The organism is Pseudarthrobacter oxydans (assembly GCF_013314975.1).
Lineage (GTDB): Bacteria > Actinomycetota > Actinomycetes > Actinomycetales > Micrococcaceae > Arthrobacter > Arthrobacter oxydans.
The window spans coordinates 1-57,671 of the sequence record NZ_JABTYH010000001.1 but is presented as its reverse complement, the minus strand read 5'-3'; the positions used below and the strand labels follow the sequence as shown (position 1 = coordinate 57,671).

The 57,671-nt window shown below is 66.7% G+C and carries 51 protein-coding genes (1 of these 51 running past the window's edge); 11 read left to right on the top strand and 40 right to left on the bottom strand.

The window, feature by feature from the left end:
* Both HTS88_RS00255 and HTS88_RS00250 read left to right on the top strand, forming a co-directional pair.
* On the top strand, positions 1-519 hold the 3' portion of the coding sequence (locus HTS88_RS00255) for a DUF3097 domain-containing protein (RefSeq protein WP_174174362.1). 330 nt of this gene lie to the left of the window's left edge; the window shows 519 of its 849 coding nt (coding positions 331-849); its start codon lies beyond the left edge, outside the window; it ends in the stop codon at positions 517-519.
* Positions 520-672: 153 nt separating this feature from the next.
* Positions 673-1,092: a DUF4870 domain-containing protein gene (locus HTS88_RS00250; RefSeq protein WP_066275976.1), complete on the top strand. Its 420-nt coding sequence runs from the start codon at positions 673-675 to the stop codon at positions 1,090-1,092.
* A gap of 41 nt (positions 1,093-1,133) precedes the next feature.
* Here HTS88_RS00250 and hemW read toward each other — a convergent pair whose 3' ends face one another.
* The gene (hemW, locus tag HTS88_RS00245) at positions 1,134-2,363 is read right to left on the bottom strand and encodes a radical SAM family heme chaperone HemW (protein ID WP_174174360.1); all 1,230 of its coding nucleotides are present in this window, start codon (positions 2,361-2,363) and stop codon (positions 1,134-1,136) included.
* Positions 2,364-2,399: 36 nt separating this feature from the next.
* Complete coding sequence (gene lepA, locus HTS88_RS00240) at positions 2,400-4,253, bottom strand: translation elongation factor 4 (RefSeq protein ID WP_174174358.1); 1,854 nt, start codon at positions 4,251-4,253, stop codon at positions 2,400-2,402.
* 179 nt (positions 4,254-4,432) lie between these two features.
* On the opposite strand from lepA, the gene HTS88_RS00235 reads away from it, so the two are divergent.
* Together HTS88_RS00235 and rpsT are read left to right on the top strand one after the other, a co-directional pair.
* Positions 4,433-4,993 (top strand): type II toxin-antitoxin system PemK/MazF family toxin, encoded by a 561-nt coding sequence (locus tag HTS88_RS00235; RefSeq protein ID WP_174174356.1) that lies wholly within the window; start codon positions 4,433-4,435, stop codon positions 4,991-4,993.
* Positions 4,994-5,162: 169 nt separating this feature from the next.
* Positions 5,163-5,423 carry a 30S ribosomal protein S20 gene (gene rpsT, locus HTS88_RS00230; protein WP_011692086.1) on the top strand — a complete coding sequence of 87 codons (261 nt, stop codon included), beginning with the start codon at positions 5,163-5,165 and terminating at the stop codon, positions 5,421-5,423.
* Positions 5,424-5,611: 188 nt separating this feature from the next.
* On the opposite strand, the gene holA is transcribed toward rpsT, so the two are convergent.
* The 9 genes from holA to HTS88_RS00185 all read right to left on the bottom strand — a co-directional run bounded on the left by holA (position 5,612) and on the right by HTS88_RS00185 (position 18,537).
* Complete coding sequence (gene holA / locus HTS88_RS00225) at positions 5,612-6,628, bottom strand: DNA polymerase III subunit delta (RefSeq protein ID WP_174174354.1); 1,017 nt, start codon at positions 6,626-6,628, stop codon at positions 5,612-5,614.
* Positions 6,562-8,679: a ComEC/Rec2 family competence protein gene (locus HTS88_RS00220; protein ID WP_174174351.1), complete on the bottom strand. Its 2,118-nt coding sequence runs from the start codon at positions 8,677-8,679 to the stop codon at positions 6,562-6,564. The genes holA and HTS88_RS00220 overlap by 67 nt, the downstream gene beginning before the upstream one ends.
* Positions 8,680-8,705: 26 nt before the next feature.
* Positions 8,706-9,632 carry a helix-hairpin-helix domain-containing protein gene (locus HTS88_RS00215; RefSeq protein ID WP_174174349.1) on the bottom strand — a complete coding sequence of 309 codons (927 nt, stop codon included), beginning with the start codon at positions 9,630-9,632 and terminating at the stop codon, positions 8,706-8,708.
* Positions 9,633-9,758: 126 nt separating this feature from the next.
* Positions 9,759-10,139: a hypothetical protein gene (locus HTS88_RS00210; protein ID WP_174174346.1), complete on the bottom strand. Its 381-nt coding sequence runs from the start codon at positions 10,137-10,139 to the stop codon at positions 9,759-9,761.
* Positions 10,140-10,334: 195 nt separating this feature from the next.
* On the bottom strand, positions 10,335-11,318 hold the full coding sequence (locus tag HTS88_RS00205; protein WP_174174344.1) for a DegV family protein: 984 nt from the start codon (positions 11,316-11,318) through the stop codon (positions 10,335-10,337).
* Between the two features lie 55 nt (positions 11,319-11,373).
* Complete coding sequence (leuS, locus tag HTS88_RS00200; protein ID WP_174174342.1) at positions 11,374-13,905, bottom strand: leucine--tRNA ligase; 2,532 nt, start codon at positions 13,903-13,905, stop codon at positions 11,374-11,376.
* Between the two features lie 394 nt (positions 13,906-14,299).
* Entirely contained in the window at positions 14,300-15,814 is a 1,515-nt protein-coding gene (gene glpK / locus HTS88_RS00195; protein WP_174174340.1) for a glycerol kinase GlpK, read from the bottom strand.
* Positions 15,815-15,868: 54 nt separating this feature from the next.
* Positions 15,869-16,618, bottom strand: coding sequence for an MIP/aquaporin family protein (locus tag HTS88_RS00190; protein ID WP_174174338.1), 750 nt, complete (start codon positions 16,616-16,618; stop codon positions 15,869-15,871).
* A gap of 89 nt (positions 16,619-16,707) precedes the next feature.
* Positions 16,708-18,537, bottom strand: a complete 1,830-nt coding sequence (locus HTS88_RS00185; protein ID WP_174174336.1) for a glycerol-3-phosphate dehydrogenase/oxidase — start codon at positions 18,535-18,537, stop codon at positions 16,708-16,710.
* A gap of 126 nt (positions 18,538-18,663) precedes the next feature.
* On the opposite strand from HTS88_RS00185, the gene HTS88_RS00180 reads away from it, so the two are divergent.
* From HTS88_RS00180 to HTS88_RS00165, 4 genes are read left to right on the top strand one after another with little or no spacing between them, the layout of a single operon-like run.
* A complete protein-coding gene (locus HTS88_RS00180; RefSeq protein WP_174174334.1) occupies positions 18,664-19,638 on the top strand; it encodes a sugar-binding transcriptional regulator in 975 nt (324 codons plus the stop codon).
* A 10-nt stretch (positions 19,639-19,648) separates the two neighbouring features.
* Positions 19,649-20,518: an aldo/keto reductase gene (locus HTS88_RS00175; protein ID WP_174174331.1), complete on the top strand. Its 870-nt coding sequence runs from the start codon at positions 19,649-19,651 to the stop codon at positions 20,516-20,518.
* Positions 20,519-20,528: 10 nt separating this feature from the next.
* Positions 20,529-21,455, top strand: a complete 927-nt coding sequence (locus tag HTS88_RS00170) for an alpha/beta fold hydrolase (protein WP_174174329.1) — start codon at positions 20,529-20,531, stop codon at positions 21,453-21,455.
* Positions 21,452-22,540: a glycosyltransferase gene (locus tag HTS88_RS00165; protein ID WP_174174327.1), complete on the top strand. Its 1,089-nt coding sequence runs from the start codon at positions 21,452-21,454 to the stop codon at positions 22,538-22,540. The genes HTS88_RS00170 and HTS88_RS00165 overlap by 4 nt, the downstream gene beginning before the upstream one ends.
* Before the next feature lie 9 nt (positions 22,541-22,549).
* Here the strand turns inward: HTS88_RS00165 and HTS88_RS00160 are convergent, their stop codons facing one another.
* The 13 genes from HTS88_RS00160 to pyrR all read right to left on the bottom strand — a co-directional run bounded on the left by HTS88_RS00160 (position 22,550) and on the right by pyrR (position 37,741).
* Positions 22,550-24,673 carry a primosomal protein N' gene (locus HTS88_RS00160; RefSeq protein WP_343044853.1) on the bottom strand — a complete coding sequence of 708 codons (2,124 nt, stop codon included), beginning with the start codon at positions 24,671-24,673 and terminating at the stop codon, positions 22,550-22,552.
* A 182-nt stretch (positions 24,674-24,855) separates the two neighbouring features.
* Entirely contained in the window at positions 24,856-26,091 is a 1,236-nt protein-coding gene (metK, locus tag HTS88_RS00155; RefSeq protein ID WP_174174325.1) for a methionine adenosyltransferase, read from the bottom strand.
* An 88-nt stretch (positions 26,092-26,179) separates the two neighbouring features.
* Positions 26,180-27,421, bottom strand: a complete 1,242-nt coding sequence (coaBC, locus tag HTS88_RS00150; RefSeq protein WP_174174322.1) for a bifunctional phosphopantothenoylcysteine decarboxylase/phosphopantothenate--cysteine ligase CoaBC — start codon at positions 27,419-27,421, stop codon at positions 26,180-26,182.
* Between the two features lie 38 nt (positions 27,422-27,459).
* Positions 27,460-27,720: a DNA-directed RNA polymerase subunit omega gene (gene rpoZ, locus HTS88_RS00145; RefSeq protein ID WP_003800778.1), complete on the bottom strand. Its 261-nt coding sequence runs from the start codon at positions 27,718-27,720 to the stop codon at positions 27,460-27,462.
* Between the two features lie 15 nt (positions 27,721-27,735).
* Positions 27,736-28,332: a guanylate kinase gene (gene gmk, locus HTS88_RS00140; RefSeq protein WP_174174320.1), complete on the bottom strand. Its 597-nt coding sequence runs from the start codon at positions 28,330-28,332 to the stop codon at positions 27,736-27,738.
* Between the two features lie 46 nt (positions 28,333-28,378).
* Positions 28,379-28,696: an integration host factor, actinobacterial type gene (mihF, locus tag HTS88_RS00135; RefSeq protein WP_174174766.1), complete on the bottom strand. Its 318-nt coding sequence runs from the start codon at positions 28,694-28,696 to the stop codon at positions 28,379-28,381.
* A 110-nt stretch (positions 28,697-28,806) separates the two neighbouring features.
* On the bottom strand, positions 28,807-29,679 hold the full coding sequence (gene pyrF / locus HTS88_RS00130) for an orotidine-5'-phosphate decarboxylase (protein ID WP_174174318.1): 873 nt from the start codon (positions 29,677-29,679) through the stop codon (positions 28,807-28,809).
* Positions 29,672-32,986, bottom strand: coding sequence for a carbamoyl-phosphate synthase large subunit (gene carB / locus HTS88_RS00125; protein WP_174174316.1), 3,315 nt, complete (start codon positions 32,984-32,986; stop codon positions 29,672-29,674). The genes pyrF and carB overlap by 8 nt, the downstream gene beginning before the upstream one ends.
* The gene (gene carA / locus HTS88_RS00120; protein ID WP_174174314.1) at positions 32,986-34,260 is read right to left on the bottom strand and encodes a glutamine-hydrolyzing carbamoyl-phosphate synthase small subunit; all 1,275 of its coding nucleotides are present in this window, start codon (positions 34,258-34,260) and stop codon (positions 32,986-32,988) included. The genes carB and carA overlap by 1 nt, the downstream gene beginning before the upstream one ends.
* Positions 34,261-34,264: 4 nt before the next feature.
* Complete coding sequence (locus HTS88_RS00115; RefSeq protein ID WP_174174306.1) at positions 34,265-34,783, bottom strand: PH-like domain-containing protein; 519 nt, start codon at positions 34,781-34,783, stop codon at positions 34,265-34,267.
* Positions 34,783-36,132 (bottom strand): dihydroorotase, encoded by a 1,350-nt coding sequence (locus tag HTS88_RS00110; protein WP_174174304.1) that lies wholly within the window; start codon positions 36,130-36,132, stop codon positions 34,783-34,785. Before HTS88_RS00110 ends, HTS88_RS00115 begins: the two co-directional genes overlap by 1 nt.
* Positions 36,132-37,157, bottom strand: a complete 1,026-nt coding sequence (locus HTS88_RS00105; protein ID WP_174174302.1) for an aspartate carbamoyltransferase catalytic subunit — start codon at positions 37,155-37,157, stop codon at positions 36,132-36,134. The genes HTS88_RS00110 and HTS88_RS00105 overlap by 1 nt, the downstream gene beginning before the upstream one ends.
* Complete coding sequence (gene pyrR, locus HTS88_RS00100; protein WP_174174300.1) at positions 37,154-37,741, bottom strand: bifunctional pyr operon transcriptional regulator/uracil phosphoribosyltransferase PyrR; 588 nt, start codon at positions 37,739-37,741, stop codon at positions 37,154-37,156. The genes HTS88_RS00105 and pyrR overlap by 4 nt, the downstream gene beginning before the upstream one ends.
* Positions 37,742-37,917: 176 nt before the next feature.
* Here pyrR and HTS88_RS00095 point away from each other — a divergent pair, with 176 nt between their 5' ends.
* The gene (locus HTS88_RS00095) at positions 37,918-39,195 is read left to right on the top strand and encodes a PrsW family intramembrane metalloprotease (protein WP_174174298.1); all 1,278 of its coding nucleotides are present in this window, start codon (positions 37,918-37,920) and stop codon (positions 39,193-39,195) included.
* Between the two features lie 112 nt (positions 39,196-39,307).
* On the opposite strand, the gene nusB is transcribed toward HTS88_RS00095, so the two are convergent.
* The 14 genes from nusB to HTS88_RS00025 all read right to left on the bottom strand — a co-directional run bounded on the left by nusB (position 39,308) and on the right by HTS88_RS00025 (position 52,807).
* Entirely contained in the window at positions 39,308-39,718 is a 411-nt protein-coding gene (nusB, locus tag HTS88_RS00090) for a transcription antitermination factor NusB (protein ID WP_066276198.1), read from the bottom strand.
* The gene (efp, locus tag HTS88_RS00085) at positions 39,718-40,281 is read right to left on the bottom strand and encodes an elongation factor P (protein ID WP_050054941.1); all 564 of its coding nucleotides are present in this window, start codon (positions 40,279-40,281) and stop codon (positions 39,718-39,720) included. The genes nusB and efp overlap by 1 nt, the downstream gene beginning before the upstream one ends.
* 200 nt (positions 40,282-40,481) lie before the next feature.
* A complete protein-coding gene (locus HTS88_RS00080) occupies positions 40,482-41,000 on the bottom strand; it encodes a tetratricopeptide repeat protein (protein WP_174174296.1) in 519 nt (172 codons plus the stop codon).
* Positions 41,000-42,091: a 3-dehydroquinate synthase gene (gene aroB / locus HTS88_RS00075; RefSeq protein ID WP_174174294.1), complete on the bottom strand. Its 1,092-nt coding sequence runs from the start codon at positions 42,089-42,091 to the stop codon at positions 41,000-41,002. Before aroB ends, HTS88_RS00080 begins: the two co-directional genes overlap by 1 nt.
* Positions 42,088-42,654 carry a shikimate kinase gene (locus tag HTS88_RS00070; RefSeq protein WP_174174291.1) on the bottom strand — a complete coding sequence of 189 codons (567 nt, stop codon included), beginning with the start codon at positions 42,652-42,654 and terminating at the stop codon, positions 42,088-42,090. The genes aroB and HTS88_RS00070 overlap by 4 nt, the downstream gene beginning before the upstream one ends.
* The gene (gene aroC, locus HTS88_RS00065) at positions 42,655-43,854 is read right to left on the bottom strand and encodes a chorismate synthase (RefSeq protein ID WP_174174289.1); all 1,200 of its coding nucleotides are present in this window, start codon (positions 43,852-43,854) and stop codon (positions 42,655-42,657) included.
* A gap of 26 nt (positions 43,855-43,880) precedes the next feature.
* Entirely contained in the window at positions 43,881-44,741 is an 861-nt protein-coding gene (locus tag HTS88_RS00060) for a shikimate dehydrogenase (RefSeq protein WP_174174279.1), read from the bottom strand.
* Positions 44,738-46,381 (bottom strand): endolytic transglycosylase MltG, encoded by a 1,644-nt coding sequence (mltG, locus tag HTS88_RS00055; protein WP_174174277.1) that lies wholly within the window; start codon positions 46,379-46,381, stop codon positions 44,738-44,740. The genes HTS88_RS00060 and mltG overlap by 4 nt, the downstream gene beginning before the upstream one ends.
* Positions 46,378-46,974: a Holliday junction resolvase RuvX gene (ruvX, locus tag HTS88_RS00050; protein WP_174174275.1), complete on the bottom strand. Its 597-nt coding sequence runs from the start codon at positions 46,972-46,974 to the stop codon at positions 46,378-46,380. Before ruvX ends, mltG begins: the two co-directional genes overlap by 4 nt.
* 7 nt (positions 46,975-46,981) lie before the next feature.
* Positions 46,982-49,660: an alanine--tRNA ligase gene (gene alaS / locus HTS88_RS00045; RefSeq protein ID WP_174174273.1), complete on the bottom strand. Its 2,679-nt coding sequence runs from the start codon at positions 49,658-49,660 to the stop codon at positions 46,982-46,984.
* Positions 49,661-49,810: 150 nt separating this feature from the next.
* Positions 49,811-50,053 (bottom strand): hypothetical protein, encoded by a 243-nt coding sequence (locus HTS88_RS00040; RefSeq protein ID WP_246255862.1) that lies wholly within the window; start codon positions 50,051-50,053, stop codon positions 49,811-49,813.
* Between the two features lie 16 nt (positions 50,054-50,069).
* Positions 50,070-50,444 carry a DUF948 domain-containing protein gene (locus tag HTS88_RS00035; RefSeq protein ID WP_174174270.1) on the bottom strand — a complete coding sequence of 125 codons (375 nt, stop codon included), beginning with the start codon at positions 50,442-50,444 and terminating at the stop codon, positions 50,070-50,072.
* Positions 50,445-50,590: 146 nt separating this feature from the next.
* Positions 50,591-51,217: a 30S ribosomal protein S4 gene (gene rpsD, locus HTS88_RS00030; RefSeq protein WP_066276228.1), complete on the bottom strand. Its 627-nt coding sequence runs from the start codon at positions 51,215-51,217 to the stop codon at positions 50,591-50,593.
* Between the two features lie 171 nt (positions 51,218-51,388).
* Complete coding sequence (locus tag HTS88_RS00025; RefSeq protein ID WP_174174265.1) at positions 51,389-52,807, bottom strand: replication-associated recombination protein A; 1,419 nt, start codon at positions 52,805-52,807, stop codon at positions 51,389-51,391.
* Between the two features lie 71 nt (positions 52,808-52,878).
* Between HTS88_RS00025 and HTS88_RS00020 the strand changes: the two genes are divergently transcribed.
* Entirely contained in the window at positions 52,879-53,547 is a 669-nt protein-coding gene (locus HTS88_RS00020) for an acVLRF1 family peptidyl-tRNA hydrolase (protein ID WP_174174263.1), read from the top strand.
* Here the strand turns inward: HTS88_RS00020 and HTS88_RS00015 are convergent, their stop codons facing one another.
* On the bottom strand, positions 53,548-54,330 hold the full coding sequence (locus tag HTS88_RS00015; RefSeq protein ID WP_425515538.1) for a GNAT family N-acetyltransferase: 783 nt from the start codon (positions 54,328-54,330) through the stop codon (positions 53,548-53,550).
* Positions 54,331-54,401: 71 nt separating this feature from the next.
* Positions 54,402-56,183, bottom strand: coding sequence for an aspartate--tRNA ligase (aspS, locus tag HTS88_RS00010; RefSeq protein ID WP_174174261.1), 1,782 nt, complete (start codon positions 56,181-56,183; stop codon positions 54,402-54,404).
* A 109-nt stretch (positions 56,184-56,292) separates the two neighbouring features.
* On the opposite strand from aspS, the gene HTS88_RS00005 reads away from it, so the two are divergent.
* Positions 56,293-57,537, top strand: a complete 1,245-nt coding sequence (locus tag HTS88_RS00005) for an APC family permease (protein ID WP_174174259.1) — start codon at positions 56,293-56,295, stop codon at positions 57,535-57,537.
* Positions 57,538-57,671: the final 134 nt, after the last annotated feature.

Genomic DNA, 57,671 nt, shown 5'->3' with positions numbered 1-57,671 from the left:
GCCAAGGCCAGCCGGATCTGGGTTGAGGGAAAGCACGACGCCGAACTGGTGGAAAAGGTCTGGGGAGACGACCTTCGGGTGGAAGGCATCGTCGTCGAACCCCTCCACGGCATCGACGACCTTGCCGGCGCGGTAGCCGAGTTCAGGCCCGGACCGGGCCGGCGCCTCGGAGTTTTGGTGGACCACCTGGTGCCGGACTCCAAGGAATCGCGCATCGCGGACGCCGTCATGGCCTCGCCGGGTGCTGCCGGGAACGTGCTGATCGTAGGCCACCCCTATGTGGACGTCTGGCAGGCGATCCGGCCGGCTGTCCTGGGCATCGAAAAATGGCCTGTGGTGCCGCGCGGGCAGGACTGGAAGACCGGTATCCTCGCCGCGTTCGGCTGGCCCCATGCCACCAAGGAGGACATCGGTCTCGGGTGGCAGAAGCTGCTGGGTGCGGTCCGCACCTACGCGGACCTGGAAGCCTCCCTGCTGGGGAGGGTAGAGGAAGTCATTGATTTCCTCACGGTTCCCTGACAGGTACCCCGTTGCCGCTGCGCCTGGAGCCCAAGGCAACTTCTGGGCGTCCAGCCAGTATTCTTGGTAGTGCGGAACCTGCGGTAGTTGCAGGCTGGCGCAACCTCTATGCACTCTTAGCCATCTCCATTGCACTTTCAGAAGGAACAGACTGTGGCAGAAAACGCACGCGATCACAGGGACACCCAGGGCGGCCAGGGCCGTTCGGAATACCATGGCGTTCCGGCGAATGCGCTGCCCCTGACAGCCAGCGAGGACCGGCAGTGGGCCACCATGGCCCATTTCGGCGGAATCCTGGGCTGCGTTCCGGCTCTGCTGATCTACCTGATTTTCCGGGACCGGGGCCCTTTCACGGCGCAGGAGTCCAAGGAAGCGCTCAACTTCAGCCTGCCGCCCACCATCGCTGCTGTGGTGGCGAACATCCTGGTGTTTGTTCCGGTGGTCGGCAACATTTTTGCCGTGATTGCCACCCTCATCTGGATCGCCTTGACCTGCTTCTCCGTGGCAGCCGGCATCCATGTCAACAAGGGCCAGCCGCACCGCTACCCGTACAACCTGCGCTGGATCAAGTAGTCCCCGCCGGCTCCCGGCACCGGTTCCCGGCCTACAAACTGCTAGTCCGGCAGGACCCGGCGCACCACCGCGTCCGCCAGCAGCCTGCCCTTCAGCGTGAGGACCAGCCATCCCGCGAAAGCGGCGGCAGCATCCACCAGTTCCTCCGCGATCAGTCCGGCGACCTCGCGCCGCCCTGTGGCGCCGAGCGAAGCGATCTCGAGGCCGGAGTGGAGGCGGACCTCAAGCATCACCCGCTCCATATTCCGGGTTTCCGAATCCAGGGTTTCCCTCCCCGCCGCCGGTGACATTCCTTGTGCAAGGCGTCCGGCGTAGGCAGTGGGGTGCTTGACGTTCCACCAGCGGACACCGCCCACGTGCGAGTGGGCTCCGGGCCCGATCCCCCACCAGTCGTCGCCGCGCCAGTAGGCGAGGTTGTGGCGGCAGGCCTGTCCGGGCGTGCGGGCCCAGTTGCTGACCTCGTACCAGGCAAGGCCTGCTTTGGTGATCAATTCATCGGCGAGCTCGTACTTGTCGGCGTGGTCGTCGTCGTCGATCCCCGGAACTTCACCACGGCGGATCTGTGCCGCGAGCTTGGTCCCGTCCTCGATAATCAGCGCGTAAGCGCTGATGTGGTCCGGCTGGTAGGACAGGGCGGTCTCGAGCGAGTACCGCCAATCGTCCAGCGACTCCCCCGGCGTGCCGTAGATGAGGTCCAGGCTGACGGCCAGCCCGGCGTCCCGGGCCCACTGCACTACCTGCGGCACGCGGCTGGGCGTGTGGGTCCGGTCAAGGACCTTGAGGACGTGCGGAACGGCTGACTGCATGCCGAACGAAATCCGGGTGAACCCGGCCTCCTTCAGGACGGCAAGGGATTCCGGGGTGACCGAGTCCGGGTTGGCCTCCGTAGTGACCTCGGCGCCATCCTCGATGCCCCACTGGTCGATGGCGCGCCCCAGGATCAGGGCCAGGTCCTCCGCGGGGAGCAGGGTTGGCGTGCCGCCTCCGAAGAACACTGTGCTGAGCGGCCGCGCGGGGAGGCCGGATTCTGCAAGGACGCTGGCTGCCAGGGACACTTCCGAGGCCGCGGTGGCGGCATAGGCATCCTGCGAGGCGCCGCCACCGAGCTCCGTGGCGGTATAGGTGTTGAAGTCGCAGTAGCCGCAGCGGACGGCGCAGAACGGGATGTGAACATAGAGCCCGAATGCCCGGTCCGCCGCACCGTCGGCTGCCTGGCGGGGCAGCAGACCGTCCGACGGCGCCGGGTCGCCCAGGGGAAGAACGCTAGGCACTGCAGGGTCCTCCTGCACTGCCGGCCGCTGTAACCACTACTTCCTGGCCTTGTCCTTGGACTCGTCTGTGGTGAGCGCAGCGATGAAGGCTTCCTGGGGGACTTCGACGCGGCCTACCATCTTCATGCGCTTCTTGCCTTCCTTCTGCTTTTCCAGCAGTTTGCGCTTACGGGAGATGTCACCGCCGTAGCACTTGGCCAGGACGTCCTTGCGGATGGCGCGGATGCTTTCGCGGGCGATGATCCTGGAGCCGATGGCCGCCTGGATGGGCACCTCGAACTGCTGGCGGGGAATGAGCTCGCGCAGCTTGGTGGTCATCATGACGCCGTACGCGTAGGCCTTGTCGCGGTGGGTGATGGCGGAGAAGGCATCAACCTGCTCGCCCTGGAGCATGATGTCCACCTTGACAAGGTCGGCCACCTGGTCGCCGTCGGCCTTCCAGTCCAGGGAACCGTAGCCGCGGGTCTTGGACTTCAGGATGTCGAAGAAGTCGAACACGATCTCGGCCAGTGGAAGGCGGTACCGGATTTCCACCCGGTCCTCGGACAGGTAGTCCATGCCGCCCATCACACCGCGGCGGCTCTGGCAGAGCTCCATGATGGCTCCGACGAATTCGTTCGGGGCCAGGATGGTGGCGGCCACCATTGGCTCGCGGACCTCGGAGATTTTGCCGGAGGGGTATTCGCTGGGGTTGGTCACGTGGACCACTTTCTTGTCCTCCAGCGTGACCTCGTATTCCACGTTGGGGGCGGTGGAGATCAGGTCCAGGTTGTACTCGCGCTCCAGCCGCTCGCGCGTGATTTCAAGGTGGAGCAGGCCCAGGAAGCCAACACGGAAGCCGAAGCCAAGGGCGGCGGACGTTTCGGGCTCGTAGACCAGGGCGGCGTCGTTGAGCATCAGCTTCTCCAGCGCATCGCGCAGCACCGGGTAGTCCGTGCCGTCCAGCGGGTACAGACCGGAGAAGACCATGGGCTTGGCATCCGCATAGCCGGGAAGCGAGTCCGCGGCAGGCTTGGCAAGGTTGGTCACGGTGTCGCCCACCTTGGACAGGCGGACATCCTTCACACCCGTGATGAGGTAGCCCACTTCCCCGACGCCCAGGCCCTTGGAGGGGGTTGGTTCCGGGGAGCTCACCCCGATCTCAAGGAGTTCGTGCGTGGCCCGGGTGGACATCATCTGGATGCGTTCGCGGGGGTGCAGCATGCCGTCCACCACCCTGACATAGGTGACCACGCCGCGGTAGGTGTCATACACCGAGTCGAAGATCATGGCGCGCGCAGGGGCATTGGCGTCGCCCTGGGGAGCCGGCAGGTCGCGGACGATCTTGTCCAGCAGCGCCTCCACGCCCATGCCGGTCTTGCCCGAAACGCGCAGGACGTCCTCCGGATCTCCGCCGATCAGGCTGGCCAGCTCCGCCGCGTACTTCTCCGGCTGCGCTGCCGGGAGGTCGATCTTGTTCAGGACGGGGATGATCGTGAGGTTGTTTTCCATGGCCAGGTACAGGTTGGCCAGGGTCTGGGCCTCGATGCCCTGGGCAGCGTCCACGAGGAGGATCGCCCCTTCACATGCCGCGAGGGAGCGGGAGACCTCATACGTGAAGTCAACGTGTCCGGGTGTATCGATCATGTTCAGCGCGTAGCTGGTGCCGTCGAGTTCCCACGGCATGCGGACCGCCTGGGACTTGATGGTGATGCCGCGCTCGCGCTCAATGTCCATCCGGTCCAGGTACTGGGCCTTCATGTCCCGGGACTGGACCACGCCGGTGAACTGCAGCATCCGGTCGGCCAGTGTGGACTTACCGTGGTCAATGTGCGCGATGATACAGAAATTCCGAATAATGGCCGGATCTGTCGCGGCGGGCACCGGTGCGGTGCGGGCCATGGGAGACACGCAGGGGTCCTTACTCTTGGCATTCACACGGCCATCCGCCTGGGCGCGCCGTGGGCGGCCCGCGGGCTGGCCGCACATTTTCAACCTCCAGTGTCCCACGTCAAGGCCTGCCGCACCGCATCCTAAAGGGAGTTCCCGCCAGCATTCCTCCGCGCGGGAGGCCGCTATAGGGTGGCTGGATGGTTTTCAATCTCCGATCACTGCAGGACGCGGTCAGGACGGGCCTGCGAACACTCCACAAGGTGCGAAGCGCTGCAGGGGCAGCCGGCCGCCGCACCCCGGGCCGGCCTGGACCGGCTTCCGGCGACGGGCAGGTCCAGGGCAGGTCAAACGCCGCTGCTGGCTACCCCGGGGACTTCCACGGGAAATTCACTGTCCGGTATGCGGCCAGGCCGGATGGTGAACCGGATCCCGGGGAAGTGGTGTGGGCGTGGGTGCCGTACGAGGAAGACCACAGCCGCGGGAAGGACCGTCCTGTGCTGCTGGTGGGCCGCAACGGCCGCTACCTGCTCGGACTGATGCTGACCAGCAGGGACCGTGTTCCCGATTCTGCGGCATCAGCGGATTACGTGGACATCGGAGTTGGCGGCTGGGACCGGCAGGGCCGGCCCAGCGAGGCCCGGCTGGACCGCGTCCTCCAGCTCCGCCCGGACGGCATCCGGCGGGAGGGTGCCGTGCTGGACCGTAACCGGTTCGATCGGGTGGCCTCCTCCCTGCGCCGGCGACACGGCTGGGCCTAAGCCCTGAAATGGCAAGAGCTGCCGCTGACCTGCTACTCTTTATAGCTGTGTGTCCGTGCAGGTCGACGGCCACTGATGGTTGGCCGCCATAGGTATCCCCACGCCGCTCAGTCAATGGCCAGCTTGAAAGCCCTCTAGACCATTTCCGCATTAAAAAGAGAGTTCACACGTGGCGAATATCAAGTCCCAGAAGAAGCGCATCCTCACCAACGAGAAGGCACGCCTGCGCAACAACGCAGTCAAGTCCGAGCTGAAGACGGCCATCCGCGCCGTCAACACCGCCGTTGAGTCCACGGACAAGGATGCAGCTGCTGCTGCCCTGGTAGCTGCCAGCCGCAAGCTGGACAAGGCTGTCAGCAAGGGTGTTCTGCACAAGAACAACGCAGCAAACCGCAAGTCGGCGATCTCCAAGAAGGTCAACGCACTGTAAGGTTTCCAGTTCGCTTGAACTGATGGTTGTGGCCGGTACCCTAGGGTGCCGGCCACACATCTTTAAGCGCAGCCCCCGCCCCTAAATCCTGGGCTGGTGCGCGGATCAGAGCCTTACAGGTGCGCGCAAGCCTGAGGACCTTCGCGGACAGGCGCCCGAGCAGGGGATCCCGCAGGCCTGCTGAAAGGTCAGCGGCCCTGGACGGACATGGCGATGACCGTGACCGCGTGCTCCACCGCGTAGACGGGGTCGCGGGAGAGGCCTTTGACCTGCGCGTCGGCTTCGGCGGTGGCCTGGATGGACCGGACAAGCCCCTCCGGCGTCCATCGCCTGACATCCCGTTGCGCCTGCTCAACCAGCCAGGGCTGCATGCCAAGCTCCGCGGCTATCTGGGCGGAGGATCCGGATGCGCCGGCAACCCTCGCAACCGTTCGAAGCTTTGCGGCCAGCGCTGCCACCAGCGGTACGGGATCCGCTCCCGTAGCGAGGGCATGGCGGAGCGTGGACAGGGCCAAGGGAGCATTGCCCGCCATGGCAGCATCAGCCACCTTGAAAGCTGTCGCCTCGATACGGCCGCCGTAGTAGCGGTCCACAACCTCCGAGGTGACGGTGGTTCCTGCATCCGCGATGAGCTGGCTGCACGCGGCGGCAAGTTCAGAAAGGTTGGCTCCCACCGCGTTGACCAGCGCCTGGACGGCGTCCTGCTCAATACGGCGGCCGCCGGCCTTGAATTCGGCCGCCACAAAGGCCACCTTGTCTGCGTCCTTCTTGAGGGGCTGGCAGTCCACCACGGGCCAGCCGCCCTTCTTTACGGCGTCCAGGAGCTTCTTCCCCCTGACTCCCCCGCCGTGCCGGAGAACCAGGACGGCATCGGGTTCCGTGTGTTCCACGTACCGGAGCGCATCGGCGAGGAAAGCGTCGTTCATGGCCTCGACGGCCTCCACCTCAATGAGCTTGCTCTCCCCGAAGAGCGAGGGGCTCACCTGCATCAGCAGGGTGCCCGGCTCATAGGCAGCCGCGTTGATGCGGCTGACCTCAACGTCCGGGGCTGCAGCCCGCACCTGCGCGCGGACGCGGTCCATGGCCCTGATGCCCAGGTACTCTTCCGGACCGCTGACCAGCACCACCGCTGCGGGTGTTACGTCCCGCCAGGTGGCAGCGTTTGATGCCGGGGAACGGGTTGCTCGCTTCTGCGCAGCGGCCATCGTGGGTTCCTTCCGGAAAGATTTGTGGAGTATCCCAGCCTGCCACGTCCCGCTCCCCGCTCCAAGCCGGGAGCGGGCCTCCGCGCCGGCTTCCGCTTCGATCGGGGCCCCTGCCGAAAGCCGTGGCGGTGGAGCGTCAGGACTGACCACGTCTCCATGACTTCGATAAGCGAAACGAGACGCCGGTGGCAGGACAGTACAAGCCGGCAGGCCTGGCGGGGCCGGGCACAAGCCCAGACGGTTCCATACGTCAGAACAGACAGGAACAGCATGGTCAGCAGCCCGTGAATGCCTTCCGGCCAGGGCAGCGATGCTCCCGGGAGCTGGGACGTGAACCTTGCCGTGGCGGCGACGCCGGCACTGAACGTTCCGGCCACCGCGATGAGGGCCGTTGCCGCCCACGGGGCAAGAACCATCAGTGGAACAGCTGCCGTCCCAAACAGCGTCACAGGGGCCACCAGGGGTGAGGCAATGACATTGGCCAGCAGCGAGTAGGTGGAAAACTGGGGTTGCAGGAGCACGATCACGGGACCGCACAGCAGCTGCGCCGACAACGGGACGGCCACCGCCGCAGCCGCCCAGCGTGGAACGAACCCCGGCGTCCAATCGATGATGCGCCGGCCAAGGACAATGATTCCCAGGGTTGCCAGAACGGACAGGAGGAATCCAAAACTGGATCCCAGTCCGGGGTCCGTCAGCAGCAGGCCGATCACCGCCAGGCACAGGAAACTGAGGCCGCGTCCGGACCGCCCACTTGCAAGCGATACGACAGCCACTGCGCCCATGAGGGCTGCCCGCAAAACGCTCGCGTCCGGCCCCACGAGGAGCACAAAGAGCCAGAGGCCGGCACCGGCCAGGGCAGCGGCGGCAAGGCGTGGCAGGCGCAGGCTCCGGCAGGCCAGCAGCAGGGCCCCAAGGACCAGGCTGCAGTTGGCGCCGCTGACGGCCGTCAGGTGCGTCATGCCCACCGCCTTCATGGCAGTCTCCAGGCCCTCGTCCAGCGCTGTGGTATCTCCGGTGACCATGCCCGGCAGCAGGCCGCGGGGATCGGGGGCGAGGAAGGAGGACGCGGCAACGAACTGTTCCCGCAGTTCCTTGGCCGATTTCTCAAGGATTGGCACCCCGGTAGCCGGGCCTGGGCCTGAGGAGGCTGTGAGGATCCCCGCTTCCCGGGTTCCCTGCTCTGGTGGCCGAAGCTTTCCCGTTGCGCGGACCAGCTGCCCGGTCACCGCAGTGCCCCAGTCCCCGCCGCCCGTCACCACGAGCTGAGCCCGGGTTCGGAGCAGGACACCGCCGGTGCTGATCTCGCGGGTCCAGACCGGTACTGACCAGCGTTCCGGCGTTCCCGCCTGGCCTGGTGCTGTGAGCGCACGGGGGTTCCCGGCCACTTCGACGACGGCCACTACTGATTTCCCCGCCGCAACAGCCTCCGCCAGGGGCCCCTCGAACCGCTGGCTTGCTCCCGCGGCCGAGTGGGCAGCCGCGGCCGCTGCCAGGAAGAGTGCTGCCGCGCTGGTGGACAGGAAACTGCGCCGGGCGGGCGGGCGTTCTCTCCCGAGTGCCGTGCAGCGGAGTTTGCCAGGTGGGAAGAGATGCCTGCTCCGGCTGATCAAGAGCGTTCCCGCAGCAGCAAAAGCACAACAGAGTACCGCCAGGGCCACCGGGTGCAGCCAGAGCCCGGCACTGGAGGCTGCCCACACTGCCACCGCCGGAACGGCGAGGCGAACGTCAGTGCGGCGGCGTGGCGCCCCGCTGCCGGGGGCCGCGCCGTTCCCTACAGCCTCCGTCCCCGCTCCCTGCCAGGCTGAATCCCACATCCCGCCCCATTGCTCCTGGAGCCGGCGCCGGAAGGTGGCCGGACGTTCGAGATCCAGCCGCCGTCCTGGCTCTTTCCCGCGGCCCTCAGCCGTCCTGTTCCCGCCGTGCGGTGCGCTGCCTTCGGTGGACGCGGTGCTGCCCGCGTGTCCCGGCACGGCTGCAGGTGCCCTGACTGCAGACTCCACATACCTCTGCCAGGGGCTCGTCGGCGGCTTCTCCCTGCGGCTACCCATCAGATACCACCCTCACCCGGGACACCTCATACCGTCACCAGCGGCAACAATGCCTCAAGCATCTTGGGACCGACGCCGTCCACTGCGTCCAGCTCCTCGACGCTCTTGAAAGCCCCATGCTCTCTGCGCCAGTCCACGATGCGTTGGGCAAGCACGGGCCCGACTTTCGGCAACGTATCCAGTTCCTCCATACTGGCCGTGTTGACGTTGATTTTCCCTCCCGCAGCGCTTCCGGTGTTGCCGGCATCGGCCACGCCGCCGCCGGGTTGCGGACCTCCGCCACCAGTACCTCCTGCAGGTAACGCCTCGCCCGCCCGCGGCACGTGGATCTTTTGGCCGTCCTCCACCATGACGGCCAGGTTCAGCCGGTCAAGGTCCGCGCCGGGGACTGCGCCTCCGGCGGCCGTGATCGCCTCGTGCACGCGGCTTCCCGCCGGCAGCCGAACCACTCCGGGGCTGGTCACCGCGCCGGCCACGTGGACCACCACCGCAGCGGCGGCTTCAGCCTTCGGGTCGTCGATGTCCGGCCCGCTGCCACCGGTCCCCCCGTCTCCCGTGGCAGCAGCCTCGGCTGAGGGGCCGGCCGCAGGGGTGCCCGGGCTGACACCGCTGAGGGGGAGGATTTCCGGCTGGCTCGCTGCCGCCTGCCACCAGAACCACGCTGCGGCAGCCACGCCAAGGACACCGAGAAGAACCGCGAGGCGGGTGCCCAACCGCCAACGGAATGCCGGTCCCAGCGTAGTGGACGCCGGATCTGGATCCTGTCCGTTTTCACCGGCCGTCACCACATGGGAGGTGTCCGGTTCGTGACCCCCGGAGCCCTTGTACTCGAAGAGCTGATTCCCAACGGTCTCCAGCAACAGGCCGGACGGCGCCTCGCCGAGGGCTGCCTGCAGCCGGGTCCTGGCATGGCGCGCCGCATGGCCTGCTGTTCCAGCGTCCCGGCGTGACATAACTTCACGCTAGGGAACGCCGGGTTGAGGCAACAGGGCAAACGCCTGTTATGTGGAAAGCATCCCCGCCTCAAGAGTGCCGCATGGGATCGCCACCCGCGCTGGACGGAAAGCCATGCAGTCTGCCTAATCCTGTGCAGCTCCGGTCAACGTCCCGGATCGGGCAAATGACCGGCGGATACCCACGATCCTGACAGCGACTCCTGTCAGGACCAGGCCAATTCCGAGCGCCATCAAGATCCACACCGGTACAGAAGCGGCATCGATGTTCCGGTAGCACTCCGCCGCCAGCCCGGTGGTCCGCATCTGGATGTCGGCCTCTTCAGCAGCACTGCTTTGCGGAAGCAGCGGGCTGCCGCACAGCGGCCCCACTGTCTTCATTCCGATAACAAAACCCAGGATGTAGAAAGCGAACCCGACGGCGATTGTCAGAATCCAGCCGCGCCGCTGGCTCAGCTCCTGGTTGATGTCCACGGTCGAATTTCCCGGCGAGTCCCGAACCTCCATGTTCAGAGCCTAATGGAAGTTCCCCACGGAGACGCCTTACCGTATTTCCACAGGCCATGTGAGAGGTGTGAGAGGCATCCGTCCTGGAGGAAACGCTGGACCAGGCAATGCAGCGCTTCACCGGAGCTCTTGCCGAGGCTGCGCCCCAGACCTCTTCAGCAAGGCGGGCGTAGCCAGCCGCCGGGCCGGTATCCGCTAAGTGGACAAACTTCCGGTTGCTGCCGGTTCCTCCCCCACAATGACAGCGAGCACCCCAAGCCCTGCGTGGGCAGCCAGTACAGCGGGAAGGGAGCTGGCCTGGGCCGGAGGGCACTGCGGCAAAGCGCGGGCCAACCGTTCGGCCAGGCCTTTGGCCTCGTCAGGGTTGCCAAAGTGGTGGACTGCGAGTCGGACGGCAGGGGCCGGACGGCCGCCGGCATCGGCGGCAACAATCTCTTCCAGGCGGGCAACAGCCTTTGCAGCCGACCGCACCTTCTCCAGCGGAACGATTTTCCCCCCGTCCACTGCCAGGATGGGCTTGATGGCCAGCATCGTTCCCAGCAGGGAGGCAGCGGGACCTATCCGTCCCCCGCGGCGCAGCTGCTCCAGGCTGGGAACGTAGAAATACACTTTGGTCCGCGCTGCCTGGTCGGCCGCGGCAGCGGCAACAGAGGCCGCGTCCCCGCCGTCGGCAGCTGCCCGGACACCCGCCTGGACCGCCATGCCCAGGGCCATCCCGACCGTCCGGGAATCCACCACCTCCACCGGGATACCGACACGGGCCGCTGCAAGCCTGGCCGCATCCGCCGTCCCCGACAGTTCACCGGAAATGTGGACAGACACCACCGCCTCGAAACCGCGTTGCTGGGCCGAGCGGTAGGCCTGCTCGAACTGGCCGGGTGACGGCCGCGAGGTCTTCACTGGCGTTCCGCTCGCCAGCGCCAGGGCAATGGTCTCGGAGATGTCGTCTTCGCCTTCACCGTAGATCTCATCCCCCACCATCACGGGCATCGGTATCACGGTCAGCCGGCCGTCACCGCTGAGTCCTGCAGTCCAGTCGGCCGGCAGCGCCGCCGCGGAGTCGGTCACCACGGCAGTGCGTACGACGGCGGCAGCCTGGGTTGCGGGTGCTTCCTGCCCGCGGCGGCGTGCCGGCAGGCGTGCACGGACCCAGGGCCAGGCGGCGTCACGGTCGGGCAAGGGGGCCTCCTGGGGTCACAGCGGGCCGCCGGAGGATACCGGCGGCCCGTCCGGCCTAGGCCGGGACGATGTTGACCAGTTTAGGGGCGCGGACAATGATGGTGCGGATGCCGCGGCCGTCAAGGGCGCGCTGGACATTCCCGGAGGCCAGCGCCAGCTCCCGGAGCTCGTCCTCGGTCACGGAGGGGGGAACTTCCAGCCTGTCACGCACCTTGCCCTGAACCTGGACGACGGCGGTGACGGTGTCCTGCACCAGCAGGGACTTATCGTGGGCCGGCCAGCCCGCATTGGCCACCGAGGCGGGGTGCCCCAGCACGTTCCACATGTCCTCAGCCGTGTAGGGGGCGAACAGGCTCAGGATCACGGCAACCGCCTCGGCCGCCTCACGGACCGCAGGGTCCGTTCCGGCGCCGGGAGCTGAGTTGATCGTCTTGCGGGTGGCGTTGACCAGTTCCATCAGCTTGGCCACCACCACGTTGAACTTGTTGGCGTCCAGGAGTTCGGCGGCGTCGGCAATGGTCCGGTGCGTGACGGATCGCAGGGCGCGGTCGCCCGTGGTCACGTCGACGCCGGGTTCGCTTGCCACGTCCTGGGCGAGGCGCCAGGCGCGGGCCAGGAACTTTGCAGAGCCCGACGGCGAGACGTCCGCCCAGTCGACGTCGTCCTCCGGCGGGGAAGCGAAGATCATGGTCAGGCGCACGGCGTCCACGCCGTACTTGTCCAGCTGCTCACCGAGGTCCACTCCATTGCCCAGCGACTTGCTCATCGCCTTGCCGCCGTTGAGGACCTGGCCCTGGTTGAGCAGTGCCGTGAAGGGCTCGTTGGCCTCGATCAGGCCGAGGTCGTTGATGACCTTGGTGAAGAACCGGGCGTACAGCAGGTGCAGGATGGCATGTTCCACGCCGCCCACGTACTGGCCCACCGGCATCCAGTCGTTGATCTTCTGCGGGTCGAAGGGGCCCTCGGTGTAGTGCGGCGAGACAAAGCGCAGGAAGTACCAGGACGAGTCCACAAAGGTGTCCATGGTGTCCGTGTCTCGCTTGGCCGGGCCGTGGCAGGTGGGGCACTCGACGTTGACCCAGGCCTCGGCCGCGGCCAGGGGCGAGGTGCCCTTCGGCGAGAGGTCCTCGCCGCGCAGGTCGGACGGCAGGGTGACGGGCAGCTGCTCGTCCGGGACGGGAACCTCGCCGCAGGACGGGCAGTGGATGATCGGGATGGGGGTACCCCAGAACCGCTGGCGGCTCAGCAGCCAGTCCCGCAGCCGGAAGTTGACGAACTTTTCGCCCGTGCCCTGCTGCTCCAGCATGGCGATCGCGGCCGGGATGGCTTCGGACTTGGGCAGGCCGTCGAGGTCGCCGGAGTTGATCAGGGTCCCCTCCCCTGCCGTGGCGGTGCCGGATGCGGCGGGGTCTTCCTCGCCGGTATCCAGGACTGCCCGCACGGGCAGGTCGAACTTCCGGGCGAAGTCCAGGTCGCGCTGGTCGTGGGCGGGGACGGCCATGATGGCACCGGTGCCATAATCAGCCAGGACGTAGTCCGCGGCCCACACCGGCAGCTTCTCGCCGTTCAGGGGGTTGACGGCGTACCGGCCGGTGAAGACGCCGGTCTTTTCGCGTTCGGTGGACTGGCGTTCGATTTCGGTGAGCGCCTTGACCTGTTCGCGGTATTCGTCCAGGGCTGCGGCGTGCTCGTCGGTGACGAGCTCGACGGCGAGCGGTGCGTCTGCGGCCACGACAAAGAACGTTGCGCCGTACAGGGTGTCCGGGCGGGTGGTGAAGACCGTGACCTCCTTGGCGGGCTTGCCGCCGTCGGCCTCGATCACGAAGTTGACGTGCGCGCCCTCGGACCGTCCGATCCAGTTCTTCTGCATGGCCAGCACGCGCTCCGGCCAATGCCCGCGCAGCTGTTCCATGTCATCGAGCAGCCGGTCCGCGTACTCGGTGATCTTGAAGTACCACTGGTTGAGGGACTTCTTGGTCACGGTGGTGCCGCACCGCTCGCAGGCCCCGTTGACAACCTGTTCGTTGGCCAGGACGGTCTGGTCCTTCGGGCACCAGTTGACCGGGGAGTTCTTCCGGTAGGCCAGGCCGCGCTCGTAGAACCGCTTGAACAGCCACTGCGTCCAGCGGTAGTACTCGGGGTCCGAGGTGTGCAGCCGCCGGGACCAGTCGGCAGAGATGGCGTAGCGCTTGAAGGACGCCGCCTGGGTGTCGATATTGGCGTAGGTCCACTCGCTGGGGTGGGCATTGCGCTTGATGGCGGCGTTTTCGGCGGGCAGGCCAAAGGAGTCCCAGCCGATCGGGTGGAGGACGTCGTAGCCCTTCTGGCGCAGGTAGCGGGCTACGACGTCGCCCATGGCGAACGCTTCCGCGTGGCCCATGTGCAGGTCACCGGACGGGTAGGGGAACATGTCCAGCACGTACCGGCGCTCGCGTGACCCGTCGTCGAGGGGCGTGAAGACCTTGAGGTCTTCCCACACCTGCGGCCATTTGGCCTCCATCGCCGCGAAGCTGTAGGTGCCCTCCTCGGGCACGTCCGCTGACACTGTTGCTGCTGTTCCGGTCTCTGTCTCCGGCTGAACGCCCACTGCTGCCCTCTTCTGTTCTGTTACGGCATCTGTGCTGCCATAACGGCCTGATCCCCCTGCTGCCACCGGGAAATGCTCCCGGACACACAAAAGCCCCTCGCCATGGAGGGGCTGCCGCACGCTATCCGTTGTTTCGGATACCGGGCGGCTGGCTAAGCAGAAGGATCGCACGCATGCAACCACTTTAGCGCACCCACAAAGTCTCCCGTCGCAAACGGGCGGCTGAAGCAGCAGCGAAGACCCTCTGTTCGTGGATAAGGGTGACTACAGCGAACGCAAGGAAGGCGGCCCCTCGCCCGGGTGTGGTGGGCACCGCGAAGCGGGCGGGGCAGGGGCCGCCTTCCTTGCGTGGTGAGACGGGGGCCGCCGCAACCACGAACTGCTGTCTAGCTGGCTACTTCACGTCCTCGTCGACCCAGTCCATGGATTTGGTGACGGCCTTCTTCCACAGGCGCAGCTGGCGGTCCTGCTCCGCCTGGTCCATCTGCGGTTCCCAGCGCTTGTCCTCGGACCAGTTGGCCGAGCACTCCCCCAGGTCCTTCCAGAAGCCGACCGCCAGGCCGGCTGCGTACGCCGCACCAAGGGCGGTGGTCTCCACAACCTTCGGCCGGATCACGGGAACGCCCAGGATGTCCGCCTGGAACTGCATCAGCGCATCATTGGCCACCATGCCGCCGTCGACCTTCAGCTCGGTGAGCGGAACGCCCGAGTCCGCGTTCACGGCGTCCAGCACCTCCCGGGTCTGGAAGGCGGTGGCTTCCAGCGCGGCGCGAGCAATGTGGTTCTTGTTCACGAACCGGGTCAGCCCAACGATCGCGCCGCGGGCATCCGAACGCCAGTATGGCGCGAAGAGGCCGGAGAAGGCGGGCACAATGTACACGCCGCCGTTGTCCTTCACCGACGCGGCGAGGGTTTCCACCTCGGGCGCGCTGCTGATCATGCCCAGGTTGTCCCGCAGCCACTGGATGAGCGAGCCGGTGACGGCGATGGAGCCTTCCAGGGCGTAGTGCGGCGCAGCATCGCCGAGCTTGTAGCCCACAGTCGTCAGCAGCCCGTTCTTGGAATGGACAATCTCCTCGCCGGTGTTGAAGATCAGGAAGCAGCCCGTGCCGTAGGTGTTCTTGGCCTCGCCGGCCTCGAAGGCAGCCTGGCCGAACGTGGCCGCCTGCTGGTCGCCGAGGATGCCGGCCACGGGGACCTCGCGCAGGAGCTGGGAGGTGTGCACGGTGCCATACACCTCCGAGGAGGACTTGATCTCCGGCATCATGGTCCGGGGAACACCGAAGATGCCGAGGATCTCGTCGTCCCATTGGAGGGTTTCCAGGTCCATGAACAGCGTGCGTGAGGCGTTGGTGACGTCGGTGACGTGGACTCCGCCGTTGACGCCGCCAGTCAGGTTCCACAGGACCCAGGAGTCGGTGTTGCCGAACACCAGGTCACCGGCTTCGGCCCTGGCGCGGGCGCCTTCCACGTTGTCGAGGATCCATTTGATCTTGGTACCTGAGAAGTAGGTGGCCAGCGGCAGCCCCACCTTTTGCTTGAAACGGTCCGGCCCGCCGTCCTTGGCGAGCTGGTCCACAATGTCCTGCGTGCGGGTGTCCTGCCAGACGATGGCGTTGTAGACCGCCTCGCCCGTGGTCTTGTCCCACACCACGGCAGTTTCGCGCTGGTTGGTAATGCCGACGGCGGCAATATCGTGCCGTGTCAGGTTCGCCTTGGACAGCGCGGAAGCAATGACCTCCCGGGTGTTGTTCCAGATTTCAGCGGGGTTGTGCTCCACCCACCCGGCCTGCGGGAAAATCTGTTCGTGTTCCATCTGCCCCGAGGACACGATGCTGCCGCTGTGGTCGAAGATGATTGCCCGGCTGCTGGTGGTTCCCTGGTCAATGGCGATTACGTACTGGTTCATGATGGACGTCCTTGTCTATATGGGTGTTTTGGGCAGGAGGAATTTCTTGATGGGTCAGGCTGCGGCGGTAACGATGATGGGCGCGAGGTTGGCCACGATGCCGCCAAGGGCACCGCCAACCAGCGGGCCCACCACCGGGATCCAGGAGTATCCCCAGTCGCTGGAACCCTTGCCCTTGATGGGCAGCAGGGCGTGGGCGATGCGCGGACCGAGGTCACGGGCCGGGTTGATGGCGTAACCGGTGGGACCACCGAGTGACACGCCGATGCCGACGACGAGCAGTGCGACGGCCAGCGGGCCCAGGCCTGAGGGGGTTCCGCCAAAGGTAAGGATGACGAAGACCAGCACGAAGGTGCCGATGATCTCGGTGACCAGGTTCCAGGGAGTGGACCGGATGGCGGGCCCGGTGGAGAAGACGCCGAGCTTGCTGGCAACCTCGGGTTCCGCATCAAAGTGCTGCTTGTATGCGAGCCAGCAGACCACGGCGCCAAGGAAGGCGCCCAGCAGTTCGCCGCCGAAGTACGTCAGCGTGGAGGCGAAATCCACGGGCACGCCCGGCGCGTATTCGGATTTTCCGTTGACCAGCAGCCCGACCGTTACGGCGGGATTCAGGTGGGCACCGGATTTCGCGGCAACGAAGACGCCGGCGAACACGGCGATGCCCCATCCCCAGGTGACCATCAGGAACCCACCGCTGTTGCCTTTAGTCCCCCGTAGGGCAACGTTGGCGACGACGCCGCAACCCAGGAGGGTGAGCATCGCCGTTCCGAATACTTCGGAAAGGAAAACTATTCCAAGAGACATCTTTGACTCCTTATTTTCTGATGGAGGTCCTTCGCGGGTTGAAGGACCGTGGGCCGGGGCGGGTTGCCGCCCCGGCCGGCAGCCGGGTGCTAGGCGACCAGGCTGTGGGTTTCTACACGGTGGAACCTTTCCAGCACGTCCTGCGCGTGCTTGATCTCTGTCGCACGGACCTCGGCGTTCCAGCCAAGGGGTACCGACAGCACATCTGCCACTTCGTTGAGCAGTTCGCCCGTCACCAGGCCCCTGAAGGCCAGGGAGGTCCGGCGGATGAGGACGTCCACCAGGTGCCCCACCTGCTCGCGGGCGGCCATGAACTCGAGTTCGCGGACGCTCAGTTCGCGGGTGGAGTGCAGCAGCCTGTCGGGCCCGGCGTCGAGGTACTCCATGACATCCTCGGCCCGGGTCCCGTACCTGGTCAGGAGTACCGCGGTACGGACGGCGTCACGGCCCGATGCCATGTGAGCCTTGATCCACTTCTGCACGCCAGGCTCATCAGCGGGAAAGCCTGCGCCGCCGCCAATGGGGAGCTGTGCGGTGGAGACTTTGCGGGCCATCCCGATCTCGGCGAGCACGTCGTTGGCCATGTGTTCGGCGAGGGCCCGGAAGGTGGTCCATTTGCCGCCCACCAGGCTCAGCACCACGGCGCCCTTTCCGTTCCCGTCCTGGACGGGTTCGCGGCGCTCGATGCGGTAGTCGCGGGAAACGAAGCCGGGCTGGGTGGCATCGTGGCGTGGCAGCGGCCGCACTCCTGAAAAGGTGTAGACGATCTGTTCACGCGTGACGGGGAGGGCCGGGAAGACGTGCCCGATCAGGTCGAAGAAGTACTCGATTTCCTCATCCGTGCAGACGGCATCCTTTGCCATGTCCGCGTCCACATCAGTGGTGCCCACCAGGACCCGGTCCCCCATGGGGTAGATCAGGACGATCCGTCCGTCCGTGTGCTCGAAGAAGATCTCCCGGCCGCGGCAGGCTTCCAGGAGCGCAGGGTTGTCCAGCACAATGTGGGAGCCCTTGGTGCCGCCCATGAATCTGGAGGCAGTTCCCATTGCTTCGTTGGTGAGGTCCACCCAGGCGCCCGTGGTGTTCACAATGACGTCGGCAGTGAAATCGAATTCCTCGCCCGTGAGTTCGTCCCGCAGCCGGACGGTGCTTCCCCTCCCCGTGCCCGGATTGGGTTTGCCGGTCATGGACTGCAGGGAAACATAGTTGCTGGCACGGGCCGTGTAGCCCTGGGCATTGCCTTCGCCCACAGCCGAGCGGCCGGCCTTCTCCCCGTCCTGGAGGACGTCCAGGGTCAGGCGCTCAGGGTTGTGCACGGACGCGTCAAAGTAAGTGGCGGTGTACTTGACGTCCGGGCGGAGTGCGGGAAGTTCCGCACGGGCCCGCTTGCCGCTGCGGAACTGGTGCCGCGGTACCGTGCCGCCGTCGCGGGAGAACGAATCGTAGAGGCTGAGGCCGAGCTTGATCAGGAAGGCGCCGCGCTCCTTCGGCTTGCCCTGCTGCTTGTGCGTCAGGAAGCGCAGGGGCGCGGACAGCACGCCGGAGAAGGTGCTGAAGATGGGAATGGTGGTCTGCAGCGGCTTCACATAGTGCGGAGCGATTCGGAGCAGCCGGTTGCGCTCCACGACAGATTCCTGGACCAGGCGGAATTCGCCGTTTTCGAGGTAGCGGATGCCGCCGTGGATCATGTGGGAGGAGGCGCCGCTGGCTCCCTGGCAGTAGTCGCCGCGTTCCACGAGGGCAACGTCAACGCCCTGCAGCGCGAGGTCACGGAAAGTTCCTACGCCGTTGATGCCGCCGCCTACCACCAGCACCTTTGCATGCGGACGGCGCCGCAGATGGTGGACGGAACTGCGCTCAGCTCCCTGCTTCTCCGCAGGTGTTGCGGAAGGTCGGCCGGTTGAATCCTTGGGTCCCAAAACGACTCCCTTGGGCTTTGTGTGGCGCGGGCAACCGAGTGGGCGGGCCCGCCGTTCTCCACTATTGTTTGGACTAATGGAAAATGGAGTCAAGCACTATGCACAAACGTGCACAAGGGAGCGGTAATGGACCCGTCAAGGCACTCAGAAGCGCTGCGGGCTGCACAAATGTATTACCTGCAGGACCTGACCATGGATGCGATAGCCCGGGAACTCCGGACCTCCAGATCCACGGTGTCCCGGCTCCTGTCCTCGGCACGCGAATCGGGCCTGGTGCAGATCCAGATCCGCAATCCCCTGGATACAGGCCCGGAGCTTGAAGGCAGGATCCGGCAGCGCTACGGCGTGGATGTCCACGTGGTGCCGGTCCTTGAAACACTGAATGACGCCGAGACACTGGACAGGGTGGCCATGCAGGCAGCGCGCACCATCGGTCCCGTGGTGGACTCCAATGCGATCATCGGGGTGGCCTGGGGATCCACCCTGAGCGCCGTCAGCCGCCACCTCACCCGCAAGATCACCCACGACAGCGTCATCGTGCAGCTGAACGGCGCGGGCAACATGCACACCACCGGCATCACGTACGCCAGCGACATCATGCGGCGGTTCGGAAGCGCCTACGGGGCCCGGGTTGAACAGTTCCCCGTACCGGCCTTCTTTGACCATGCCGCCACAAAAACCGCCATGTGGAATGAGCGCAGCGTGCAACGGATCCTGGAACTCCAGGCGAAGATGAGCATTGCCATCTTCGGTGTGGGTTCCGTGGATGCAGACTACCCCAGCCACGTCTACGCCGGAGGCTACCTGGACGAAATGGACCTCAATATCCTGGCCACGTCCGACGTCGTGGGTGACGTTGCCACTGTCTTCTTCCGGGGCGACGGATCCTCCGACGGCATCATCCTGAACGAAAGGTCCACGGGCCCGGCCCTGGCAGAGCTGCGGCAGGTCCGTCGGAGGATCTGCGTGGTGTCCGGGGTTTCCAAGATCAAGGGGCTCCGGGGTGCCCTGGCCGCCGGCCTGGCCACCGACCTGATCCTGGATGAGGCCACAGCGCGGCGCCTGGTGGATTACGAGGGCCTCCCGGCGGCTAATGGGTAGAGTCGTGGCTATGAGAACCTCACCGCGGCTCAGCCTGAACAACGGCGTGCTGATCCACCAACTCGGCTTCGGGCTGTACAAGGTCCCGGCCGCGGACGCGGAAGGGCTCGTTGCCACCGCGCTCGCAGCCGGCTACCGCCACTTCGACACCGCCGCCATGTACGGCAACGAAACCGGCGTTGCCCGCGGGATCAGTTCCCAGCTGGGCGGGGATGCAGGCAGCGGCGGGTCGGGCGAACTCTTCCCGTCCCTGTCCAGGCAAGACGTGTTCATCACCACCAAGGTGTGGAACGACCATCACGGCTACGACGCCACGCTGCGGGCCTTTGACGACTCCATGGTCAACCTTGGCCTCGATTACGTGGACATGTACCTCATCCACTGGCCCTGCGCCAGGCGCGGGCTGTTTCCCGATACATACCGGGCCCTGGAGACCCTGTACCGGGAAGGGAAGGTCCGGGCCATCGGGGTCAGCAACTTCCAGCCGGCCCATCTTGACCGGCTTCTCCAAACGGCAGAGGTGGTTCCCGCCGTCAACCAGATCGAGCTGCACCCGTGGCTGCAGCAGGCGGAACTGCGGACGCTGCATGACGGGCTCGGCATCAGGACGGAGGCCTGGAGCCCCCTGGGCCGCGGCCAGGTCCTCGCAGATCCCGTGGTCCGTGCCTGCGCCGCTGAACACGGCAAGACCCCGGCCCAGGTGATCCTGCGCTGGCACATGCAACTGGGCAACATTGCCATCCCCAAGGCCAGCACGGAGGCCCGGATCCGGGAAAACCTCAACATCTTCGACTTCGAGCTCTCGGACCGGGACATGGCCGCGCTTGCAGGGCTCGACCGGGGGCACCGCACCGGCTCGCACCCCGACCACGTCAACTAAGGCCACGCAGATGACCACAGCACACCCCGGGCCCGCCGCGCCCGCCTACTTCAGCCACGGGCTTGCGGCCCGCACGTCGTCCTCTTCGGTGGAGATCGACGGCGGCAAAGTTGCGTTCTGGACCTACGAACCGCTGCATGCCGGTCCTGAAACGCGGACCATCCTGGTGATCCATGGCTTCCGCGGAGACCATCACGGACTCCTGCGCGTGGCAGACCAGCTTCCCGACATGCGCATCATCATGCCGGACCTGCCCGGCTTCGGCGACTCGGAAGCGTTTGCGTCCGGTGAGCATTCCGTTGAGCGGTACGGCTCGTTCATCACCGGGTTCATGGCAGCCCTGGGCCTGGGCCCGGACACGGTCCTGCTGGGCCACTCCTTCGGGTCCATCATTGCCGCGCACTTCGTGGCCAACCACCCGGGAACCGTCAACCCGCTGATCCTCATCAACCCGATCGCAGCGCCGGCCCTCGAGGGTCCGAAGGGTGTGATGACCCGGCTCGCGGTCCTCTACTACCGGCTTGCCGCTCGCCTTCCCCGGCAGCTGGGACTGGCTTTGCTGCGGAGCCCGCTAATTGTCAGGGTCATGAGTGAAACCATGGCCAAGACAGCCGACAGGGACCTGCGCCGTTTCATCCACGACCAGCACAATGCCTACTTCAGCGCTTTCGCCAGCCGTGACAGCCTCCTTGAGTCCTTTACCGCCTCGGTCAGCAGCCACGTGGCCGAGGTGGCCGGCCGGCTCACCCTTCCGGTGCTGCTGATCGCCGGCGAGAAGGACGAGATCGCGGTGCTCCCCGACCAGCACCGCCTGGCTGCGCTGCTGCCGGACGGCGAACTCAAGGTGATTCCCGGCGTCGGACACCTGATCCATTACGAAACCCCCGAACCGGCAGCCTCGTTCATCCGCAGCTTCCTTAAGGACCACCCCGCGTGAAGATTGTCATCGACGCACGTTTTACCCGGACCGACCACCACGACGGCATCAGCCGTTACGGGGCGAGCCTGATCGCAGCCACCGCGAAAATCGCGGACGTTTCGATGCTGGTCTCGGACGTCCGGCAACTGCCCCTGCTCCCGGATGTTCCCTACACGCTGATCAGCAGCCCGTTGTCGCCCAGGGAACTGTTTGTGGCGCGGACCGTTAACGCGCTGGGCGCTGACGTGGTGGTGTGCCCCATGCAGACGATGGGCACCTGGGGCCGCAAGTACGGCCTGGTCCTGACGCTCCACGACCTTATCTACTACGAACACCCCGCCCCGCCGGGATTCCTGCCCGCACCCGTGCGGCTCCTGTGGCGGCTGTACCACAAGGCTTTCTGGCCCCAGCGCCTGCTCCTCAACCGGGCCGACACCGTAGCCACCATCAGCCGCACCACCGAAGCTCTGATCGCAAAGTACCGCCTGACCCGCCGTCCCGTGCGGATCATCAGCAATGCCCCCCAGCCGGAGCAGGAACACGGACCGCGCCCCGCTGGCGCCGGTGAAGACCGCGCGCTCGTCTACATGGGCTCCTTCATGCCGTACAAGAACGTGGAAACCATGGTGGCGGGGATGGCGGGCCTGCCCGGGTACACCCTCCACCTGCTCAGCCGCATCACGCCCCAACGCCGCGCCGAACTGGAACGCCTGGTTCCGCCAGGGGCACACGTGGTGTTCCACAACGGCGTCACGGACGAGCAGTATCACGAAATCCTGCGCTCTGCTGCGGCGCTGGTCACCCTGTCCCGGGCTGAAGGCTACGGGCTTCCCCTGGTGGAGGCCATGGCACTCGGCACACCCGTTATTGCCAGCGACATCCCCATCTTCCGGGAAGTCGGCGGGGACGCCGCGCTCTACGTTGATCCCGAGTCCCCGGAACAGTTTGCCGATGCCGTGCGCACGCTCCAGGACAACGGTCACTGGGAGGAGTTGTCGCGGCGCGGCGTTGCGCGTGCACGGGAGTTCACCTGGGACGAGTCGGCCCGCCAGCTGGTGGAGGTGGCACACGAAATCATGGCCCGGCGCCGGGGCCGGGGTTAAAGAACGCCCCTAGAGGACGTCGATGCCGTCCAGCCGGAGCTGGAAAGGCTCGCTGAAGCGTTTCGCAGCGGCCGCAGCCCTGGTGACCCGCAGGACGCGGGTGACGGCCGCAGCCTGTCCGTAGGGGAAAAAGAGCAGAGTGCGCACATCCTCCGCTGAACGGCGCGGCGACGGCGGACCACTGAGCACCACGGGTGCGGGCCCGGCGGTCCGCAAGGTGATCCCGCTGGAGGCAAGTTCCGCCGCCACGGCACCGGTGTAATGTTCGACGGCGGCGCGCGGCCCGGTGACGGAAGCGATGCGGACCGCGGGGGGAAGCTGCAGTTCCATCCGCAGGGAAAGTTCCCGTTCCGCGTAACCGGCGGGGTCCCAGCGAAGCAGTGCGCCCACGGCAGCTGTATCCGCGGCCGTGACCACCACCAGCCCGCCGTCCGCCGCCGGACGCACCAGCGCGGCCGCGTTGAACCAGCGCCGCACTGTATCCTCGCCGGCGCGCAGTGTCTCCCGGCGCAGGAGTGAATCACCGTCCAGGAGCAGTGCAGCCGCGTATCCCCCGTCGGCTACCGGTTCGGCACCGACCGTGGCCACCACCAGCGCCTTGCCCGGACCCACCCCGGCCTTTACCTGGTCTCCCGAGGAAGTAACGACGGTCTTCCCGGGAAAGGCGCGGCCGAGTTCCTCAGCTGTCCTGATCACTCCGGTGGCACCCTTGCGCAGGCGCCTGCCGCCGCAGTGCACGCAGTGCCAGTCCGGCGCCGGGGTGGAGCACCAGCGGCATTGGGGCATGGCGGACGTGCCGCTGGCGCCCGCCACGGCCAGTGGTCCCTGGCAGCTGCCGCAGCGCGCCGGCTCCCGGCACATCTCACAGGCCAGCGACGGCGCATAACCGGCGCGGGCCACCTGGACCAGGACAGGTCCACGCTCCAGCCCCTCCTTGGCGGCCCGCCACGCGGCGCCGGGCAGGCGGGCGATCCTGGCCAGCGGATCCCGCTCCTGTTCGAAGCTGTCGGCAGTGTTGACGATGCGCGGAACTGTCCTCCGGACGTCAGGGCGGCCGGCTTCGACCGCACGTGCCCAGCCCGCCTCCACCAGCCGCTGGGCTTCCGTGCTTCGGGAGTGGCCTGCAAGGAGGCACGCGGCGTCCTCCTGCCCGGCCCGCAGGAGCAGCACCTCGCGGGCGTGCGCATACGGGGCGCGCTGCTCGATGTGGAGGTCGTCGCCGTCGTCCCAGCAGGCCACTAGGCCCAGGTCGCGAACCGGGGCAAAAGCTGCGGACCTGGTGCCGATGGCAACCCGGGCAGTCCCTGCCAGGAGCCGCAGGAAACTCCGGTAGCGCGGGGTGGGACCGTCGTCGGCAGTCAGCCGGGCAACTGCGTCTTCGGGCAGCAGCCGGTGGAGCGCCTCTTCAAGGCGGTCAAGGTCGCGGTAATCGGGTACAACCACCACGGCGCCGCGCCCTGATGCGTACGCGGCGGCCACGGCCTCCGCCAGCAGCTGGGGCCACCCACCCGGACCGAATCCCTGCAGCGGGTTGAGCACGGCCCTGGGTGATCCGCCACCGGCCAGGTGCTGCAGGAAGGCCTGGCCGTTTTGGTAGGCCGCCCATGCGCCCGGCAGGGCGTCCTGCGCGGGACCGGCCTGCAGGGCAGTGGCCTCGCGGGGTTCTGCCTGGTCCGGGACTGCCTGGTCCGGTACTGCCTGCCACTCCGGTTCCGCCGACGCGAACTCCTTGTCCAGCTTGGCCACCCTGGGCGGGACGGCGACGCGGAGGACATCGCTGACCGTCCCGGCGTAGCGGGCGGCGACGGAGTAAACCAGCTCCCGGACGGCGGGAGTCAGCACCGACACCGGGGACACAACCTTCGCCAACGGCACCAGGGTGTGTCCGGCGTCGGATTCCGCCACGCGTTCCATCAGGAACCCGTTGAGGTCCTGGCCGTTGAACTTGACCTTGACCCTGACGCCCGGCGTGGCGGCATGGTCGAGAGTGTCCGGAACCCCGTAATCGAAGAGCCGGTCCAGGTGCGGCAGTGAGGATTCCACCAGCACCCTGGCCACGGGCAGGTGCCCGGCCAGCTGCGGCCCGGCAGGCCGGGCGGGGGCCGGAAAGCCCTGCAGCAGAGACGGCTGCACTGCACCGGGGAGGTCCAGGGACGCCTGGACAGGCCTGTCAGCAGCGATTACCGTAACCTCCCTTCGGCTCCCGGATGGACATGCCCAGCCAAGCACATGGCACTGAAATGTTGCCGGAGGCAAAATACAGGCAAAGGAATCAGGCAAGGATACAGGCCGGAAGCGGGCCTGCAGCCCGGGGCCTAGGCGTTGAAGAACGCCTTCAGGTCGTCCACGCGGTCCAGCCGCTCCCAGGTGAAGTCCGGTTCATCGCGGCCAAAGTGGCCGTGGGCGGCGGTCTTGGCGTAGATGGGCCGTTTCAGGTCCAGTGCGTCGATGATGGCGCGGGGGCGCAGGTCGAAAATCTCCGCGATGGCGGCGCTGATGCGGGCCGGATCAACCGTTTCCGTGCCGAATGTTTCCACGTACGTGCCCACCGGACGGGCCTGGCCGATGGCGTAGGCGATCTGGATTTCCGCACGCTTGGCCAGCCCTGCGGCCACCACGTTCTTGGCAACCCAGCGCATGGCGTACGCGGCAGAGCGGTCCACCTTTGACGGGTCCTTGCCCGAGAAGGCGCCGCCGCCGTGCCGGGCCATGCCCCCGTAGGTGTCCACGATGATCTTGCGCCCGGTCAGGCCGGCGTCCCCAACGGGGCCGCCGATGACGAACTCGCCGGCGGGGTTGAGGATGTTGCGGGCGCGGGAGAGGTCAAGGTTGGCCCCTGCCAGCACCGGCTTAATGACGAGGGCGGCGAGGTCCGCGCGGAGCTGGTCCAGGCTTGCGCCTTCGGCGTGCTGGCTGCTGATCACAACGGTTTCGACGGAGACCGGGACATCCTTGTCGTAACCGACAGTCACCTGGGTCTTGCCGTCCGGGCGGAGGTAGGCCAGTTCGCCCGATTTGCGGACTTCGGTGAGCCGCTCGGACAGCCGGTGCGCAAGCCAGATGGGCACCGGCATGTAAGAGGGAGTTTCGTCGCTGGCGTAGCCGAACATCAGGCCCTGGTCGCCGGCGCCCTGGAGGTCGTAGTCGTCCTCCTGCCGCCCTTCGCGGGCTTCCAGCGAGTTGAACACGCCGCCGGCAATGTCGTTGGACTGCTGGCCGATGGACACGGACACGCCACAGCGGGCGCCATCGAAACCGTTGGCCGAGGAGTCGTAGCCGATGCCCAGGATGGTCTCGCGCACGATCTGGGGGATCTCGACGTAGGCATCAGTGGTGACTTCGCCTGCAACGTGGACCAGGCCTGTGGTGGCCATGGTTTCCACCGCTACCCGCGATTCCGGGTCCGCAGCCAGCAGCGCATCCAGGATGGCATCACTGATCTGGTCGCAGATCTTGTCCGGATGGCCCTCGGTAACCGACTCGGAGGTGAAGAGCCGAAGCGCGTTGGGCGTGGCCCCGGACGTGTGGGGAAGGTGCAGCGGTAAAGTCACTCAACTACCTTACTGGTTGGAATACGGACACCCGCCAGGAGACATCAGGAGATGTCTTCGTGCTAAGCAGACGTGGCCTGAAACACACTCAGGTGCGGGGCGAAACGGAATTCAGTTCAGCGGAGATCCGGCTGATGATGGCTGCCGAAACCTCCGTCTTGGTCCCGGACGCCTCCTGTGGTTCGGAGCCGGAGCGGGCCAGGATGACCACCGAATTGGTGTCCTGCCCGAAGACCTTGTCCGTGCCCACATGGTTGACCACCAGGAGGTCGCAGCCTTTGCGCTGCAGCTTCGCCCGGGCGTGCGCCAGGACGTCACCGTCGCTGTCCCCGGTCTCAGCCGCAAAGCCGACGATCAGCTGCTGCCGCCTGCCCGGGGCCGCGCTGTTCCGGAGATCCACCAGTTCGTGCAGGATGTCCGGGTTGCGGACCAGCGTGATGACGGGGTCCTCCCGGTCGTCGCGCTTCTTGATCTTGGTGTCGGAGACGGCCGCGGGACGGAAGTCCGCCACCGCAGCGGACATGATAACTACGTCGGAGTCAGCTGCCGCGGCAAGGGCGGCTTCCCGCAGTTGCAGGGCTGTCTCCACAGGCACCACCTCGACGCCGGCCGGCGGGGGAACGTCCATATGGGCTGCGAGCAGGCGGACGGTTGCGCCGGCGTTCCGGGCTGCGACGGCCAAGGCGACTCCCTGCTTTCCGGAGGACCTGTTGCCCAGGAAGCGGACCGGATCCAGGGGCTCGCGGGTTCCGCCGGCGCTGATGGTGACGGTGCGTCCGGCCAGCGGCAGCTGGAAATCCGACTGCCCCTGCACCAGGGCCATGGCGGCGTCGAAAATGGCTTCCGGTTCGGGGAGCCTGCCCGGACCTGAATCGGCGCCCGTCAGCCGGCCGCTGGCGGGTTCCAGAACGGCTGCACCGCGGCTGCGCAACGTTTCGACGTTGGCCCGGGTTGCCGCGTGCTGCCACATTTCCGTGTGCATGGCGGGCGCGAACAGCACAGGGCCGCGGGCCATCAGCAGGGTGTTCGTCAGCAGGTCCCCGGCCTGTCCGGTGGCCGCCTTGGCCAGGAGGTCAGCGGTGGCCGGGGCGATGACGATCAGGTCAGCCTCGTGGCCCAGCCGGACGTGGTTGACCTGGTGGACGTCGTCGAAGACGCTGTTGCTGACCGGATTTCCGGACAGCGCCTCCCACGTGGCAGTGCCAACGAACCGGGTGGACGCCTCGGTGGGGATCACCGTGACGTTGTGGCCGGCTTCAGTAAAAAGCCGGAGGAGCGATGCCACCTTGTAGGCGGCAATCCCTCCCCCGACTCCGAGGACTATGCGCACGTGACCTCCGTCAACAGCAAGTCAGTTCGGCGGCAGTTTTACTCTGCAGCTTCGATCGGCGTGGAAACCAGCTTGCCCTCGTTGATCTCGCGCAGGGCGATCGACAGCGACTTCTCGTTCAGCTTGGTGTCAACCAGCGGGCCGACGTATTCGAAGAGGCCCTCATGCAGCTGGGCGTAGTAAGCGTTGATCTGACGAGCACGCTTGGCACCGAAAATCACCAGGCCGTACTTGGAGTCGGCTGCCTCGAGCAGCGAGTCGATCGGCGGGTTGATGATGCCTTCAAGGTTCGTGGACACGAATTCTCCAAAGTTCTAGCGGGCTGACGGTTCCGGCGCTCCATGCGGGTGCGGGGTCAGCCCCATGAGTGAAACAAGCTCGTCCGCTGCCCGGCGAACGTCGTCATTGATGACGGTGTAGTCGAACTCCGGTTCAGCAGCAAGTTCCAGTTTAGCGGTTTCCAGCCGGCGCTGCTGTTCCTCCGGGGTTTCCGTGCCGCGGCCCACAAGCCGGCGGACCATTTCGTCCCAGCTGGGCGGGGCCAGGAAGACAAATTGTGCATCCGGTACGGCCGCCTTCACCTGCCTGGCACCCTGGAGGTCTATTTCCAGGAGCACGGACCGGCCCTCGGCAATGGCCTGGTTGACGGTGCTTTTCAGGGTCCCGTACGTGTTCTGCCCGTGGACCACGGCCCATTCGAGGAGCTCGCCGTCAGCGACAAGCTGCTCGAACTCGTCCTTGGACTTGAAGAAGTAATGGACGCCGTCCTGTTCGCCGGGACGGGGTGCCCGGGTGGTGGCGGACACGGACAGCCACACCTCGGGATAGTTGTCGCGGATGTAAGTGGACACGGTGCCTTTGCCAACAGCCGTCGGACCAGCGAGGACTGTCAGTCCAGGTTTCTTGCTCACGTATTCCTTTGCCGGGGTTTGGGGGGTGGGCGGGCTTCGGCCCGCCCTAACTCTCGTCTATAAAATCTACCAGCGCGCGGCGCTGGTGGATGCCCAGCCCGCGGACCCTGCGGGACGCCGCTATCCCCAGCTGGTCCATGATGGCAGCGGCCCGCACCTTTCCGATGCCGGGAAGCGCCTCAAGGAGTTCGGAGACCCTCATCCGGGCGAGTGCCTCGTCCTGCAGCGCGGAGCTGATGATGTCCGCGGCAGACCTCTCGCCGTTTTTAAGGCTTTCCTTGGCCGCCGCACGGGTGGCCCTGGCTGCTGCTGCCTTGTTCAGGGCCTCAGCCCGTTCCGATGCGGATAACGGCCGCAGGACCATGGTGCACACCCCCGGATTCGGTGGACGGGTCCAGGGGCGACCGCCCTTGGACCTGTCCTGAAACTACCCTTTGGTGCTGTCCGAATCAATGCATCAGCTCAAACGGACCACTATTCGCCGCGGAGTCCGTCAAGGGTCCGTTGCGCCGCGTCCCTCAGGCCGCGCTGTTCCGGCCCGGCAGACAGGATGTCCCTGCTCGAGGTGCCGAGGACCTGCGGGTAGGCGGCGCCGAACGTGGCGCGGAGGTCGGCGGGCGTGGCCCCCTGGGCTCCAAGGCCCGGGGCCAGGACCGGGCCGCGCACAGCGGCCAGGTCCAGGTCCAGTTCGGTAAGGGCCGACCCCACGGTTGCACCCACCACCAGGCCCACGGAGCCGAGGTTTCCCTGGTAGCGGCGGTTTTCCGCCGCAGCCGACTGCGTGATCCTGCGGGCGACGGAGTCCGCTCCCCCGACGTGCTGGACGGAGGCGCCCTCGGGGTTGGACGTGAGTGCGAGGACGAAGACGCCGCGGCCGGTCCGGGCTGCCAGGTCCAGCGCGGGGCGCAGTGACTCGAAGCCTAGGTAGGGACTGAGCGTTACCGAGTCCGCAGCGAGGGGGGAATCGTCCCGGAGCCAGGCGTCGGCATAGGCCGCCATGGTGGAGCCGATGTCACCGCGCTTGGCGTCGGCGATGGTGAGTACCTTCTCGTCGCGGGCTTCGGCAAGAAGCTCTTCAAGGACGGCCATCCCGGCGGAGCCATGGCGTTCGTACAGCGCCACCTGGGGCTTGATGGCGGCAGCGAGGGAACCCACGGCCTCCAAAACCGTCAGCGAAAAGCGCCTCAGCCCTGCGGCGTCGTCGTCCAGCCCCCAGCCCTTCAGCAGGGCTGGGTGCGGGTCGATGCCGACGCAGAGGGGCCCGCGGGCGGCCATGGCGGCACCCAGCCGGGAGCCGAAAGACTCCCGGCCGGGTGCACCGGCGGACGGCACTGCCTGCTCAGGCATGCTGCAGGGCCGCCTTCTGGGACTCTGCCAGCGATGCGGCGTGCTCCTGCAGGCTGGTGACGGACCATTCGTAGGTCCGCATCGCCTCGATGGCCTGCACGGCGGCGTTGAACTCCGCCACCGTGGTGATGCAGGGAATGCCGATGGAGGTGGCCGCTGCCCGCAGTTCGTAGCCGTCGCTGCGGGCCTCCCCGCCGGACGGGGTGTTGAAGACCATGTCGATCTCGCCGGCGATGACAAGGTCTGCGATGGTGCCTTCGCCCTCGGCGCTGCTGCCTTCTGCCACCTTGCGGACAGGGGTGGCCTGGATGCCGTTGCGGCGCAGGACGTCCGCGGTGCCGCCGGTGGACACGATTTCGAAGCCCAGGTCGGAGAGCCTCTTGACACCCATGATCACGGAGCGCTTGTCGCGGTTGGCCACGGAGACAAAGATCTTGCCCTCGGTGGGCAGCGCGTTGTTGGCGGCTGCCTGGCTCTTGGCGAACGCGGTGTCGAAGTGCTTGTCGATGCCCATGACCTCGCCGGTGGAGCGCATTTCCGGGCCGAGCAGGGAGTCAACCACCTTGCCCTCCAGGGTACGGAAGCGGCTGAACGGCAGGACTGCCTCCTTGACGGACACCGGGGCATCCAGCGGAAGCGTGGACCCGTCGCCCACCTCGGGCAGCATCTTGTAGGCGCTGCGGAGCTGTCCGATGGTCACGCCGGTGCCGATCAGGGCAGCCGCTTTGGCCATCTGCACACCGGTCGCCTTGGAGACGAACGGCACCGTGCGGGACGCCCGGGGGTTGGCCTCAAGGACGTACAGGACGTCGGAGGCCAGGGCGAACTGGATGTTGATGAGCCCGCGGACGCCCACGCCCTCGGCGATGGCGCGCGTCGCCGTCCGTACCCGCTCCAGCACGTTGGTGCCCAGGGTGATGGGCGGCAGGACGCAGGCGGAGTCGCCGGAGTGGATGCCGGCTTCCTCGATGTGCTCCATGATGCCGCCCAGGTACATGTCGGTGCCGTCGAAGAGTGCGTCGACGTCGATTTCGACGGCGTCCTCCAGGAAGCGGTCGATCAGCACAGGGTGGTCCGGGGTGATCTCCGTGGCGTTGGCGATGTAGCGGGACAGGTTGGGCTCGTCGTAGACGATCTCCATGCCGCGGCCGCCCAGCACGTAGGACGGGCGGACCAGGACCGGGTAGCCGATTTCGTCGGCAATCTTCTTGGCATCCTCGAAGGACACGGCGGTGCCGTTCTTCGGGGAGATCAGGCCCGCCTTGTCCAGGACGCGGGAGAACGCGCCGCGGTGCTCGGCCAGGTCGATGGCCTCCGGGGACGTTCCGAGGATGGGGACACCGGCATCTGCCAGCTGCTGGGCCAGCTTGAGCGGGGTCTGGCCCCCGAGCTGCACAAAGACGCCCATGACGCCGCCGGTGCGTTCCTCCGCCGCGATGACCTCCAGGACGTCCTCGAGCGTCAGCGGCTCGAAGTAGAGGCGGGTGGAGATGTCGTAGTCGGTGGAGACGGTCTCCGGGTTGCAGTTGACCATCACCGTCTCGTACCCGGCCTTGCGCAGCGCCATGGAGGCGTGGACGCAGGAGTAGTCGAACTCGATGCCCTGGCCGATCCGGTTGGGGCCGGAGCCGAGGATCAGGATGGACGGCTTGGAGTGCAGCGCAACCTCGTCCTCCTCGTCGTACGCCGAGTAGTGGTACGGCGTGTAGGCGGCGAATTCCGCCGCGCAGGTGTCCACGGTCTTGTAGACGGGGCGGATGCCCAGGGCCTGGCGGACGCCGCGGACCACGGCTTCGGAGTTGTGCGTGAGCGCGCCGATCTGCTCGTCGGAGAAGCCGTGGCGCTTGGCGCGCTTCAGCATCTCAGCCGTCAGCGCACCGGCCTGGCGGATTTCGCGGGAGATCTCATTGAGCAGCTGGAGCTGGTCAAGGAACCAGGGATCGATCTTGGTGGCCTCGAAGAGGTCCTCCACGCTGGCGCCGCCCAGGAGTGCGCGCTGGACCTGGTGCAGGCGTTCCGTGGTGGGGCGCTTCGCCTTCTCGATGAGCTCCGGCACCTCCCATTCGGGGACGGAGCTGAAGTCCAGCTGCGAGCCCTTCTGCTCGAGGGAGCGCAGGGCCTTCTGCAGGGCTTCGGTGAAGTTGCGGCCCATGGCCATGGCCTCACCCACCGACTTCATGGTGGTGGTCAGCGTGTTGTCAGCAGCCGGGAACTTCTCGAACGCGAACCGCGGAACCTTGACCACAACGTAGTCCAGGGTGGGTTCGAAGGACGCCGGGGTCTTCTGCGTGATGTCGTTGGGGATCTCGTCCAGCGTGTAGCCCAGCGAGAGCTTAGTGGCAATCTTGGCGATGGCAAAGCCGGTGGCCTTGGACGCCAGCGCCGAGGAGCGGGAGACGCGGGGGTTCATTTCGATGACCACCACGCGGCCGGTGGCGGGGTCGATGGCGAACTGGATGTTGCAGCCGCCGGTGTCCACGCCCACTTCACGGATGACGGCGATGGAGATGTCGCGCAGTCGCTGGTATTCGCGGTCGGTGAGGGTGAGGGCCGGTGCCACCGTGATGGAGTCGCCGGTGTGGACGCCCACTGGATCGAAGTTCTCGATGGAGCAGACCACCACGACGTTGTCGTTCTTGTCCCGCATCATCTCGAGCTCGTATTCCTTCCAGCCGAGGATGCTCTCTTCGAGCAGCACCTCGCTGGTGGGGCTGTACTGCAGGCCCTGTCCCACGATGCGGCGGAGGTCGTCCTCGTTGTAGGCGAGGCCGGAGCCCAGGCCGCCCATGGTGAAGGAGGGCCGGACCACCATGGGGTAGCCGAGGTCCTCGGCGGCTTTCAATGCCTCGTCCATGGTGTGGATGATGTGGCTGCGGGCGGACTCGGCGCCGCAGCGCTCCACCACGCCCTTGAACTTTTCGCGGTCCTCCCCGAGCTCAATGGCGGCGATGTTGGCGCCGATGAGTTCAACGTTGTACTTCTCAAGCACACCGTTCTTGTCCAGGGCGATGGCGGTGTTCAGCGCGGTCTGTCCGCCCAGGGTGGGCAGGACGGCGTCCGGGCGTTCCTTGGCGATGATCTTCTCCACCACCTCGGGGGTGATGGGTTCGATGTAGGTGGCGTCGGCGAACTCGGGGTCGGTCATGATGGTGGCCGGGTTGGAGTTGACCAGGATGACCCGCAGGCCTTCCTCCTTGAGGACGCGCAGCGCCTGGGTCCCGGAGTAGTCGAACTCGGCGGCCTGGCCGATAACGATCGGGCCGGAACCAATGACGAGGACGCTCTTGAGATCTGTACGTTTCGGCATTACTTCTTGTCCTCAGTCTTGTTGTCGGAATGATTCGGCGTTGCCGCGCCGGCTGGGTGCGCGGCGTCCACGGGCTCCTTGGACAGGTTCGCGGTCCTGCCGTCCCGGGTGCCCTCCATCAGCTCGATGAAGCGGTCGAACAGGTAGGCGGCGTCGTGCGGGCCGGCCGCGGCCTCGGGGTGGTACTGCACGGAGAAAGCGGGGATGTCCAGGCAGGCGAGCCCTTCCACGACGTCGTCGTTCAGGCTGACGTGGCTGACCTCCACGCGGCCGTACCGTTCCTCCGGAGCCTGCGTGGCGCCGTCGAGCGGTGCGTCCACGGCAAAGCCGTGGTTCTGGGAGGTGATCTCCACCTTGCCGGTGCGGCGGTCCATGACGGGCTGGTTGATGCCGCGGTGGCCGTAACGGAGCTTGTAGGTGCCGAAGCCCAGTGCGCGGCCCAGGATCTGGTTGCCGAAGCAGATGCCGAAGTAGGGCAGCTTTTCGTCCAGGACGGAGCGGAGCAGCTTGACCTGGGCATCTGCCGTGGCGGGGTCGCCGGGGCCGTTGGACATAAAGAAGCCATCGGGGTTGACGGCCTTCACGTCCTCCAGCGTGGCGGTGGCGGGCAGCACGTGGACGCGGACGCCGCGCTCGGCGAAGCGGACCGGAGTCATGGCCTTGATGCCAAGGTCGATCGCCGCGATGGTGAACCGGGGGTCGCCTTCCCAGCCATGGTCCTTCGGCTCCACGACGTAGGCCTCGTCAACGCTGACTTCCTCGGCCAGCCGTGAGCCCTCCATGGGGGCGCTGGCCAGGACGGCGTCGACCAGTTCCTTGTCCGTGGCCTGGGCGGCCTCCCCGGAGAAGATGCCGGCGCGCATGGTCTTGTGCTCGCGCAGGTGCCGGGTGATCGCACGGGTATCCACGCCCTGGATCCCGACGATTCCCTGCTCCACCAGTTCCTCATCCAGTGAGCGCTCGGAGCGCCAGTTGGAGGGGCGGCGGGCGGCGTCGCGGACAATGTAGCCCGCAACCCAGATGCGGCGGGACTCGGCGTCCTCGCTGTTCACGCCGGTGTTGCCGATGTGCGGCGCCGTCTGGACCACGAGCTGGCGTGCGTAGGAGGGGTCGGTGATGGTTTCCTGGTAGCCGGTCATGCCGGTGGCGAAGACCGCTTCTCCGAGGGCGGTTCCGGTGGCGCCGTAGCTGCTTCCGCGGAAAATGCGGCCGTCTTCAAGGACCAGCGCAGCTGGAGCGGAAACCGGGGCGTTTACTGCTGTGTTTGTTGTCACTGTCTTACTTTCCACTGTTGGCGTCAGCCGCCGGGGCTGAAGAAATCAATTCCTGAAGTGCGTCGAAGAGCCGGCCCTTGTCCGCCGCACGGCGGGTGCGGAAGCCGGAGTCCAGTTCGTGGCTGCCGTGTACCCAGGACAGGACCAGGAGTCCGTCCTTTTCCACGAACTTACCTGCCATGCCGCTGTCCTGCCGGACGCCGGTAAGTGATGCGGCCGGGATGTAGAGGGCCGGAGCGCCCGACCGGTCGAAAAGGACGCCGTGCGGATACACCTCGAGAATCGAGGTGGTCCTGATGCCCAGGCCGTGGACGGCGATCCGGTCAAGCCAGTCGCCGGCGGTGGTGGTGGCCACGTACTGCCCCTCGGCACCGGCGATCGGCTTGCCAGGTTCGGCGGGCACGGCAGGCAGCAGGCCGACGTCGGACTGGCGGCGGAGCCTGCTGCGCCAGCCGATGGCGAGGAGGACAAAGACGACGGCGATGACCGCCAGCATGGCCAGTCCCGGAAGGATTTTGTCCATCAGGCGACGCCTGCGGTTGCGTCGGCGTAGGGGTACGGCGTGTTGAGTTCACCGTCAAGGACAGTGGGGTGCCCCTTGAAGAACGTGGCCACCACCTTGCCGGGCAGTTCCCTGCCCTTGAACGGCGAATTCCGGCCCATGGTGGCCATGCGGAACGGATCAACAGTCCAGCGGGCAGCGGGGTCCACCAGGATGACGTTGGCGGGCTCCCCCGCTTCCAGCGGGCGGCCCTGGTCAGCCAGCCGGCCGATCTTCGCCGCAGCGGTGGAGGTGACGCGGGCGAAGTCCGCCCACGTCATGAGGCCCGTTTCGATCATGGTGTGCTGGACCACGGAAAGGGCGGTTTCCAGGCCCGTCATGCCCATGGCTGCCTGCGCCCACTCGCACTCCTTGTGCTCGCTGGGGTGCGGTGCGTGGTCCGTACCAACGACGTCGATGGTGCCGTCCGCCAGGCCTGCGCGCAGCGCCTGGACGTCGGCGTCGGTGCGCAGCGGCGGATTGACCTTGAAGACGGGGTCGTAGCTGCGGACCAGGTCGTCGGTCAGCAGCAGGTGGTGCGGCGTTACCTCGGCCGTGACGTTGATCCCCCGCTCCTTGGCCCAGCGGATGATTTCCACGGAGCCGGCGGTGGAGACGTGGCAGACATGCAGCCGGGAGCCGACGTGCTGCGCCAGCAGGACGTCGCGGGCAATGATGCTTTCCTCGGCAACGGCGGGCCAGCCGGCCAGGCCGAGTACCGCGGACACCTCCCCCTCGTTCATCTGGGCGCCGGCGGTCAGGCGCGGCTCCTGCGCGTGCTGGGCCACCACGCCGTCGAACGCCTTGACGTACTCCAGCGCACGGCGCATCAGTACGGGATCGTGGACGCAGATGCCGTCGTCGGAGAACATGCGGACGCGTGCGCGGGAATCGGCCATGGCCCCCAGCTCGGCCAGCTGCTCGCCCGCCAGGCCCACGGTGACCGCACCCACCGGCCGCACGTCCACCCAGCCGGCTGCCCGGCCGAGGGTGTAGACCTGCTCCACAACGCCCGCGGTGTCTGCCACGGGAGTGCTGTTGGCCATGGCATGCACGGCGGTGTACCCGCCCAGGGCCGCCGCGCGCGTGCCCGTCTCCACGGTTTCGGCGTCCTCGCGGCCGGGTTCGCGGAGGTGCGTGTGCACGTCCACCATGCCGGGCAGGGCGACCAGGCCGGCAGCATCGATGACGGTCACGTCGTCGACGCTGCTTTCGGCGCTAAGGCCGGTTCCGGTTTCGGCGATGACGCCGTCGCGGATCAGCAGATCCGCCGGTTCGCCGCCCAGGATCGAGGCGCCGCGGATCAGGTAGGTTCCGGTGTTGGCTGCCATCAGTTGCTCTCCTTGGTGGAATGGGTGCCGGCGTACGCCAGGGCGGGGGTGGCGGCTGGTTCCCGGGTGTCCCCCGAAAGCAGCAGGTAGAGGGCGGCCATCCGCACCGAGACGCCGTTACGGACCTGGGCCAGCACGGTGGATCGGGGCGAGTCGGCGGCAGCCGCGGAAATTTCCAGGCCACGGTTCATGGGGCCGGGATGCATGATGATGGTGTCCTTCATGCCCAGCGTGTCCAGGGCTTTCAGGCGGTTGTCATCGAATCCCCACCGCCGGGAGTACTCACGGGTGCTGGGGAAGAAGGATGCGTTCATGCGTTCGCCCTGGACACGCAGCATCATCACGGCGTCGACGCCCTGCTCAAGGGTGTCGTCCATGTCGTAGCTGACCTTGCACGGCCACTTTTCGACGCCGATGGGCAGCAGCGTGGGCGGCGCCACCAGGGTCACTTCCGCCCCGAGCGTACGGAGCAGCCAGACGTTGGAACGCGCAACCCTGGAGTGCAGGACGTCCCCGGCGATCGCAACCCGCATGCCCTTGAGGTCCGCGCCTTCGGAACCGGTGCCGGCCAGGCGAGCCCAGTGCCGGCGCATGGTGAACGCATCCAGCAGGGCCTGGGTGGGGTGTTCGTGGGTGCCGTCCCCGGCGTTGATCACGGCAGCGTCAATCCAGTCAGTGGCCGCGAGGCGGTGCGGTGCGCCGGAGGCCCAGTGACGGATGACGACGGCGTCCGCTCCCATGGCGGACAGCGTCTGGGCGGTGTCCTTCAGGGACTCACCCTTGGACACAGAGGAGCCTTTGGCCGCGAAGTTGATGACATCGGCACTGAGCCGCTTAGCGGCGGCTTCGAAGGAGATCCGGGTGCGGGTGGAGTCCTCGAAGAAGAGGTTCACCACGGTCCGGCCGCGGAGCGCCGGGAGCTTCTTGACCTCGCGGTCGCCTACTGCTGCCATCTCCTCGGCGGTGTCCAGGATACGGATTGCATTGGCGAGGCTGAGGTTTTCGGTGGAAAGCAGGTGCTTCATGAACGGCCCTCGATGACAACCTCGTTGACCGGCGTGCCGCCAGGGGCGGTGTCGGTCTCAGCCAGCCGGACCCGGACCTTTTCCGCTGATGATGTCGGCAGGTTCTTGCCCACGTGGTCGGCACGGATGGGGAGTTCGCGGTGGCCTCGGTCGATCAGCACGGCGAGCCGGACGATGCGCGGACGGCCAAGGTCGACGAGCGCGTCAAGGGCGGCGCGGATGGTGCGGCCGGAGTACAGGACGTCGTCAATGAGGACAACCACCTTGTTGTCGATGCCCGTCCGGGGCAGCTTGGTGGGATACGGGGGCCTTGTCCCCTGGTGGGAGAGGTCATCGCGGAACATCGTGACATCCAGCTGGCCAACAATGGCGGCGGCGTCAACGGTGCTGTCCGCGGCGGCGATTTTTTCGGCTAGGCGCAATGCCAGCGGGTAACCACGGCGCGGGATGCCCAGCAGGACGAGGTCCTGCGATCCCTTGTTGGCTTCAAGGATCTCATGGGCAATACGAGTGAGTGCCCGGTCGATGTCCGCCTGGCTGAGGACAACCCTGGCTGGAACCGGTGCGCTGGTGACAGAAGTCAACGCTCGTCTCCCCTTTCCCCGCCTCACAGGACGGAATTAAAAAAGGATCATGTGCGGTTCAAAATTACCACACGGGTTTCCGGGAGGCCGTGCCGGGAAGGCGCGGTGCTCATCACACTGCAGCCGCCGGGCGTGCTGTCCTTGGAGGCGCGGCGGCCCGCACCTAGGCTGTCGTTATGCCGACGAATCCGCGACTCCCTGCCTCCGGGCCACCCGACGATCCCCGGCTGCGGGGAACCGCGCCGCTCCCGGGAGAAGCAAACCCGAGCTGGATGGGACACGTGGAGCCCGGCAACTACCGTCCGGCACCGGGACACGTCGGCAGGCCAGTGGACGCGGTGGTGCCGCCGCAGGTCCAGGGAGCCGTGATGAAGCCCGCCCGGTCCCGGAGCGGGCTGGTGGGGTTGACCGTCGCCGGAGGCACCCTTGCCTTCCTCAGCCTGTTCCTGGTGATCCCGTTCCTGCTGTCAAACACCGGGCCGGCCGGGTTCCTGGTGGGATTCCTCGCGTCCCTGGTTCCGCTCTCGGTTGTTCTCCTGGCCGTGCACATCATCGACAAATGGGAACCTGAACCGAAGCGGCTCCTCTTCTTCGCTTTTACCTGGGGCTCCGCGGTATCCATCGCAGTAACCCTGCTCATCCAGCCGTTTTTTGTCCTGGCCTTCCAGTTTTCCGACGAGGCCGACCTTCAGGCCTACATGGCCACGGTGCAGGCGCCCATCGTGGAGGAGTTCGCAAAGTCCCTGGGACTGCTGATACTCCTCCTCATGGCAAGGAAGCACTTTGACGGACCGGTGGATGGCGTGGTGTTCGCGTTCACCATCGCAGGGGGTTTCGCATTCACGGAGAACATCCTGTATTTCGGCCGGGCCATAGCGGAGTCCGCGGATCCCGCCAGCGACTTTGCCCAGGTCTTCTTCCTCCGCGGCGTCATGTCGCCCTTTGCGCACGCCCTCTTCACCGGCACCACGGGCCTGGTGATGGGGTTCGCCGCCCGGCGCTGGCATGCAGGTGCCTCGGTGGCAGCCTTCTTTGTGGGGCTGCTGCCGGCCATGTTCCTGCACAACCGCTGGAACAGCATGGGGCAGGGCTTCCTGGCGGAATACCTCATGGTCCAGGTGCCCATCTTTTTCCTCGCCGTGGGCGGCATCATCCTGTTGCGGGTGGCGGAGAAACGCCTGACCCGGCAGCGCCTGCTGGAGTACTCGGCCGCCGGCTGGTTCACGCCGGCCGAGGTGGAGCTGATGGCCACCCTGGGCGGCCGGCGCACTGCCCTGAACTGGGCTGGGAGCTACGGCAGGAAACAGCAGATGAGGGAATTCCTGAAGGCAGCCACCCGGCTGGCCAACACGCGCCAACGGATCCTGAGCGGGCGTGACGTGCAGCTGCACCAGGCTGAGGAGCGGCAGCAGCTGCAGCGCATCCTGGCCTTGCGGGCCGCCGTCGCACACTGAACCCACCGCGGTCCCTGCCATGCGGGGCTTAATACCAGAAGGACCGGCCTCCACATCCCGTGGCGGCCGGTCCTTCCTGCTGTTGCTGTGTGGTGCTGTTTCTTGCTGATGCTCAGGCGAGCAGCGACGGCTTCAGCTGCTGCAGGCGGCCCAGCAGGCCGTTGATGAACTGCGGCGATTCGTCGGTGGACAGGGTCTTCGCCAGCGCCACAGCTTCACTGACCGCGACGCCGTCCGGAACGTCGTCGTTGTACAGGAGCTCCCACGTGCCGATGCGCAGGATGATGCGGTCCACGGAGGGCATCCGCTCCAGGCTCCAGCCCTGGGAGTACGTCTCCAGGAACTCGTCGATGGCTGCCTGGTGGGAGACAACGCCCTCCACGATTTCGATGGTGTAGGGGTTGACCACCTGGTCAGTCTTTTCACGCCGCGAGCGGATCACGTCAAAAGCCGAAACCGAGCGCTGCTCGGCTTCGAAGAGAACATCAAGTGCCCTGTTGCGGGCTTTACCGCGGGCGCTCACTACTCGGTGACCCGGCCCAGGTAGCTGCCATCGCGGGTGTCCACCTTGACCTTGGTGTTGTTCTCGATGAACAGCGGGACCTGGATCTCGTAGCCCGTTTCCAGGGTGGCGGGCTTGGTGCCGGCAGAGGAGCGGTCGCCCTGCAGGCCCGGCTCAGTGTAGGTGATTTCGAGGACAACGCTCGGGGGCAGTTCAATGTACAGCGGAGTGCCCTCGTGGATGGCGATGTTCACCATCTGGTTCTCCAGCATGAAGTTCGTGGCGTCGCCCACGGTGGCGCCGGAGACAGTGATCTGGTCGTAGTCGGAGGTGTCCATGAACACGAAGTCCGCACCGTCCTGGTACAGGTACTGGTAGTCACGGCGGTCCACGGTGGCGGTTTCGATCTTGAGCCCGGCGTTGAACGTCTTGTCCACGACCTTGCCGGACATCACGTTGCGCATCTTGGTGCGGACGAACGCACCGCCCTTGCCAGGCTTGACGTGCTGGAATTCGATGATGTTCCAGAGCTGGCCCTCAAGCTTCAGGACCGTTCCGTTCTTGATGTCGTTAGTGGTTGCCACTGTTTCCTCTGGTTTCTCTGTCTGGTCGCGTTGTCAGACGTTGTATGCCGGGCGGACAGGCCCAACGGACTGCCAGCGCGTGTTTGTCAAAAATCGGGTGGTAAAAATTCAAGAACTATTCTACCGGTAAATTCCGGGCACCTTTCGGCCCCGCCCTCCAGCTTGGCCACAGGCGTCCTTCAGCCCCGCCCCAGGCAGGGTCAGCAGGCGAGTTCCAGCACGTCCCGTGCGCGCTGCAGCGCCACTGTGGACGAGTAGATCTGGGCAGCATCGGCGGACTGTGCCACCCGGAGGTCCAGTGCGCGTGCAAAGGATTCGACTGCTGCGGACATCTGCCCGGCGCTGTATTGGGTCTTGCCCAGGAACTGCCACACGAGGGCCTCGCGCGGTGTGCCCTGAACCTCGGCCAGGAGCTGGCGGAACAGCTCGACGGCCCGGTCCAGCCGGTTGGAGACGCGAAGGACTTCGGCCTCGAAGGTGCGCAGCCGGAAGGATTCCGGATCCTTGAAACGGGCTTCTGCGAGCAGTTCGGCAGCCTCGGACGCATGTCCTTCCACCAGGAGCACGAAGATGTGGTCGGCAGGGTCCGTGGATACCGCCAGCGCCTCGCGGCAGGCATCCTGGTTCACAATTTCCGGAAGCAGCGATTCAGGGTTGATCCGGATGCCCGGGAAACCCGCGTCCGGCCAGTCCGCTGTTCCTCCCATGTCGCCCTGCATCAGGACGCAATTTCCTGGTAGGCCGCAAACAGCAGCGAGGTGTCGGGGACATCAAGGATCCCCGGCTTGGCCACGCCGTCCAGGACGACGAACCGCAGCAGGTCGCCGCGGGACTTCTTGTCCCGGCGCATGCCGTCCAACAGCCCCTGCCAGCGGTCCCGCCGGTACGTCACCGGAAGCCCCAGGCTCTCAAGGATGCTCCGGTGCCGGTCGGCGTCGGCATCGCTGAGGCGCCCTACGCTGCGGGCCAGTTCGGCGGCAAACATCATGCCCACCGAAACGGCCGCGCCGTGGCGCCATGAGTACCGCTCAACCAGTTCGATGGCGTGGCCCAGGGTGTGCCCGTAGTTCAGGATTTCCCGCAGCCCGGATTCCTTCAGGTCCTCGGAGACCACCTTGGCCTTGACGGCGATGGCACGTTCGATCAGTTCCCGGAGGACGGCGGACTGGGGATCCGCCACTGTCGCAGGGTCCTTTTCGACGAGGTCGAGGATGGCTGGATCAGCGATGAACCCGCACTTGATGACTTCCGCCATGCCGGAGATCATTTCGTTCCGCGGCAGCGTTTCCAGGGTGTCCAAATCAGCCAGTACCGCGGCCGGCGGGTGGAAGGCGCCTACGAGGTTCTTGCCCTCGGCAGTGTTGATTCCGGTCTTCCCGCCCACGGACGCGTCCACCATGCCGAGCAGGCTGGTGGGCATGTGGATGACCTTGACGCCGCGCAGCCAGGTGGCGGCGACGAAACCGGCGAGGTCGGTTACCGCGCCTCCCCCGACGGCCACAATGGCGTCGGAACGGGTGAAGTCGTTCTGGCCAAGGACCTGCCAGCAGAAGGCGGCCACCTGGATGTGCTTGCCTTCTTCGGCGTCCGGGATTTCCGCGGTCAGGGAGGTGAATCCGGCTGCGGCGAGTTCGTCGCGGACTGTGTCACCGGTCAGCCGCAGCGCACGCGGATGGATGACGAGCACGCGGCGGACGCGCTCCCCCAGTAATCCGGGCAGGTCACCGAGCAGCCCCCGGCCGACGACGACGTCGTAGTGCTCCGCGGCGGAGCCGCCGGTGACGCTGATGACTGTTGATTGGGTGCTCACTTTTCAACTTCCTGTTTGGCAGCTGCGTAATCGCGCAGTGCTGCTTCGAGCCGGCCGCCCAGCTCGGAAACCGAGCCGTGGCGCACGTCCAGGGTGATGTCTGCAAGCCGCTCATAGACCGGCTTGCGGGTGGCGAACATGGCCGTCCAGCGGCCCATTGCGTCCCCTGCCAGCAGCGGGCGCCCGGAGTTGCGGGCAATGCGGCCGGCGACGGTTTGCGCGTCGCATTCGAGGTAGACAACGGTGCAGCGGCTGATCAACTGCTGCGTTCCGGAATCCAGCACCGCCCCGCCGCCAAGGGAGATGACGGAGACCGTATCGTCTGCGGCTTCGACGACGGCGGCCACTGTCCGGGCTTCGATCTCACGGAACGCGTGCTCTCCGCGGCCGGCAAAGATATCCGCGATGGATCCGTGCCCTGCAACGATAACAGCGTCCGTGTCCACGAAGGGAACTCCGAGCTGGAGCGCCAGCTGCTGCCCTATGGCCGATTTTCCGACCGCCATCGGCCCGATCAGGACGATGGGCCGCCCTGCGGGTCCGGTTTTGCTGCGATGGGGCACTTACTGGCCGATCGAGTCCAGGGACGCCGGGATGTTGTCCAGGTAACCCTTGATGTTGCGTGCGGTTTCGGCCACCGAATCGCCGCCGAACTTCTCGGTGACGGCCTCGGCCAGCACCAGGGCCACCATGGCTTCGGCCACAACCCCGGCAGCCGGAACGGCACATACGTCCGACCGCTGGTGGTGTGCCTTGGCGGGCTCCCCCGTGCTGACGTCGATGGTCTTCAGGGCGCGCGGGACGGTGGCGATGGGCTTCATGGCGGCGCGGACACGCAGGACGTCGCCGATGCTCATGCCGCCTTCGATTCCGCCGGCACGGTTGCTGGTACGGACGATCCGGCCGTCGGCGTCCCTGACGATTTCGTCGTGGGCTGCGGAGCCGCGGCGCGACGCGGTCAGGAAGCCGTCGCCGACTTCCACGCCCTTGATGGCCTGGATGCCCATCAGGGCCGCTGCAAGGCGGGAATCAAGCCGCCGGTCCCAGTGAACGTAGCTGCCCAGTCCCGGCGGAAGCCCATAGGCAAGGACCTCCACCACGCCGCCCAGGGTTTCGCCTTCCTTGTGCGCCGCATCAACCTCCGCCACCATGGCGTCCGAGGTTTCCCGGTCGAAGCAGCGCAGGGGGTCGGCATCAAGCGCAATGACGTCGGACGGCACGGGCAGCGGACGTCCTTCGGGAACCGTGACGCTGGCGATGCTGACGGTGTGGCTGACCAGCTCGATGCCGAGGTGCTTGAGGAACTGCGCAGCCACGGTGCCCATGGCCACCCGGGTTGCTGTTTCGCGCGCGCTGGCCCGCTCCAGGACCGGGCGGGCCTCGTCAAAGCCGTACTTCTGCATGCCGGTGAAGTCGGCGTGCCCGGGACGGGGACGGGTCAACGGCGCGTTCCGGGCCTGGTCCGCGAGAACTTCCGGATCCACCGGGTCCGCGGACATGATCTGCTCCCACTTGGGCCATTCGGTGTTTCCCACCTGGATGGCCACGGGTCCGCCCTGCGTCAGGCCGTGGCGGACACCGCCCAGAATGGTCACAACGTCCTGCTCGAACTTCATCCGTGCTCCGCGTCCGTAGCCAAGACGGCGGCGGGCCAACGAGTCTGCGATATGCCCGCTGGTGATCTCCACACCGGCGGGGACGCCTTCAATAATTCCCATCAGAGCCGGACCATGGGATTCACCGGCAGTCAACCAACGCAACATAATTTCCATCCTGCCATGTATGGCGGTCACAACGCCCGTCGGGGAAGGCCGACTGCGTCACACATCACATCTATGACAGCTGCGTTAACTTCTTCGTCCCGGCGGGTGAAAAGGCGCACCTGCTCCACGGCCTGGTACAGGAGCATTTCCAGTCCGGGCACCACGCTTCCGCCCCCGGCCTGCCACACGGAGGCCAGCAGGCTGGGCCACGGGTCATAGGCAACGTCCAGCAGGACGCCGGGCAGGCTGGTCTTGACGGAAGCCAGTTCAGCCGCCAGTCCGTCCGCTGCCCGCGGCGGCAGGGTGGAAATCACGACGTCGGCCGCTGCGGTGGGACGGGCGGCTTCCGCAAGGGTGCGGATCTCCAAGGCGATGTCCAGGCTTTCCGCAGCGGCGCGGACCTCGGCGGTCCGGGACGTATCCCGGACGAAGACCCTGGCCTGGCCGGCCCCGAGCTCCTTGAGGGCCGCGACGGCCGAGGCCGCCGTTCCCCCTCCCCCGAGGATCACGGCGTCCGGGGCCGCGCCGGCGCCCGCGTGCTGCAGCGCCTTGACGATCCCGGCAACGTCGGTGTTGGAGCCAATGGTGCGCCGGACGCCGCCGTGCTCCTCAAACGAGACGGTGTTGACGACGCCCAGGGTCCTGGCCACGCCGCGGACTTCGTCCACCTGCCCGAGCATCGCCGTCTTCAACGGCATGGTGACCGAGAGGCCGCGCCAGCCCGGCTGATCCCGGATCTGCCCCATCAGGGACGGCAGCAGCTCTTCCGTGACGTCGATTGCCGTGTAGCTGATCCCGATCCCCAGCTGACCGTAGGCAGCCAGGTGCAGGGCCGGCGACTTCGAGTGGCTTATCGGATGGCCCAGGACGGCAGCCCGAAGGCTCACGTGCAACGTCCGACGTTGGCCGTGCACCAGGCGTTGTACTGCTCCACGTAGGCATTGTGCTCGGCGAGCGTCCGGGAGAACTTGGTCTCCTTGGTGTCCAGGTTGATGGTCACCCAGTACAGGTAGTCGTTCGTCTTGGGCCTGGCGGCAGCGTCAATCGCAGTCTTTCCCGGGGAGCCGATGGGTCCGGGCGGAAGGCCCGGATTCGCATAGGTGTTGTACGGGTTGGACTTGTCCTGGCGCTGTTCGTCAGTGAAGTTGTAGCTCTTGGTGCCCAGGCCGTAGGTCACGGCCGAATCCACCTGCAGGAAGCCTCCGGTCTGGTCGTTGGGCTTGAGCCGGTTGTAGATGGCACCTGCCACGTCCCCGTACTCCGCCTGGCCGCCCTCGGCCTGGACGATGCTGGCGACGATCACGGCCTCGTACTGCTTGGCCGGGTCCGTGATGCCCTGCGACACGAGTTCGTCAGTTGTGATCTTGACCAGGGACTGGAGGATGTCCTTTGCCGGAGTGCCAAGGGGGAAGCGGTGCTCCCCGGGGGCCAGGTACCCCTCAAGGTTCTTGGCGTTGGCCGGAAGCCCGAACTGGGCCGGCTCGTTGCTGAGGGCCTGGAGGTCCTGGAAGGAGATTCCGGACCCCTGCGAGATCGCCTGCAAAGACTCACCGATGCGAAGTCCGGCGCTGAGGGCGAAGTAGATGACCTTGGTCTGGTCCTTGCCCAGGAGGACGTTCACGGCGTCGGAGTTCTTCATCTCCGACTTGAACGTGTAGTCACCCGGGGAAAGAATGCCTCCGGAGGCGCTGAAGCTCTGGAGGAACGTGTCGGCGTTGGCCACCACCCCCTCGTTTTCGAGCTTTGAGGCCACGGAGCGGGTGCCTTCACCGTTTTCGACGGTGACAACCACTTTGCCCGAACCGGGTCCCGGAAAGTCGCCGGGCTTGTCGCTGCCCAGCAGCGGCTTGAGGAACTGCGCTCCGACGGCGACAGCCGTGACGAAGACGGCGAGGGTCAGGAAAAGCGCCAGGAGCCGCCGGCGCCGGCGCACCTTCTTCGAGGGCTTGGCCACTACGGTTGCTGCGGCTGAGGCGGGAAGCAGTTCGTGGTGGTGCGCACCGTCGTCGTGCCCCTCTTCGTAGTGGGTCCCATCGTGCCCGTCCGCATAGTGCGTCCCGTCAAAGGGTCCATCGTGCTGGTGGACGCCGGCCGCGTAGCCGTGCCCGTCGGCGTAGCCGGGTTCTTCGTAGTGGGGTTCGTCGCTGTAGTGCACGGCTGCCGCGTGCTGGTGCCCTGCAAGGGCCGGCTCCCAGGAATCGTGCTGGGCGGGCTCCTGGCGATCGTCCTGGATGGACGGCGGGGCGGCAGGAGCAGCCGGAATCACGGGCTCTTCCACCCGGTCCTGCGGTGCCTGGTCTTCACGCAATGCTTCATCCTGACGCCGGGGGTCTGCTTCTGCGGCCGCGGGGGGTTCCGCGGGCAGGGGTGGAATGTCGTGGCCGGTCTCGTATGCCTGTTCCGGAACGGCATCGTGACCTCCGGTGTTGAGGGTCTTTTCCCTCGCACGGAGTTCCTTGCGGGTCAGCGGCCTTCCTGCCCCCGGGTCCAGAGGGCTGGAAGAGTCGTCAATGTTGGCAGGGCTCACTGGTGCCTTCCATTATCTGAAGATCGGTCCGTATCGCCGGGCGTGGCGGGCACCGTTTCCGGCCCGCTGCCTCCCATGTCCACGGAAGGGGGTGGCGCCGTCACGCGTGAGCCGACGTCCGCTCCCCTGGCTTTCTGCATGTCGATGGCGTGCTGAAGGATACCTGCCGCCGCGACCTGATCAACTACTTTACGGTGGTTCCTGCTGCTCATGCCAGCTTCGTGCAGGCTCCGGTGGGCGCTGACACTGCTGAGCCGTTCATCCACCAGGTTCACCGGCACCGCCAGGTTCCGGGCAGAGAGTTCGCCAACCAGCAGGCGGGCGTAGTCCGTGGCCATCATGGCAGAGGCACGTTCTTCACCCTTCATGGTGCGTGGCAGGCCTACGAATACCTGCACAGCGCCGAGTTCCTGGACCAGGTTGGCAATGACCCGGACGTCTGAGTTTTTCCTGGCGTTGCGGTCCAGTGTCTTGTAGGGCGTCGCCAGGATGGAATCGCGGTCGCAGATGGCAACCCCTACCCGGACGGTGCCGACGTCCACCCCCAGTTTGATGCCCTGGGGGTAGTCGCCGGCAGCAGCAGGATCGGTCATCGGAGGATTAGCGCCGCGAAATGGCGTCGACGACGGCAGAGAGGGCCTGGCCTACCTGGCCGGCGTCGGTTCCGCCGCCCTGGGCGACGTCGTCCTTTCCGCCGCCGCCACCGCCAAGGATCCCTGCGGCGAGGCGCACCAGGGCTCCTGCCTTGACCCCCGCTTCACGGGCGGCCTCGTTGGTGGCCACCAGGATGACGGGACGGTCGTTGGCGACGCCTGCCACTGCCACGGCCGCGGGTGCGGAGCCGAGGCGGTTCCGGAGGTCCAGGGCAAGGCCGCGCAGGTCGTCAGCGCCGCTGACCTGCCCTGCGTCATGGGCGATGACACTGACGCCGGAGGCGTCCTTGGCGCTGCTGACCAGCTGGGCCGCAGCGCCGGCCAGCTGCTCCTTGCGGAGGCGGTCCAGTTCCTTCTCTGTCGCCTTGAGCTTTGCCAGCGTGGCGGCGATCCGGTCCGCGAGCTGGCCGGAGGGGACCTTCAGCATGTCGGTGAGCTCGGTGACCAGGGCGCGTTCGGCCGCCAGGTGGCGGAACGCGTCCATGCCCACGAAAGCTTCCACACGGCGGTTTCCGGACCCGACGGACTGCTCGCCCAGCAGGGAAAGGCTGCCAATCAGGGACGTGTTGGCAACATGGGTGCCGCCGCAAAGCTCGCGCGACCAGGCGCCGTCGATCTCAACGACCCGGACTTCGCTGCCGTAGTTCTCGCCAAAGAGCGCCATGGCGCCCAGGGCCTTGGCCTCGGCCAGGCCCATGACCTTGGTTTCCACGCGGAAGTTGTTCCGGATGGCCAGGTTGGAGACTTCCTCGATCTCGGACCGCGTCGCCGTGCTCAGCCCCTCGCCCCAGGCGAAGTCGAAGCGCAGGTAGCCGGCCTTGTTGTAGGAGCCGCGCTGGGTGGCCTCGGGGCCGAGGATCTGGTGGAGCGCGGCGTGCACGATGTGCGTGCCGGTGTGCGCTTGTTCAGCGGCGTGGCGGCGTTCGCGGTCGACGGCGGCACGGACCAGCGAGTCGGCCCCGATTTCGCCTTCGCGGACGATCGCCTTGTGGACGCTCAGGCCCTTCAGGGGGCGCTGGACGTCGAGCACCTCGACAACGAACCCGTCGCCGGTGATCAGGCCGGTGTCCGCGGCCTGGCCGCCTGCTTCGGCGTAGAAGGGCGTTTCGGAGAGCACCAGCTCGATTTCATCGCCGGTGGAGGCCTGCTGGACCGCACGGCCGCCGGTGAGGATTCCGCGGACGCGGGACTCGCCGTCGAGCTCGGTGTAGCCGGTGAAGACCGTCTCACCCTGGGCCAGGATGTCCTGGAAGGCGCTGAGGTCCGCGTGGCCGCCCTTCTTGCCCTTGGCGTCGGCCTGGGCGCGCTGGCGCTGTTCCTGCATGAGGCTGCGGAAGGCGGCCTCGTCCACGTTGAGCCCGGCTTCCTCTGCCATTTCCAGGGTCAGGTCGATGGGGAAACCGTACGTGTCGTGCAGCGCGAACGCGTCGGCACCGGACAGTGGCTTGTTGGCGGCCTTGGATTCCTTGACGGCGTCCTCAAGGCGTGCGGTTCCGGAGGCAATGGTCCGCAGGAAGGCCTTCTCTTCGGCGTATGCGATGCGGCTGATCCGGGCGAAGTCCGTGTCCACCACCGGGTAGACGCCCTTCATGGCATCGCGTGAGGCGGGAAGGAGTTGGGGCAGGCAGGCCTGTTCAACACCGAGGAGGCGCATGGAACGGACGGCACGGCGGATGAGCCGGCGCAGGACATAGCCGCGGCCCTCGTTGGAGGGAGTCACGCCGTCGGAGATCAGCATCAGGGCGGACCGGATGTGGTCGGCAACCACACGCATGCGGACGTCGTCCGTGTGGTGGGGGTCCTCGTCCGTTTCGGCGGACGTGTATTCCTTGCCGGAGAGTTCGGCAGCCTTGTCGATGACGGGGCGGACCTGGTCCGTCTCGTACATGTTCTCGACACCCTGCAGGATCATGGCCAGGCGTTCCATGCCAAGGCCGGTGTCGATGTTCCGCTTGGGCAGTTCGCCGACGACGTCGAAGTCTTCCTTCGAGCGGACGTTCTCGATCTGGTACTGCATGAACACAAGGTTCCAGATTTCGATGTAGCGGGTTTCGTCAGCCAGCGGGCCGCCCTCAACGCCGTAGGCGGGGCCACGGTCGTAGTAGATTTCGGAGCAGGGTCCTGCGGGGCCGGGCTGCCCGGTGTGCCAGTAGTTGTCCGACTTGCCCATCTTCTGGATCCGCTCGGCGGGAACACCGGTGTTCTTGAGCCAGAGGTCCTTGGCTTCGTCGTCCTCTTCGTAGACCGTTACCCACAGCCGCTCGGGCGCCAGGCCGTAGCCGCCGTCGTCAACACTCTTGGTCAGCAGCTCCCAGGCGAACTTGATGGCGTCTTCCTTGAAGTAGTCGCCAAAGGAAAAGTTGCCGCACATCTGGAAGAACGTTCCGTGGCGGGCGGTCTTGCCCACTTCCTCGATGTCGCCGGTACGGATGCACTTCTGCACGCTGACGGCGCGCGGGTAGGGTGCTTCCTCACGGGCGGTCAGGTAGGGAATGAACGGCACCATGCCGGCAACCGTGAACAGCAGCGAGGGGTCGCTGGAGACCAGCGATGCGGAGGGAACCGCGGTGTGGCCCTTGCTGACAAAAAAGTCCACCCAGCGCTTTGTGATCTCCTGCGACTTCATGAGCTGTGTACTTACCCTTCTTGCTCCGCGCACTGTGCGTCGCGGAGGTTCTTTCGCTTGGCGGTCCCGTGGTGAACGGTGCCCGCCGTTGTGGTTCTAACGTGTGGGGGCCTGCCTGGTTCCGACTCATGGTGCCGGTCAGCAGGGTGGTCAGCGGCGGACGAGGTCCGCTGATTCGATGCCGAGGGCAGACCGGAGGTCGGTTTCCCGCTCGCGCATTCCGGCGCGGACGGCGTCTGCAAAGTCATAGACGCCGTCGGCCAGGCGGTTCACGGAGCGGTTGAGGCCCTCCGGGCCCAGCGTTGACTGCATACTGGCCTGCACTTCGGTCACCTTGCGGAAAGCGATCACTCCGATCGCCACGCCGATTCCCATCCAGATAAATCGTTTCATTCTCTTCTCCCGGAATCTAGCGGCTGCGGCGGCCGGCGGCGGGCTTCCTGCGCCCGGCCAAGGCGGTACGGACACCGTAGCTGAAGGCTGCCACCTTGATCAGCGGCGACCCCACGGTGGCGGCCATAAGGGAGGACAGCGCGGAAAGGTTGGCGGACGCGTCCGAAACGTTGGACGAGATGCCGTCCACTTTCTTCAACTGCTGGTTGGTGGTGGAGACGGTGGCGGTGACTTCGTCCATAAGCGGCGTGGCGCCGTCGCTCAGGGATCGGATGGAGGTGCGGACCTCGTCCAGGACGCGGCCCAGCTTAAGGATGGGCACCGCAAGCAGCAGCACCAGGACTGCAAACACCCCGGCAGCGATCAGGCCGGCAATATCGCCACCAGACATAGACGTTCATCTCCTCGAAATTCTGTGGTTCGGTTGCATCCCGGCGGGTGCGCATGAAGCGCATTCCGCAGATGTCCCCCAAGTACCTTACATACAAAGAAGCCCGCGGCGCTTGCCACGGGCTTCTTTGGATACGCTGCTGGAATTTAGCGTGCGTAGAATTCGACGACCAGCTGCTCTTCGCAGGTCACGGGGACCTCGGAGCGCTTGGGACGGCGGACCAGGCGGGCCTGGAGGGCTTCCAGCTTGACGTCCAGGTAGGCCGGGACGGCAGGCAGGACGTCGCGGTGGGCGCCGGCTGCTGCAACCTGGAGCGGAACCATGGTTTCGCTGCGGCTGTGGACGTGGACCAGCTGGCCCTCGCCGACGCGGAACGACGGGCGGTCAACGCGGACGCCGTCAACCATGATGTGGCGGTGCACAACCAGCTGGCGGGCCTGGGCGATGGTGCGGGCGAAGCCGGCACGCAGGACCAGGGCGTCAAGGCGCATTTCGAGCAGCTCGATGAGGTTCTCACCGGTCAGGCCCTTGGTGCGGCGGGCTTCTTCGAAGGCACGGGTCATCTGTGCTTCGCGGATGCCGTACTGGGCGCGCAGACGCTGCTTTTCGCGCAGGCGTACGGCGTAGTCGGAGTCCTGCTTCTTGCGGGCACGGCCATGCTCACCGGGGCCGTACGGGCGGCGCTCCATGTACTTGGCGGCCTTGGGGGTCAGAGCGATGCCGAGGGACCGCGAGAGGCGGGCCTGACGGCGAGCACGAGTGTTGTTAGCCACTTGTGTCCTTCCAATATCTGCGGTGTGTCAGTGTTACTGGCCTCCACGATGGAGAGCATCGGCCAACCGCTGCCTTTTGCTACTGGGCGCAGGGCATAACCTTCTCAACGTGAGATTGGGGAGATTGTGCGTCCGTGCCTTGCCAGACAAACATCTACCTTACCACGGCAGTCACTTGCCCCGGACAATCCTGCGCAGCCGCTCCAGCCGTGTGGCGATGTCCCGCTCGGCGCCGTTGGCCGTGGGCTGGTAGTAGTCCTTCCCCACCAGGTCATCCGGCGGGTATTGCTGGGCAGCCACGCCGTGCGGGGCGTCGTGGGCGTATTTGTAGCCAAGGCCGTGCCCCAGCTGCTTGGACCCCGGGTAGTGGGCGTCCCTCAGGTGGGCCGGAATGCCGTTCCCCAGCCCTGCCCGGACATCGGCAATGGCCTTGTTGATGCCCATGTAGGCGGCGTTGGACTTGGGGGCCGTGGCCAGGTGCACCACGGCTTCGGCCAGGATGATCCGGCCCTCAGGCATTCCGATCAGCTGCACCGCCTGCGCCGCGGCCACGGCCGTCTGCAGCGCCGTGGGATCCGCCATCCCCACGTCTTCGGCGGCTGAGATCACAATCCGCCGGGCGATGAAGCGGGGGTCCTCCCCCGCCTCCAGCATGCGGGCCAAATAGTGCAGGGCGGCGTCGACGTCGGAGCCGCGGATGGACTTGATGAAGGCGCTGATGACGTCATAGTGCTGGTCACCCGCACGGTCGTACCGGACGGCGGCAACGTCAAGGGCGCGCTCGGTGTGTTTAAGTTCGACGGCGACGGGCCCGTCCCCGGCATCGTCGGCATCCCCGAACGCAACGCCTGCGGCTGCCTCCAAGGCCGTCAGGGCACGGCGCGCATCGCCTCCGGAAAGCCGTACGAGGTGGTCGAGTGCTTCCTCGCTGAGGCCCACCTTCCCGTTCAGCCCGCGGGGATCGGCGACGGCGCGCTGGATCAGTCCTTCAATGTCAGCGTCCGTCAGGGGACGGAGCGTCAGCAGCAGGGAACGGGACAGCAGCGGTGACACCACGGAAAACGATGGATTCTCGGTGGTGGCGGCAACCAGCACCACCCAGCGGTTTTCCACCCCGGGCAGCAGGGCGTCCTGCTGGGCCTTGTTGAAGCGGTGGATCTCGTCCAGGAACAGGACGGTGGTGGTCTTGTAGAGGTCGCGGGCCGTCAGGGCCTCGTCCATGACGCGCCGCACGTCCTTGACCCCGGCGGTAATCGCGGAGAGCTCCACGAACTTCCTGCCCCGTCCGCGGGCAATTACGTGGGCGAGGGTCGTTTTGCCGGTGCCCGGCGGGCCCCAGAGGATGAGCGAGGTGGGCCCTGCAGGGCCTGTTGTGTCTGCACCGGCTCCGGCGGCCAACTGGCGCAGGGGCGAGCCCTGCCCCAGGAGGTGCTGCTGGCCCACCACCTCGTCAAGGGTGCGGGGACGCATCCGGACGGCGAGCGGGCCCCGGGGGGAGGCGTTGGCTCCGGGCACTGCAGTCCGGCCGGGGGCAACGGAGGCGTCGTCGTCATCATCATTGCCGCGGCCGTGCCCGAAGAGATCTTCCACATAGATAGGCTACTTCCAGTTCACTTCCGGAATTTTCCCGGGAGTCCGGCAAGCCAGTAAAGGAACGCCCCATGTCCGCACGCACCACCGGCGGAGCCCGGCCGGCCTCCGTGCGCACGGCATTCATTCCCGGCAGCCGGCTGGCCGGATGGGCGGACAGGTTTGGCGCGGCCCATGGCGGATATCAGCTGAGGGATGACGACGACGGCCTCCGCCTCCTGGCCGCGGACGGCGCCGAAGCCCTCCTGCAGCCTCCCTGGCCGGCCGACGGGCGGCCGGGCCGGGGCGAGGATGCGCTTGAGCGGCTTGCCTCCCTGGCGTCGCAGCCGCGGAGGCTGGGCCTGCTGCTGGCCAGGCGCGGAGGCTACGGCGTGGCGGTGGTCAGTGAGGGGCAAGTCCTCGCATCGAAGGTGGGGTCCACGTATGTGCAGTCCCGGACGGCCGCGGGCGGACAGTCGCAGCAGCGGTTCGCCCGGCGGCGGAGCAACCAGGCGGACGCCCTGGTGGAGGCAGTTGCCGAACAGGCCGCACGCATTTTCAGCGGTGGGCTTTTTGAGTACGTCGTTCCCGGGGGCGACAGGGCCCTGGCCGGCCTTGTCCTCCAGCACCCTGCCCTGAAGGACTTTGCCGCCATGCCCCGGCTGGCCTACCTTGACGTCCCGGATCCCAAGGCAGCAGTGCTGCGGAAAGCCGCCGCGGATTCGTGTGCCGTGCGGGTCCAGGTCACCGATGCTTCCTAATCAGCAGCCTGTCAGCGCCCGGCGGGGCCGCTCCTGGCGGTAGAGATAGCGGCCCGCCTCCTCGAACCCCGCCTGTTGGTAGAGCTGCCGGGCGGCGGAGTTGGCAGCTGTGACCAGCAGCCAGAAGCTTTCCACGTGGCGCGCGGTCCCTTCGGACTGAAGCGCCTGGAGCACTGCTGCTGCGTAGCCCCGCCTGCGGTGCGCAGGCGACGTCGCCATGCAATAGATTCCTCCCGTGGCGCCCGCCAGGGCGAGGCGTCCGACGGCGGCCGGGGCGCCGTCGTCGTCCCTGGCGAGGGCATACAGTGCAGGGCACCCCGTCACGATCAGGCGCGCTGTCTCCCGCGCCTGTCCACCGCCCCGGCCGTCCACGCTCCACCAAAGGTGCAGCCACTCCTCGCTGGGCTCATCAAGGATCTCCACCCCGGCGCCCGCCGGATGCCCATCCTGGGGGCCGGCAGGCCGGGCCAGGATCAGCGTTTCGGACTGCCGCGTGAAGCCCTGGGCGTCCAGGAAGCGGTTCAGCCCGGAGTTGGCGGGGGTGTCCGCCATCTGGAAGATCAGCGGAAGGCGCCGCATCCGGTACCACCGCGCCGCCTCCAGCAAAGCCTCCTGCGGCCTGGGCGCGGGGTCCCGCGGCCACACCGAGTTGGCCCGCTGCGTGACGCCGTCCGCAGCCCGTAGGACCCACTCCCCCAGGTCGTGGCGGTCGGGGGCCGGCCAGGCGGCATCCATGAGTGCTTCGTAGGCGCGGGCGGGGTGGCTCGCACGGTGGGGCGCCACTGGGTCTCCTTTTGCGGACACGCGTAAAGGCCCCCCTTTCCAGGAGGGCCTTCACGTCAAACGGATACTGCCTACTTGCCCTCTTCCGGCTTCCTGGCCTCAGGCTTGAAGTCAACACCGGCTTCCTTGCGCTGCTGCGGCGTAATGGGAGCCGGGGCCGCGGTCAGGGGGTCGTAGCCGTTGCCGGTCTTGGGGAAGGCGATGACGTCGCGGATCGAATCCACACCTGACAGCAGTGCCACCACGCGGTCCCAGCCGAAGGCGATGCCGCCGTGAGGAGGCGCACCGAATTTGAAGCCTTCAAGCAGGAAGCCGAACTTCTCCTGCGCGTCCTGGTGGGAGAGGCCCATGACCTCGAAGACCCGTTCCTGCACGTCGCTCTGGTGGATACGGATGGAGCCGCCGCCGATTTCGTTGCCGTTGCAGACGATGTCGTAGGCGTACGCCAGCGCTGATTCGGGGTCCGTGTCGAAGCTGTCCATGTACTCGGGCTTGGGGGACGTGAACGCGTGGTGCACTGCGGTCCACTGGCCGGCGCCGACAGCAACGTCGCCGGAAGCCACAGCTGCGGCGGCCGGTTCGAACATCGGCGCGTCCACCACCCAGCAGAAGGCCCAGTCATCCGGGTTGATCAGGCCGGTGCGGTGGCCGATCTCAACACGGGCAGCACCCAGCAGGGCGCGCGCGGAGGACTTGTCTCCGGCGGCGAAGAAGATGCAGTCGCCAGGCTTGGCCCCTACGGCGTCCGCCAGTCCTGCTCGTTCCGCCTCGGTGAGGTTCTTGGCCACGGGGCCGGCCAGTTCGCCGTCTTCCTTGAAGAGGACGTAGGCCAGTCCCTTGTGCCCGCGCTGCTTGGCGAACTCCTGCCAGCCATCCAGGGTCCGGCGCGGCTGCGAGGCGCCGCCCGGCATCACTACGGCACCGACGTAGGGGGCCTTGAAAACACCGAAGTTGGTGTCCTTGAAGAATTCAGTCAGCTCAGTAAGCTCCACACCGAAACGGAGATCGGGCTTGTCCGAGCCGAAGCGTGCCATGGCGTCGTGGTACGTGATGCGCTGGATGGGCGTCGGAATCTCGACGTCGATGAGCTTCCACAGTGCCTTCACGATGTCCTCGCCCAGGGCGATGATGTCGTCCTGCTCAACGAAGCTCGCTTCGATGTCCAGCTGGGTGAACTCCGGCTGGCGGTCTGCGCGGAAATCCTCATCGCGGTAGCAGCGGGCAATCTGGTAGTACTTCTCGAAGCCGCCCACCTGCAGGAGCTGCTTGAACAGCTGGGGTGACTGCGGCAGCGCGTACCAGGAGCCCGGCGCCAGGCGTGCCGGCACAACGAAGTCACGGGCGCCCTCAGGCGTCGACCGCGTCAGCGTCGGCGTCTCAACCTCAACGAAGCCGTCCTGGTGCAGCAGTTCCCGGGCCACGCGGTTGGCTTCGGAGCGCAGGCGCAGGTTGCGGGCGGGGCCGGGGCGGCGGAGGTCCAGGTAGCGGTGCTTCAGGCGTGCTTCCTCGCCCACCTCGACGTGCTCGTCGATCTGGAACGGAAGGGGATCGGAGGTGTTGAGGATGGTGACCTTTTCGGCCATGACCTCGATCTCGCCGGTGGCCAGGGCGGGGTTCTCGTTACCCTCGGGCCGCTTGGAAACGGTGCCGATGACCTGCAGGACGTACTCGTTGCGCAGCCCGTGGAAGACTTCTTCCTCGCGGACCACCACCTGTGCCACACCGGACGCATCACGCAGGTCCACGAAGGCCACACCACCGTGATCACGGCGGCGGCCCACCCAGCCGGCCAGGGTTACGGTTTGTCCAATGTGCTCGGAACGAAGGGATCCGAGGTCATGTGTGCGCAGCACAGCACGCCTTTCTGCGGGGTTACGGCGGGAAGTCGATCTGGAAGTTAAATAGGATCGTTACGGGAACAATCCCGTTCGAGTTTACCCGCTGCAAAGGGACTGCCACCGCATGAGCGCACACCAGCAACTTCAACGCAGGCTCGGCACGTTTGACGCCACAGCCATCGGACTCGGCTCAATGCTGGGCGCCGGGGTGTTCGTTGTCTTCGCTCCTGCGGCCGCGCTGGCGGGCCAGTTACTGGCCCTGTCGGTGGTCGTCGCCGGGGCGGTTGCCTACTGCAACGCGGTGGCGTCGGCCGCCCTCGCCGCAAAGTACCCCACCAGCGGCGGCACCTACGTCTACGGCCGTGAACAGCTTGGCGAGTGGCCGGGATTCCTTGCCGGCTGGGGCTTTGTCACAGGGAAGACTGCATCCTGCGCCGCGATGGCCCTGACGTTCGGCAGCTATGCCTGGCCCGGCTACGCAGTGCCGGCGGCCGTGGCCGCCGTGGTTGTCCTCACCGGCGTCAACCTGCTGGGCATCACCCGGACGGCCCTGCTCACACGGATCCTGCTGGGCATCGTCCTGGCCACCCTCGCCTTCGTGGCTTTAGCCGCAGCCGTAGGGCCCCATCCCGTCTCCGGCCCGGGCGGCCCCGCGGGCGGCTCGTCGCCGGGCGGGGTGCTGCCGGCTGCCGGGCTGATGTTCTTCGCTTTTGCCGGCTACGCCCGGATCGCCACGCTGGGCGAGGAGGTCAAGGACCCTGCCCGGGCCATCCCGCGCGCAATCCTCGCCGCCCTGGCTGCCGCGTTCGCCATCTACCTGACCATGTCGCTGCTCCTGCTGAACCACCTGCCCGGCGGACAGCTCGCCGCCACACGGACGCCGCTGCTGGACGCTGTCCTGGAGTCGCGGTTCCAGGGCGGTGCAGTACTGGTGCAGGTGGGCGCCGCCGCTGCCTGCCTGGGAGCCCTGCTGGCCCTGATCACGGGTGTTGGCCGCACCACCCTGGCCATGGCACGGGAACGCGACCTGCCCGCACCCCTGGCGAAGGTGGGGGGAAAGCACACCGTGCCTTATGCTGCCGAACTGGCGGTGGCCGCCGTCGTCATCCTGCTTCTGCTCACCACGGACGTTATGACAGTCGTGGGCTTCTCCAGCTTTGGCGTGTTGACCTACTACGCCGTGGCCAACGCCTCTGCGTATACCCTGGCGGCGCATCCAGGCTACGCACCCAAGTGGCTGAACGCCGTCGGCTTCGCAGCCTGCCTGCTGCTGGCCTTCACCCTTCCGCCGGCGTCGGTCCTGACCATGGTGGCCGTGCTGGCAGCCGGAGTGGCTGGGCGGTGGCTGGTCCTGCGCCTGCGGCACTAACACGTCCCCACCGCCCGGAGCGGGACCGTCGCGGGGCACTTTGGTCCGCAGACAGGCCGTGTGCGGACCCATCGACGGCGGGTCTGTGCCAGGTGCCCCACGACGGCGGCACCTGGCACAGACGGGCAGCTAGA

Excerpts from the sequence above, each read along its gene's own strand:
- aroC (WP_174174289.1), bottom strand. The coding sequence starts at position 43,854 with ATGTTGCGTTGGTTGACTGCCGGTGAATCCCATGGTCCGGCTCTGATG.
- HTS88_RS00095 (WP_174174298.1), top strand. The coding sequence starts at position 37,918 with ATGCCGACGAATCCGCGACTCCCTGCCTCCGGGCCACCCGACGATCCC.
- ruvX (WP_174174275.1), bottom strand. The coding sequence starts at position 46,974 with ATGACCGATCCTGCTGCTGCCGGCGACTACCCCCAGGGCATCAAACTG.
- HTS88_RS00040 (WP_246255862.1), bottom strand. The coding sequence starts at position 50,053 with ATGAAACGATTTATCTGGATGGGAATCGGCGTGGCGATCGGAGTGATC.
- glpK (WP_174174340.1), bottom strand. The coding sequence starts at position 15,814 with ATGAACCAGTACGTAATCGCCATTGACCAGGGAACCACCAGCAGCCGG.
- HTS88_RS00115 (WP_174174306.1), bottom strand. The coding sequence starts at position 34,783 with ATGGACAAAATCCTTCCGGGACTGGCCATGCTGGCGGTCATCGCCGTC.
- HTS88_RS00170 (WP_174174329.1), top strand. The coding sequence starts at position 20,529 with ATGACCACAGCACACCCCGGGCCCGCCGCGCCCGCCTACTTCAGCCAC.
- HTS88_RS00210 (WP_174174346.1), bottom strand. The coding sequence starts at position 10,139 with ATGGAGGTTCGGGACTCGCCGGGAAATTCGACCGTGGACATCAACCAG.
- HTS88_RS00190 (WP_174174338.1), bottom strand. The coding sequence starts at position 16,618 with ATGTCTCTTGGAATAGTTTTCCTTTCCGAAGTATTCGGAACGGCGATG.
- HTS88_RS00105 (WP_174174302.1), bottom strand. The coding sequence starts at position 37,157 with ATGAAGCACCTGCTTTCCACCGAAAACCTCAGCCTCGCCAATGCAATC.
- mihF (WP_174174766.1), bottom strand. The coding sequence starts at position 28,696 with ATGGTCCTGCGGCCGTTATCCGCATCGGAACGGGCTGAGGCCCTGAAC.
- HTS88_RS00175 (WP_174174331.1), top strand. The coding sequence starts at position 19,649 with ATGAGAACCTCACCGCGGCTCAGCCTGAACAACGGCGTGCTGATCCAC.
- HTS88_RS00215 (WP_174174349.1), bottom strand. The coding sequence starts at position 9,632 with ATGTCACGCCGGGACGCTGGAACAGCAGGCCATGCGGCGCGCCATGCC.
- carB (WP_174174316.1), bottom strand. The coding sequence starts at position 32,986 with ATGCCGAAACGTACAGATCTCAAGAGCGTCCTCGTCATTGGTTCCGGC.
- pyrF (WP_174174318.1), bottom strand. The coding sequence starts at position 29,679 with ATGCCTGAGCAGGCAGTGCCGTCCGCCGGTGCACCCGGCCGGGAGTCT.
- HTS88_RS00220 (WP_174174351.1), bottom strand. The coding sequence starts at position 8,679 with ATGGGTAGCCGCAGGGAGAAGCCGCCGACGAGCCCCTGGCAGAGGTAT.
- HTS88_RS00235 (WP_174174356.1), top strand. The coding sequence starts at position 4,433 with ATGGTTTTCAATCTCCGATCACTGCAGGACGCGGTCAGGACGGGCCTG.
- HTS88_RS00110 (WP_174174304.1), bottom strand. The coding sequence starts at position 36,132 with ATGGCAGCCAACACCGGAACCTACCTGATCCGCGGCGCCTCGATCCTG.
- HTS88_RS00020 (WP_174174263.1), top strand. The coding sequence starts at position 52,879 with ATGTCCGCACGCACCACCGGCGGAGCCCGGCCGGCCTCCGTGCGCACG.
- HTS88_RS00035 (WP_174174270.1), bottom strand. The coding sequence starts at position 50,444 with ATGTCTGGTGGCGATATTGCCGGCCTGATCGCTGCCGGGGTGTTTGCA.
- holA (WP_174174354.1), bottom strand. The coding sequence starts at position 6,628 with ATGGCCGCTGCGCAGAAGCGAGCAACCCGTTCCCCGGCATCAAACGCT.
- HTS88_RS00180 (WP_174174334.1), top strand. The coding sequence starts at position 18,664 with ATGGACCCGTCAAGGCACTCAGAAGCGCTGCGGGCTGCACAAATGTAT.
- HTS88_RS00005 (WP_174174259.1), top strand. The coding sequence starts at position 56,293 with ATGAGCGCACACCAGCAACTTCAACGCAGGCTCGGCACGTTTGACGCC.
- alaS (WP_174174273.1), bottom strand. The coding sequence starts at position 49,660 with ATGAAGTCGCAGGAGATCACAAAGCGCTGGGTGGACTTTTTTGTCAGC.
- HTS88_RS00080 (WP_174174296.1), bottom strand. The coding sequence starts at position 41,000 with ATGCAGGGCGACATGGGAGGAACAGCGGACTGGCCGGACGCGGGTTTC.